Genomic DNA, 57,671 nt, shown 5'->3' with positions numbered 1-57,671 from the left:
GAAAGTGGAACATTCGTCCACTTTCTGTGTCCATTGAGTTCGTTAAATCATTCTCATTTGACCGATCACGCTTCCGAAATCCCGTTGGCGAGTAGCAACAAAAAGATCCAAATCGATAGCGGCACGATCAACCCCAAGTTCCCAACGAGACTGAACACGCGCACCGTCTTCTCTTTCGAGAATAGGCCCCAAATTAATGTGGCCACGAGGGCGACATCTAAGGCGATGTAGACCCAAATCGCCGTCATCAAATCTAAATCCGGAAATAAGCGAGCGTTCACAGTGAACAGCGCCACGATTGTCAAAATCGAAAGTCCGAATGTCACGTAAAGCGGTGCATAATGTCGTTGAATCATAGAATCACCCCACTCTTCTGTTAAACCATCTGTCGACATCGAAGGATGCACGTCTCGACGTATCCATCGAGTTGGTGCGTCAAAAACACTTATACGTCCCTTCCTCTGTTGCCTCCGCATCCCGCTTAATTTTGAGGATCAGTGCCAACAACTCGTCTTGCGCGCTATCGATTAACACGTCGAAATCGAAGCCGTGCGATCGACGTCAGTTAATTCAGCCCACACCTCATTCGCGATGACGAGATGCATCAAATGTGAACCCAAGCTATCCCCTCCTTTTCCTAATTATCCCATTCGATGTTTCACCTCGACAACCCTGCCTCATTTTGGTACGTTTACTATACTGACCGTTCAGTATAGTTAGGAGGAAGAAGATGAGTAAGAAACAACTGCTACTTCGGACCGCGGCCCATATCATTCAGACCGAAGGAATCCAGCAACTGTCGATGGACCACTTGGCAAAACGCGCCGGTATCACGAAAGGCGGGGTCTTGTATCACTTTGACAGCAAGGCCAACCTGTTGCAGCAGATGAATAGAATGGCACTCGATGAATTTGAAAATCGGATCGTCCATCATCAAACCGGGTTGGATGGTCCTTATCCGTTCACACGCGCCTACGCCCTCGCGACGCTCGATTATAGCGATGGTGATGCCGATTTGATTGCCGTCTTCATCTCATCCCAAGAAGATACGAGCGGCAACTTATGGAACGTGGCCTCGACACGTTGGGACGCGCAGTTCGCGAACGATGGCCCCGATGCCGATGCAGTGCTCGCACTGAGACTCTTATGCGATGGTTTCTGGTTCGCATTGACGTTTGGCTATAGCGATACGTTTAAAGACCGGGCCGCTCGCATCATCCGACAAAAATGCGACGCGCTATCAAAAGGAGAATCGTAAAATGGGCTTCGTCTATCTCGTTGGCGCCATCGTCTCCGAGCTGTTCGGCTCGAGCATGTTGAAACTGAACGCGACGTCCTCCAGCCGCTTACCAATCGCCGGAGTCGCGTTTGGATACGTGACGGCGTTCTATCTGTTGTCGCTCGCCCTCCTCACGATTCCACTCAGCTTCGCCTATGCGTTTTGGAGTGGGGTCGGCACAGCGGCGACGGCGCTGATTGGCTTTCTTGTCTTCAAGGAGCAAGTCCGAATTCAGACCGTCATGGGCATCGGGCTCGTCATCGTCGGCCTTGTCTTGATGAAAGTGTAAGGAGGAGTATCATGAAAGCTTATGGAATCTTATTGGTATCGATTGCGTTCGAAGTGCTCGGAACGTCGATGTTGAAGCTATCGGACGGATTCACCAACCTGTTCCCGAGTCTGATTCTCTTAATCAGCTTCGCCATCTCGTTCACCTTGATGGGCATCGTCTTAAAGACAATCCCGCTCAGCATTGCTTACAGCGTCTGGGCCGGACTCGGCACGGTCGCGACAGGACTGATTGGGGTGTTCGTCTACGGGGAAGTATTGTCTACTCTGAACAGCGTCGGCCTGATCGTCATCGTGCTCGGCGTCATCGTGATGAATCTAGGGAAACGAGAGGAGGAGGCACATGCTGGCTAATTTAATTGAACGGCAGGAACGGGCTTTACTGACGACCGAGGTGCGCACATCGCCTGAGCAGTTGCGTCGTCTCTTGACGGACGACTTTTTTGAAATCGGAAGCTCGGGACGTATGTTATATCGAACGGCAGATGCCGCCACAATGGACCTCGGCGAGATTCACATCACCCTATCGGACTTTGCGCTCGAGACGGTTCAAGACGACGTCGTCATGGCCACGTATCGGACCGAAGATCATGCAACCGGCCGCATCGCCTTGCGAAGTTCAATTTGGGTGAACGTCGACGGTCAGTGGAAGATGCGGTTCCATCAAGGGACGATCGTTCCACCGTCCCAAACCTAAAAACCATGATAAAAGGGAGTGTCTCGATGGACACTCCCTTTCGTCATACCTGGTTTGTTTTTGTACATACCCCTCGTGTTCATGTTGTTTATAATCAAGCTATCTGATGAGATGAGAGGAAGATCAACATGCATCAACATACACAACCGCAATGGTTTCAATCCGTTCGACCGAGACGTTCCGCAGAAGAACAACTAGTCATTCGAGCATCAAATAAAGCTAAGTTGAAGTTCGAGCCGACCATCCCGCTTGATGCCATCCATAGAAAGAAACCGACCGTCACTGTCACGTTCACAGTCGGCGGTTTTGGGATCCATAACGAGTCCACCTTCTCATTCTTTGAAGATGGTGCGGTCAAACGAGAAGTCATCTGGCGGGAAGCGTTCGACTTGAGCACGGCGATCCCGAAGTCCGGTTGGTATGACGCAACAGATTCCTTCCGCGTCCACGAGCGATTCGTGTCATTCGCCTCCCATCGCTGGCCAGAAGTATTTGAAGAAAAAGCGTACTTCACGATGGACGGGACGCAGTGGAACTTCACCGTGAAACGTCATGGCAAGCTGTTGCATCAGCATGGTGGCAGCAACGCCTATCCGTCCAATTGGAAAGACGTCATCGAGCTATTCGGTATCTCTTGAACGAACAAAGGAGCACCCACAATGGGTACTCCCTGTTCAGATGGCTTGAATCATCTCGACCCGATTGCCGAACGGATCACGGAACTCGAATCGGTCATACCCCGGAATCGGGATGCCAGTCATCCGCTCAATCCCTTCCGCCTCAAGCTTCTGTCCCCACTCCGCTAAATCGGTCACGGCGTAAGCGACATGTCCTTTCGTCGACAGCCGGTCAACCCCGTCCTCGGTGCCGATGTGGACGCTACGGTCGCCGACCTCGAGCCAAAAGCCGCCTCGTCCTTGAAGCGACACCGGTTTCTCAACCTCGCTCAGGCCGAGCACGCCGCAATAGAAGGCGCGCGCCTGTTCTTCTTCGCCTTTCGGAATCGTGATTTGCACGTGATGGATGCCTTGAATCATGTCGTGTTCCCCTTTCGATCCGTCAATCCGACGAACTGCAATTTTTGGTTGAACAGGCGCGGATACGCCATATACCCGACCATGACCGCCGAGATGGATGCGGTCGTCAAGATGAGAAACAAGATGAGCAACTGATACAGCACCGCTTCCATTGGGTCGGCCCCGCCGATGATGAGCCCGCTCATCATGCCCGGAAGTTGGACGAGCCCCATCGTCTTTTGCGCCTCGACGGTCGGAATCATGCTCGTGCGGATGGCACTCTTCAAACTGCGCTCAATCGCTACTTTCGGTGTGCCGCCGAACGACAAGATGAGTTCAATCACTTCATCGCTCCGCTCGACCTCGTCTTTGAACTTGTTCAAGAACAGGAGCGACAACACCATACAGTTCCCGATGACCATGCCGCTGATCGGGATAACTTTCTCCGGCTCGAACGGGATGATGCCGAGCCCGAGCATGAGCCCCATCGTCAGCGTCTCGACCGTGACGAGCGTGAGCAGAATCATCCACGTGATGCCGGGGATGCCGTCCCCTTTCTTGATGATGTTCTGTGTCGCCGCCCCAATCATGAGAAGAATCATGAGCAGCATGAAAATCGGGCTGTCGCTCTCGAAGACGAACGTCAAAATATAACCGATGATTAGTAACTGGACAATCGACCGTACCGTCGCAATCAAAATGTCGCGTTCGAGTCCGAGCTTCAAAAACAGCGCCAAACCGAGCGGGATGGCGACAAAAATCAATGAGGTCATCAGTTCGATGAACGTCATAGCTCCTCCCCCCTCACGAAGCGACCAATCATCGGCTTGTCCGACTCGTCGATGAACGTCGCGTCGCCGAACTCGATCAATTCCCCGTTCCGCAAGAACCACATGTCATCACTGACACGGCGCGCCTGATCCAAGTCGTGCGTGATCCAGATGACGGTGACCCCGAAGTCTTGTTGCAGTCTCACAATCAACCGCTCGATCTCTTTCACGGTCCGGTAGTCGAGACTCGCCGTAATCTCGTCCAACAGCAGCACGTCCGGCTTGTTGACGAGCGTCCGGGCGATGGCGACACGGCTCCGTTCCCCGCCCGATAACGTCTTGATCGGCTGATCGAGCGAGATGCCGCCCAAGTCGACTTTCTGAAGCAAATCCGCCGCCCGCTCCCGTTCGAGCGTCTCGCCGAAGATGGCTTTCGGCAGATTCATGTTGTCGTACACCGTCCCGTCAATCATCGGTGCGCTTTGAAACGCCATGCCGATCCGCTGGCGAAGCTCGATGACGTCGATGGAATCGATGTTCTCCCCTTTGAAGTAAATCGCGCCCGTGTCCGGTGATAACAGGCCGTTGATGTGTTTCAGACACGTCGTCTTGCCGGCCCCGCTCGGACCGACGAACGTCGTGATGCGTCCTTGCCGGAAAGATCCCGTCACGTTATGTAAAATGTCTCCATGACTCACGTTCTTGAATTCGATAATCTGCATCGACGTCGCCCTCCATCATGTCATGCTGTCTGTCTCAAGCAATGAATACATATACAAATCGTCATACTTTCCGCGTGTGAACTCATACCCCCGCAGCAACCCTTCCCGTGTGAACCCGACTCGCTCGAGAAGCTGTTGCGATGCTGTATTTTCCGGTTCGACGAGCGCCTCGATGCGATGGAACCCGAGTTGTGTGAATCCATGACGAACGACCGCGCGGAGCGCCTCACCGGCAATGCCTCTTCCCCACTGATCGGAGTTGAGCTCGAACCCGATTTCGGCTCGCTGGTGCTTCGCTGACACGTTCAAAAATCCACAACTGCCGATGACCTCGTCTTGCCCGGTCAACGTGATCCCCCAGCGGACACCCGTCCCTGCCTCGAGAATCGAGTCGTACCAGGCAATCTCGTCTAACGCATCAGCTAACGACGTGAACGGATCGAGTCCCATATGACGGACGACCTCGGGTTTCGATAAATATGCCAACATGTGCGGCGCATCGTCCGCTGTCACCCGCCGTAGGGTGAGTCGTTCCGTCTGAAGCGACTTCACGGTCGATATCCTTCCTCGACCACGGCTTCCCCGTTCGCATCAAGCAGTGGCGTGATGCCGCCGCCCGTCCCGACCCACGTCTGGACATAGTTGACGCCGGTCGCCGTGTCGACGAGGATGGTGATCTGCCCGAGCTCCGGCAGTTGTTCCGTCAACTTGACTTGAAATCGTTTTGCCCCTGCCGCTTCCTCTGCGGTTCTCTTCTTAAATAACATCATACCCCCACCTTTCTACTTCTAACTGTACGCAACATATCTCTTCGTTTCAATGAATGAGACGCATGCATGACTTCTGAACATACGTTGATACACACCTTGTTAAAAAATCCTCATCACCTGCTCACTCCCCGAGTGGTGGGCCTAACAAAAACGAGCTCCTTCACAGGGCTCGTTTTCGTCATAGCTGAAAGTGTTCCTTGATTCGTTGCGCGACCGTCGCCGCATCGAGATGTGTGTTGTTGATGCGCAAATAGTTGTCGACGTCGAGTTCCCCGTCCCGTGAATTCAAGCGGTACAGCGTCGCCGTCTGCTTCAACTCGCCTTCTGACCAGGCGATGTCCCGCTTCGTCGGCTTATGCGTCAACCGGTTTTCCGTCGTGTTCCGTACGAGCCGTTCCTCGATGTCCGCCTCGAGTTCGACGTAATAGATGTCGGCCCCGTTCGACTCGAACAAATCGGTCACTTGTTTGATATACGCCCAATCCTCTTCCAAGTCAAACGCCCAGACGAACGTGAAAATCATCCCGTCCAAGTCACTTTTCGCGACCGCATCGAACAGTTCATGGCGGAACAGTTGGACGAGCCGGCGCCCTTCCGGTGTCCCGTAACTGAAGAACGGACTGACGAGATCAATCGTCATATGGTTATGGAACAACTTTAAATCCGTGATGCTGGCGAGCTCTTGTCCGACCGTCATCTTACCGACGGCTTGTGGACCGAATAATACGACGAACTTCATGCACTTTCCCACTTTCGTTTTGCTTTTTGTCATTCTAGCACGTCAAAACAGACAAGTGATACAACATCTCAACTTTTTGCTAACATTTTCCTTTTCGTTGGTCGATATAAAGATGAATCTATAGACCAGAGGTGGACATTTACGATGAAACGATTATTCAGCTTGATTGCGCTATTCAGTTTTTTACTCATCCATACCGCGTCCGCCGAGACAGAAACGCTCGTCTTGAAGCTAGACACACCTCTTTTCGTGTCGATTGAAGAAGTGGATGGCTTCACCACGTTACCGAAAGGCACGGCCGTCACCGTCCTTGAGCGGTCGGATACCCATGCCCACGTATCGTCAGGTGACCAAACCGGGTATGTCTCGAACGACGCCCTCGCCGAATCGGTGACGAAAACTGTCATCGCTGAAACGTACCTGCTTGATGAAACAGGGAACGCGGTCGAGTTTTTGTCATATGGTGTAACCGTGAGCGTTTACGATTTAGGCGATGAGGCTGCCCTGCTTCGCGTCGTCGGAGAGACGCCACAATTCATCAAACGTACCGCACTCGCTGATACTGCTCCTGTCCTCGCCGGGGAGACCCGGTATGTCAAAGCAAAGGCGAATGTTTACGCTACACCCCGTATCGGGCCGGTCGTCAGTAACGTTCAATCCGGCCAGACAATCACCGTGTTCGGGCAGACAAAAAACAAATATTACCGGATTCGCTCAGGTGACACCTATCATTATATCGCGATGAGCGCAACACTCAGTCGTCCAATCAAGACAGCTGAACGATACATCACGAAAGATACATCGCTTTACGCTGATTCGATTGAAGACGAGATTGTCGGTACCGTCAAGCGTGGGCAACGCATCAGCATTTACGGGGAAGTAGGAAACCGCTCGCGTGTTTACACGGGTGGCCAGTATCGGTTCGTTCAAACGAGCCATACGAGCACGACCAAGCCTGCACCCCTGAAAACCGGGCAACGCTACATCACGAAAAACGCCACTCTATATAGCGAGTCGTTCAAACAAGTCGGGACGCTCAAGCGCGGGTCGCTCGTCAACATGTACGGGACATATGGAAAGTACACGCGCGTCTACACGGGCGGACAATATCGCTTTGTCGCCACCAGCCTGACGAGCACAAAGAAACCCCCGCTTTATGACGCGACGGGCAAACGATATGTCAAATTTGATGAGGTGGAAGTGTATCAAACCACATCTACCTTCTCGAAGCAGATGGCTGAATTCAACCGAGGTCGCTTGATTGAGACGTATGGGACGAGTGGACATTATACACGGGTCAAGATTGGAACGAAGTATTATTTCGTCGCTTCGTCTTACTTGAGTCTGAATAAGCCGCTCCCAAAACCGAAAGCCGGTACCGTCTTTTATACGCAACTTAGCGGGACACCATACTTTTCGAGTGATATCGCCTACACGCGCCCAGCCGGCCAGCTAGCGCGCGGCGCCAAACTCGTCGGGATTCGTTCGATCGATGACGACTTTTGGCAGGTCCGACTTGCCTCGGGGAAAAAAGTATACGTCTTGAACCCGTATATCGCTCAGACGAAACCGAAAGCAATCGCGGCGAAGAACGTGAACGTCAAAGCGTATTACTACACGTTCAAACGTACTCCCTTCTATGCGAATCCGTTAGACACGAAACCAATCGGCTATCTCGATACAAACCGCCGTGTCTATCCCCGCTCGCTTCATGGTGATTCGTATTTGATTCAAGAGAGTTGGAGCCCGGTTTACGTGAAGAAGCAGGACATCCGCGTGAAATCGGATCCGTTACTCGCGTCGCGCGGCAATACACAGGCCGAGCGCATGATCGCATCGGCCGCGAAACATCTCGGAACGCCGTACACATGGGGTTCACAATCTCCGCTCAATGGTGGCTTCGATTGCTCGGGTCTCATCCATTACGCGACCAACCAAGCCGGGAAAGTCGGCGGACGGACGAATGTGAACGGCTATTGGCAAAGTAACCATTTCAAAAACCGCAGGACGAATATTTCGAGTGGAAAACGAGGCGATATCATCTTCTTCCATGGGACGTATCGCACCGGTCCGTCTCATATCGGCATCATGCTCGATAAAGAGACGTTCATTCATGCGGGCGGCGAGATGCTCCAAATCAACTCGATTCATGACCCGAAGTGGCGGCCACACTTCCTTGGCTACAAATCACTTTAATTCATACACGCTCGTCCTCTCATGAGGTCGAGCGTGTTTTTGTTGACACCGTGTGTTTGAAACATCATTTTATTCATAAAATGTAGGTAGCCATGACAAATATTTGTTTACCCCTCGTTCATATGAGGAATAGGCATATCATCTATGTTAAAGAAGGAAGGTGTCATCCCGTGACTTGTCCACGCTGCGGAGCGAAGACCCGCTCGAAAACCACTGTTTGTCCGACGTGTGGCCATCGCCCACGTCGCTTGAAATGGATCGCTGCCCCCATCGTCATTGCCCTCATCGCATTCGTCTCCTTTTTAACGAACGCCTATCTGACCGACAGCCCGCGCTCGAGTGATTCGCTCGCCGACAAAGTCGATTTGAACATCACGGAAGACACGGTCTCAGCCGATGGTGCCACCAACGTCGACCTCGAGACGTTGCAAGAAAGCCTTTATACCGTCGGCACAGGTACCGGATTTTTGATTAGCCCGCAAGACGTGTTGACGGCGGCCCATAACGTCGCCGGCATCACTCGTGTCACGATGAAACACGGTGACAAGGCAGTGAACGGAACCGTCATCGGTCGGACCGACGCCATCGCCGTCATCCGCATCGAAAAAGTGAAAGCGACCCCGTTCTCGTTCAGCCATGCGATTGTCGGACTGGACGAATCGGTGTTGACCCTCGCACCGGACGAACAGTTTGAAGGAACGCTCACGTTCGAAGAAGATAGCTATCGTCGCGAATTTGATTTACCGAACCGCGCCATCGGCAGCCCGATCGTCACGGCCAATGGACGGGTGCTCGGACTTCACTTGGTGACGAAGACACTTCCGGTCGCCTTGTTCGAACAAGACGTGCTGTCGTTCCTCGAGTCGGACACACCGGCCCCGCCACCGACGACAAAACACGATACCCCGGCCGCTGAACTCGCACCAGTCGCACCGATCACACCGGTCCCAAAACGTGAAGACCCGGTTGAACCCGCTCCGGCCCCTGAACCGGAACCAGCGCCAGAACCGGCACCAGCTCCGGAAGCCGAGGCAGCACCCGAAACACCGGAACCGACCGAGCCGCCAGTGGAAGAACCGGCACCGATCGAGGAAGAGCCGCCGGCCGAACCGGAACAACCGGCCGAAGAACCTGAGGCACCTCCCGTCACGGAGCAACCGACCGAGCCCGACGTTCCCGTGACCGAACCGGCGGAACCGGTCGAGCCAGAACAACCGGCAGCTCAGGAAAAAGAAGCGGAGGCGACGGCACCGGTCAAGAAACAAGACAAGCCGAAAGCCACCGCCAAGCCTGATAAGAAAGAGACACCACCCGCCGCCAAAGAGAAACCGGTCGCCGATGACGCGACCGAAGAAGCCACGGACGAGCCGGCTGAAGACGAAGAAAGCACGCCATCTGAATGATGACGTGCTTTTTACGTGTCTTTTCGCGTGCGTCGCTGCAAGTTTCCGACTGCCGCCCCGAATAGGAGCAGGATGATAGATAACATCCAAAACGGCATCACGTCCTGTAACAACCAGACGATCAGCGCACTGATGGCGATGACGACACCCATCCATAAGAAATTCGACTGTCCCATTTCGTTCACCTCGGTCTCATCATAGCACATCGATCCGATGCGCCGTCGCCTGGGGCGGCAGCGAGCGGGTCATCTTCTCATCATGCTCGACGCGGACGTATTGCCCGACGGCGAGCGGTGTCTCGTCCTCTCGCAAGACGCCTTCCCAATGAAACACGATTCCATCGAACGGCTCGGCATCCAAGTCCGGTGCGACCCGGATTCGCGTCGGCTCGAGTTCGACGATATAGCCTGTGAACGTGACCATCTTCATCCCTCCATTTCCTCGGAAATCCTTCCCTATTCTTTTCCCATATCTTGAAAAAAGTCTACTCGTCTGTCCAATTGCTCGGTATAATGAAGCCACACTCATTTACGCCGGGAGGGACTTCTGTGAAACACACCATCGATTTACACCATCCAGACTTTCAACGCACCTTCCTCGAGATGATGCTCCTTGAAGAAATGATTGACGACTATAACGCCGAATCGATTGAGTCACTCGTCGTCCGCGGCGAGACGAACTTCCCGGACGACCCGTTCTTCACGGCGATGCGAGCCTATCCGCTCATCCGTGAAGGCGAGTTCGGCCGGGCCCGCGACGTGCTCGAAGCCGCGAGCACGAAAGGCGACCATTACATGATTCATTGCCTCCACGGCATCTTGAGCGACGATACGAACTTCTTGTTCGAGGCCGAGCAACATTTCCTTCGGGCCGTCGAACGCTATCCCGACGTGCCGATCGTCCAACGCACCATCGCCGTCCATTACTTCAATCGCAAATTTTACGGGGAGGCCGGTCTCCATTTGATGCATTACGTCCGGCTCGCCGGATTCAACGAAGAGACCGTGCCGATGCTGCTCGATTTCTTCCAAGTGTACGATGAGATTCCGCTCGAGATGAACGATGAGTTGCTCAAGACGGCCATCGGATATTTGAACGCCAATCCGCGCAACCCGCGCGCCCACTCGCTCTATGCGTCCATCTGTAGCCATCGGGTCGAGATGCTCGTCAAACGGTTGCCGGAAGACAACCATCAGCTCGACGACGAGACAATTGCGATGTTGCTCGAGGTCGAAGAGCACGGCATGTGGAGCGCGACGTATGACGACAGCGAGGACCAGATGTTCCGCGCCATGTTCGCCGATTATATCGACAACGTCGTCTTGCCGAACACGTCGAAACTTTACGTATATCGCTTGCGTCTCCGCTACTGGTATCACCGACTCACGCACCGGTTGACCGGGGGCTACGGTGATTCGATGCGCTCGTCTTAATTGAATTCAAACAGGGGTCCTGCCACCATATGTTGGTGACGGGACCCCTGTTTTTTTCATTTGACCTGATTACATATACGGATGAATCGGTCCGCGCAACTCGAACGAGTAATCCTCGTGGTTGACGATGCCGACGACTTGATCGCTCTCGAGCAGTTGGACTAAGAACCCGGCCATCTCTTCGGCCGTATGATACTTCTCGACGTTTTGGCTGTAGTCAAAGTCGTCCTCTTCGCGGGCCCGGTTGGCAAAGCCCGTCTCCGTCGCGGCCGGGGCGAGCACTTTCGCGCGCAGTTTGTCCCCGTCGTTCATGAGCTCGCGGGCGAGCCCTTCTGTGTACGCGCTGACGAAGAACTTGGTCGCGCTGTACGTCACACCTTTTTTGGCGATGTGATAGCCGACGACCGATGCGACGTTCAACAGCGTCGCCCCTTCGACGTTATGATAGTCGCGGACGTATAGGCTCGATAGCACCGTCAACGCCTCGACGTTCAAACGGATCATGTTCTCGATTTTCCCGACCTCGACGTCTTTCACGAAATTCGAATCGCCGAACCCGGCGTTGTTGACCCACGTCTCGATGTCGAGATCGGCGAGCGACTCATACAGCCCGTACACGTTTTCACTGTACGACAAGTCCTTCGCCTTGATGATGACCTCGCTCTTCGGTGCGATCGCCTGGATTTCACTCCGCAACTTCTCGAGTTCGTCGTGCCGCCGTGCCACGAGCACGAGCGACTTCCCTTGCTTGGCGAGCAACTTCGCTGCCTCGTATCCAATACCTGAACTAGCTCCGGTGATGACAGTATATTTCATGATGTGTCCCCTTTTCACGTTAGTCGAGATGTTGTCTCTCTCCCGCAATTCCCGTAACGCCTCCCCGTCAATCCTGACAACACGCAAAAACCGCCCTCGCCTGTTCAGGCAAGGACGGTTCGACTCACGTCTGGAAGCGACCGATGAGCGTCTGCAAGTCACCGGTCATATTGCCGAGTGACTCGGCGACACCGTTCAACTCTTGAATCATCGCGAGTTGGGCGTCAGCCGTCTCGCCGACGCTACGCATCGTCTCGGCCGTGCCTTCACTGTCGCTCGCCATATGGATGGCCGCGGTCGCGACTTGTTTCGTCGTGATGGCAATCTCGTTCGAGGCGACCCGAATCTGTTCCGTGTTCTCGACCGAGGCGTGCAATTGCCCGACAATCTGCTGGAACGACGCCGTCGCTTCTTCGAGCAGCGCCGTGTTCGTCTCGACGCGGCGGGCGCTGATAGCGTGACGCTCGAGCACCGCGTTCGACTGGGCTTGAATCGACTCAATCAAGCCGGCGATTTGGGATGCCGATTGTTTCGACTGCTCCGCAAGTTTCCGCACTTCTTCGGCGACGACGGCGAAACCTTTTCCTTGCTCCCCGGCCCGGGCCGCTTCGATGGCCGCGTTCAAGGCGAGCAAGTTCGTCTGGTCGGTGATCGATTGGATGACCTCGGTGATGAGGGCGATCTCGTCCGACTGTTGTTTCAACGCGGTGATCGACTGACCCGTCACGACCGTCTCCGATTCAAGCGCGAGCACTTCTTGTTTCGCCTGTTGAATCGTCTGTTCGCCGCGTTCCGCGAGCGAGAGACTCGTCTGGACGTCTTGGCTGATTGTGCCGATCGATGTGGCAATCCGTTCGACACCTTCATCGGCTGCTGCGACCGCCTGTCCGCTCTTCGAGGCAGCGGCAGCCTGGTTGACCGTCTCCCCGACGACTTGTTCAATCATCCGCGTCGTCTCCTCTGTCTGCGACGACATCTCTTCCGTGCTTGCGTACAATTCTTCCGACTGGGCCGTGATTTCCTGGGCGTTCCGGCTCACCTCATCGATGAGTTCGCGCAGGCTGCCTTTCATTTGGTTGAAGCCAATCATGAGCTCTCCAATCTCATCGCGTGTGAGCGCTTGAAGGTCGGCGCGCGTCAAATCGCCGTCGGCGACGATGCCGACCTCGTCCGATAATTGGCGGAGCGGTACGGTCACCATGCGTTGGAGCATATAGCCCGCCCCGAGCGTGAGCAACAAGATGAGAAGGGCGATTCCGGTCGAGTAGAGGAACGCTTGTCCGCCAAGGCGTTCGAGTTCCTGTTGTTTCTCGACGATGGTCGCTTCGGTCTCGGCCTGCAACCGTTCGCCCGTCTCCGAAATCGATGCCGTCACGTCTGGCATGAGGCGGAGTGTGAGGCGGTCGATATCGTCCTGGTTGTTGTTGTCGGCCGCGACGATGACTTCTTGCGCCAAGTCGTCATAGCCATTCGCATAGGAGAGCATGCTCTCGAGTTCTTTCGTCTCGGCTTCCGTCTTCGACAGGGCGAGCAATTGTTCGAGCGCCTCTTTCTTTTCTTTCGCGCCGCGTTCGATTTGGGCGCGTTGTTCGTCATTTTGGACGAGAATATAGCCGCGGACGCCGTATGCTTGACGCGTCATCCCGAGCGACAAGTCGTCGGCCGCTTTCATCTTCATGACATCTTCACGAATCATGTCTTCGTATTGGCTCGTCATATTTTGCAACGTCCATAGGTTATAGCCCATGCCGAGCGTGACGAACAGCAAAATCAATCCGATGCCGCTAAACAGTTTTTGTGTCAAAGACAGTTGATTGAATCGTTTCATAATCCTTCGAGGACTGTGTCCTCTCCCACCTCTATTTCTCTATTTTTGGAACTACATGGGTTTTATCGGACAGTGCAAACGGTTTTCCAACTTTCTGGCACATTTGTTTGGAGATTGACCTCATTTCCTAGTTTCCGTTTCAATGTTTCGCCACACAAAAAAACCGCAACACGTGGCTGCGGTCTAGCATCATAGTTTAAATTGTGACACCCGGTTCGAGAGTTCGACCGCACGTTGTTCGGTATCCTGCATCCGTGCCTGGACGTCGTTGAACCGTTCGACGGACAATTGGACCTTCTCCGAAATCGACTGCGTCCCGTCCGCTCCTTCGGTCACGGTCGTCGCAACCTCTTGGATGACGTGGAGGATGTTGTCGGTCATATGACGGAGTTGGAGCGCGTTCGTCTCAAACGTCTCCGCCGTCTGGCCGAACACGGTCGCATCCGCTTCATATTGTGTGGCCGACTCCTCGAGCCGGTCGTAATCGGCGAGCACTTTCGTGTCGAGGAACGTCAACATATCGGCTGAGCTTGTGTTGAGCCGGGCGACCGAATCGATGACCGTCGTTGACACCGCTTGAATCTCGTTCACCGTCTGCCGCGAGTTCTCGGCCAGCTTACGAATCTCCGAGGCGACGACCGCAAAACCGCGACCGGCATCTCCGGCCCGGGCCGCCTCGATGGATGCGTTCAAGGCGAGCAAGTTCGTCTGGTCGGCGATGGTAAGGATGGCTTTCGTCAAGACACGAATCTCTTCGACCGACTGGGCCCCTTTGATGGCCTCGTCGAGCTCGATGCGTTTCTGCTCGATGATGGCGTTCGCTTCCGTCTTCGAGGCGACGGCTTGTTCGCGCATCGCATGGGCCCGACGCTCGACGGCACCTGCTGTTGTCGCGCTGTCATTCGACAAGTCGACAATCGTATCGATGGAACTGCCCATCTCGGTCGTCGATGCGCTCATCTCTTGCGACGAGGCGGCCGTTTCTTCCATACCGGCCGTCAGTTCCTCGACCGTGCCGGACGTCTCTTCCATATAACGACTCAGTTCGGTCACTTCCGTCGCTACTTCTTTTGACGAGACGAGGACGATTTTTGCCGTCTTGTCGACGTCAATCATGATGTCGCGAAGCGTCGCGAGGAACGTGTTGAACGAGCGGCTCACTTGCGCAATCTCGTCGTTCGACGTGACCGGGATGGCCATCGTCAAGTCGCCGCCTTGTGAGGCCAACTCGTCGAATTTCTCTTGGAGCACACGCATCGGTTTGATGATAGAGCGCAGTAAGCTCAGTCCGAGGAAGAATAGCAACGCAATTGCACCGATCGTCACCGCGAGTAGCGCGATGAGCGACTGCCCGAACTCACGTTCCATGTCGGCGCCGACACGTTGTGAGCCTTCCGAGTTGTAGTCGACGAGCTCGGTCAGGCGTTGCGTGAAGTTATCGTATGTCGATTGGGACTGGGCGTCATAATACGAGCGAGCCATACCGTTGTTTCCGGACGTGCTGAAAATCAGCATGTTGTCCGACACGCGTTGATACATCTCCCACTGCTTACTGAAGTTGGCGAACAGTTCTTTGTCCGTCTCACCCGTCACCGTCTGTTCATATTTCGGGGCGATTTCATTGATTCGTGTCCGAATCTCTTTCATCACGGACATCAATTCTTCTTTCGCGGCCGTGTCGTCCGTCACGATGTGTTCGAGCTCGAGCGCGCGATAGTTCGCCGCGAGTGTGTTCAGTTCGTGGGCGTAGTCGAGCCCTTTGTTCCAGTTGTTGACGATATCATCACCTTGTCGGTTCGCATCGGCGAGCGACAAGAGCGAGTAGCCACCGACACCTGCGACCATGAGGAGCGCGAGAATGACGAGTCCCCACAGCTTTTGACGGATGGTCAGGTTCTTGCCGGTCACTCGTTTACCTTCACGCGTGCTCGGCTTTCGTTGTTTCGGTTTCCATTGAAAGCGCTGGACGTTTAAACGATTCCGTAACGCTATCCACTTCTGTTTCACTGACATATGTATATTCCCCTCTCGCATGCAACGTTTCTTCCTATATCGTCTTGACGTCGAGGAATCTAAAGTGGATTGACCAAAATAAAAAAAGATGACTGAAAAATCAGTCACCTTCTCACTACATCATAAAACGGTCTTTACGGTCTGGCCGCTTCGGTTGGCCGGCGTCACGACTTTAATCGTCAACTTCGACCCCCGTTTTTGCGGTTTGATAGACACGTTCGTCGAAGTCGATGTGATCGTCTTCTTCGCGACGAGCGTCTTCCCGTTATAAATCGTCACCGTGCCGTACGGGACGTTCGAGCGAACAGCAATCGCTTTCGTCGTCGAACGAATCGTGCCGGTGCTCACCGTCGGACGCACGCCTGCTTTGACGGTCGCGCTCTTCGCGTCACGGGCAACTCCGACTTTCGCCTCGAACACGAGCTTCGTGCCGGCGCGCTGACGGGCGAACTTCACTTGATAGCTGCCGGTCGAGTTCGCCTTCGTCCGTCCGATCACTTTCGTCCCGACCTTGACGTTGACCGTGGCGTTCGGGAGTGTCTTGCCTTTCCACGTGCTCACTTCGTCAGACGGCGCGAAAGACGTCAACGAGGCCGTCGGGATTTTGTACGTCGTCCGCTTTTTCTTCGACCCGATCGACGACTCGACGGCGACCGACGTGCCGGGTTTCACCGAGATCCGGTAGCGGTCTTTTCCAACCTCAGTGAATGAGATCGGTTTCCCATTCACGATGAAGTTTAAGTAGGCCGGTGTATCTTTCAATACCGTAAACGTTGAAGTAGACGATGTGACGAGCACATCTTTGATGCTGAGCGTCTTCGGCGCATCACTCGTTACGATTTGTTCGAACGTTTTACTGAGCTCCGGACGGAAGCTAGCGATGAGTCGAATCGTCTGTCCTTCCCATAGTGGACCTTTCAAGGCGATGACGTTCGTCCCAGGAACGAGACGCTTTGCCGATTCATCTCTGCCATTTCGGGCAACCGCGAGCAGTGGTGAGAGCGTCCCGTTATAATGAACGGTCACGGTCGTATCACCTGTCTTCGGTGGTTCCGTCCATGTGACGTCAGGCACCGGATAATCTGTTGATACGTAAAGATTGGCATACTGACTGTTCGTGTCGAGAATGCGATAAATGACACGGTAGTACATCGGCTTGTCCCGATTGTACGCAGTCAGCTTCGCGATTCCCGCCGCGTCCGCCTTGACTTCACGAACTTCAAAGTTTGTCGGTGAGAACAATTGGCGCACTTCGACTCGGGCATTTGGTTTCGTCCGAATCGTCACACCTTCCATCGCCGTCTCGGTCAACACCTCGGCGATGTTCGTGTCGGTCGGTTCATTCATCTGGAACGTCTGTTTGACCGATGCTTTTGTGGCTTGGTCATACGTCGCGTGATTTGCTGCCCAAACCGTGATTGTTTGATTTCCCCAGAGAATGCCGCGTGAGAACTTGAAACGTCCTGTCTCATCGGCCGTGACCGACCCGTCACAGCTCGCGTATTTGTTGTTTTCACATGTTACATACACCGTCATGTTCGGCGCAGTCATACCGGTAATCTCACCGACCGGCCCGTTGGCAAACGACGTCTCGATTTGAAGCGGCACTTTCGTCACCGGATTCAAGGTAACTCTGCTACTCGTGAGGTTACCGAATCGAACCGCATAACTGAACGACTCGTCGAACGATGGGACCGTGTATCCTTCATCGAATGAGCGCGTCGCGTCGACGACTTCTACATCCCCTTCCAAATACGCAACCGGGACCTTATGGTAGACGCGGTCGATTGTCACGACGGTCGCCATCAGTTGATACGGCTCGCCTAACCAGTAGTTGTCGTCACCAGTCGGTTTCGTAGCTTTCAGCGATGTGTATAGCTGAGCTGGAATCAGGTGGGCACGCTCTGCCGCCAATAAGCGCTGATCGTTTCGAAGCAAGTAGCCTCCGTGCAACAGTTTATAGTCAAGCCGTGAATTGAACGAATCTAGTCGTAATTTGTTCAATGTCTTCGTCGCTAAATCGATGGTGACCAAATAATCGAACTCAGTCATCGCGTAGTATGTGCCGTTTTGATAAGTAAACGACTCGATTTCATAGAGCGACTGATTTTTCAAATCCAGTGTCGTGATGGTACGTTGCTTCCAATCGTACACGTATAAGTCACTAACTCCATCTAACAGAAGATGATCTGTCGTAGGTTCAGCAAACACCGCTGTCACCGTATTCGGCATCTTGACTGTCTCGATGGTCTCGCCTGTATCTGGATTCAGATGATGCAGGACGTCCGAGTACGTGTCCGCAACGACAAGTTCATTCGCGTTTGTCGCCAACATCACTTGTTCGCGATCCGAAAGAGCACGTTCCCATTTTTTGACGCCCTCCGAATCAGTCATTACGAGTTGCTTCGAGACTTTGTTCTCCCACAGCATGATGTCACGACTCACATCATACGTGATAAGTCGAATCGATTCTGTATCGAACGGCGGGACGAATTCGCGGGTCGCTCCATCACGATTAACATGAATCATATCCCCGGTCCGATGATGCGTCGCCATGAACGCTTCGCCATCTAGGCTCGGCTTGAACGTATAGAAATCTCCATACGCCCCATCTTCATCATACGACCGATCCGCCGTCAGATTGTCGTTGAAATCGATCGGTACGACGGTTTGTCGCTTTACATCATGAAGACGCGTGAATCCGTCTTGATAATCTAAATAGAAGGAAGACCCTTCAATCGTCTTCACTTCTTGTTCGAGCAGCGTGCCCAGCTCGAACTTCGATGTCGCATTCGCTTGACCCATCGGGAACATCACGAATAACAGTGCGACGAATAAGAGTAAATAGTGCCATTTCTTCATTTACAATACCTGCCTTTTATTCAATATATTTTAAATATACCTTCAATTTGTGATTTTTAGAAGAATAACAGGAAAAAAGCACCGTCTCTTTTTTGAGACGATGCCTTTTGGATTATTGGACGTTCAACACGGTCTGTGTGCCTTCAATCATCTTGATCTCGGTCCATTTGACGACGCTCTTGCCGAGCGGGTCGTTGGCGACCATGAAGTCGGCGAGTGCTTGCACTTTCAACGCGTCGACTGGCTGCTTTACGTTATTCAAACGGAAGCGCGATACTTTATTGAACATATCTAAAAATGCGATTTCTACTTTAGTCTCAGTCATGGGTTAGTCCTCCTTGGAATGTGGGTGTGATTAGACGAGATCGTATTCGCGAACGACCGACACGGTGAAATCTTCTTGTTCGGTCAAGTCGAGCATGAGGTGACCAAACGCCTCGGCATTGTCAGCCGTGAGCGCCGCCCGAATCGGACCGAAGCGCTGCGTTTTCTTCGTCGGTTTCAAACTGTTCAAATCGTGGTGCGTCGTCAAGACGAGCGTGGCTTTCTTTTCAGTCAATACGGCCATGGGGGATGGCTCCTTTCGGGGATGGATTACAATTCAGATGGATAGGTCGAGTCGAGACGTTCGAGCAGTTGAATCATGCGCTCAAGGCGCGTCTCGATTCGGTGGAGCAGATAAAGCGAGACGACGATTGGGAAGCCGAGGTTCGAGATGAGTTCGGGCCAGCTCATGGGCCCACCCGCTCATCGAACACGGTTCCGGCGGGACGCTTCGGTACACGCATCAGGGGTTCCTCCAATTAGAACGTCACGTGGAATTCACGCGACACGACGTATGCGGCGGATTCGACCGCGAGAAGCGGAATCAACAGATCACCGAACTGCTTGATCTCCTCGGTCTCCATCCGCGCACCGAGTGGACCGAACCGGACGAGCTGACGCTTTTCCTTGCCGTCAACGAGCCGCTTCGTGTCGAGATAAAAGACGCTTGCATATTCTCGATACACTGCCATATGTCTCACCTCCTTCGCCCCTATTAACCGAAGTTGGTGAATGTTTGCTCATATTTCCTTGTAACCTTTTCGTAACGACTATAGACCTATTCTGAATGAATGTGCATTCATCGGTCAAAATCGGCTTTATTCCTTGAATTCTCATACCAATTAGGGTATCTTAATAGACGTCAATCGAATTTCGAAAACACACCTAAAGTCCCATGAATTCATTTCCCCACTTTGAAAAAACTGGCAGTTAATTGCTTAGAAATGGGTTACTATACGGAGGAGGGCATTTTCGAAATGACCAGTTTGACTTGAAGAAGGAGATACTCTAGATGAACAGCTTAGACTTCGCACTCAACACTTCTATTCCTTCCGCTCAACTCGACTTCGACCACACCGACCTGACGTTTTATGCGACTGACTGGGATGCATATAGCCCGGAAAACGCGAAGCCGCTCCTGTACAACGAACGCCCATTGACCGTCTATCCACTCAAAGAACTGAGCCGTGCGTTTCATGTCGCCGGGATTCCTCGTAGCCAGCAACAGCTGATCAAATGGGAAACCGACGGCGTCTTGCCACCGACCCCGTTCACGATGGGACGCAAGCGCTTCTATACGGAAAATCAGATTCGGACAATCGTCGACATCGCATTGGAATGCGGACTACGGCCCCGGACACACGTCAAAAAGACGAACTTCTCCGAGCTAGCCCATAAAGAATTGGCGTACATACTTCAATTGGAATTGAAAACCGAACTCCCGCATGAATGAGCGGACATGAGGCAGCCCTTCCTGAATCGTCAGGAAGGGCTGTTTTTGGATACCTTACAATTTCACCCGAGCCGCCTCGGGGACGTCCGCGAACTCGTCATCGACGTGTTGAACGATGCCCGTTTCTCCGAGCGGAACATCACGTTCACGAGTGAAGACGCCGAGACGCGTGCCATCGACCGGCACTTCATGAAACGGGCGCTGCTCAACTTCTTGTATAACGCCCTGCTCCATAACGAGGAGACGGTCGCCGTCCATGTGACCGTCACGCAGGATGTGATCACGATTCAAGACGACGGCATCGGCATCGAAGCGAGCGAACTGCCGTACATTTTCGAGCGCTATTATCGGGGCACGAACACGACCGACGCGCTCGGGAGCGGCCTTGGTATGGCCATTTCCCGGGACATCATCAAAGCGCACGGTGGCACCGTCACGATGTCGAGCGAACGCGGCCATGGGACGACGATCCGCATCGAATTGCCGGCATAACAAAGAAGGATCCGCTCAACGGAGCGAATCCTTTTTCGTTGTGTCATAATCCTCAATCCACGTCTCGAGCTCGTCAACCGGGAGCGGACGTGAGAAATAATAACCTTGCATCTCGTCACAGCCGAGCGAGCGGAGCGTGTGGCGCTGGTCCGGTGTCTCGATGCCCTCGCACACCGTCTTCAAGCCGAGCCCGCGGGCGAGTTCGATAATCGATTGGACGATGACGTTGCCGGTCGGGTCGTTGTCCGTCACTTGGATGAACTGCCGATCGATTTTTATCTCATGAATCGGATAGTGCTTCAAATAGACGAACGCCGAGAAGCCCGTCCCGAAGTCGTCAATCGAGATGGAGAAACCTTGTTCCCGGAAGGCGACGAACCGGTCGATGACGTGCTGCTGATTCTCCATGCCGACGCTCTCGGTGATCTCGAACGTCAAATAGTTCGGACAGACGCCCATCACCTTGACGATGTGGGCCAACTTTTCGACGACCCCGTCCGATAGGAAGTGCCGGGCCGACAAGTTCAAGGCGAGCTGATACATCCGGCCCGCGTCGTGCCACGTCTTCAACTGGCGGCACGCCGCCTCGAGCGCCCACTCCTCGAGCGCGATGATGACACCGGTCGACTCGGCGAGCGGGATGAAGTCGAGCGGCGGAATCAACCCTTGTTTCGGATGGATCCAGCGCATCAGCCCTTCAAATCCGTTCAGCTTGCCCGTCGCCGCCTCAATCTTCGGCTGATAATAGAGCGAAAACTCGTTCAAGGCGAGCCCTTTCCGCAAGTTCATCTCGAGCGTCAGCCGGGCCGTCGCCTTCTCGCCCATTTCTTCCTCATAAAAGACGATACCCCCACGCTGTACGTGACGCTCATTTGCCGTGATTCGGGTCGTGTCCATCATCTCGAGCGTCGAACGCGACTTGTCCTCGATCGAGATGAAGGCGCTCATCGTCAAGACGACGTCGAGTTCACCGACCGCGAACGGTTCGCTCGTCACCGTCTCGCAAATCAAATCGGCGAGCGCCTTCACTTTGATTCGGTCGCCATAAGGCGTCCACAGCAAGAACCCCGATTGGGAGACACGCGCCAACAGCGACGCATCGACGACTTGGCCGAGCCGTTCCGCCAGTTCGATGACGATATCATCGGCGCGTTGGATGCCGATCGCCGTCTCGACAGAGCGAAACTCATCGGCGCGCATATAAATCAACGAGCCGAGCTGATGCGGCGCCTGTTCACGGAGCGCGTCCACCCGCTCGACGAACCCGTTCAAGTTCATGAGCCCGGTCTGTTCGTCCGTATAGGCGAGCTTGGCGATATGTTCGTCGACCTCACGACGGTCGAGCCGTAGATAAAGGATGGCGATAAAATCGGACAGCGTGCTGACGATCAGCTCCTCGATGAACGTCCATTGCCGCGGCGCGAACGTCTCGCAACAGATGACCCCTTTCGCCTCATTGTTCGCATAAATCGGGGCATCGAGCATCGAATAAATCCGTTGCCCTTCCACGAAGTACTGCTGATACAAATCCTTCACCCATTCGTGTGTCCGGACGTCTTCGAACGGGAGCACCCGGTTCGTCCGGAGCGCGTCGAAATAGACAGGTGCGTCCCCACGCATGACCGTCAACACCGGTTCGCTCGGCCCGTTCTCTTTCGAATAGGCGACTTGGCACGAAATCGAGGCATACGACTCGTCGAAGTGCCAAATCGACACCGTGTCGACGTCGAGCATATCCGAGACGACCTCACACATATAGGATAGCGCCTGTCTCACCGCCGCTTCCGTCACGTCAGGCATGCGGACGAGTTCGAACAGTTTCTCTTGATGTTTGCGATATGATTGTGTTGAAAAGTTCCCCTCGTTCATAAGTCCCCTACTCTCGTTCAAACGTTTTGCATTCATGATAGCATGAAAAGAACTATGTATAGGTTTCCAAAATTCAACAGAAAGTCAATTTTCAATTCCCCTGTTTCTTTAGTACTCTCGCCTCGTCCGTGACGAAAAATATTGACCTCATTTTTAACGCAATCCAAGGATTGAGCCATTTCCACCATTGCTTGCCGTTTGTGTAAACCCTACAATAAACATGTATTGCTTCACCTGTCGATAATTGTCAAAAGCACTCATAGAGAAGGAAGTGACTCAATGTCCCCTAAGTCCGGCCTCATGTACTCATTCGCAGCCATCGCCGCCGTAACGATCGTCGCCCAGGCCGACGAAGCCGCAGCAGCCAGCTCACACGTCGTCCGTGCCGGTGACACGCTTTGGTCAATCAGCCAACAGCACAACGTGTCACTCGCCAATTTGAAAGCCTTCAACAACTTGAACTCAGACCGTCTCGCCATCGGGCAGACGCTCAAATTAAGCGGGAACGCCCCGACCACGGTGAAACCTGCTGCCACACCTGCCACGTCAGGCACGGGTACCGTCACGACGGCCGCATTGAACATGCGCCTCGCCGCAGGCACATGGCATCCCGTGCTCGTCACGATCCCGAAAGGCCAGACGCTCACACCGATTCAAACGAGCGGCGCCTGGACGAAAGTCAGCTATGGCGGGAAGACCGGTTGGGTACATAACGGTTACTTGACGACCTCATCCGTCAAACCGGCTGCACCGAGCACACCGACGCCAACGACACCTGCTGCTCCGGCTCCATCAAGCAATGCTACCGTCACGACGGCCGCATTGAACATGCGCCTCGCCGCAGGCACATGGCATCAAGTGCTCGTCACGATCCCGAAAGGTCAGTCGCTCACACCGATTCAAACGAGCGGCGCCTGGACGAAAGTCAGCTATGGCGGGAAGACGGGTTGGGTACATAACGGTTATTTGACGAACTCGTCGGTCAAACCGGTTACACCAAGTACACCGGCTACACCCACTGCGCCGACAACACCGGCCGCTCCACAAGAGCAAAACATCAACCAGTCGTACGTCACGACGGCCAACTTGAACGTCCGTCAAGGCCCTGGGATTGGCTACGCCCTCGTCACGAGCATCCCGAACGGCACGACCGTCAAAGCGACAAAGCAGAGCGGCACGTGGGTATACGTCACGTATAACGGCAAGAGCGGTTACGTCAGCACCGGTTACTTGAAACAGACGACGACGGCACCGAGCGCGCCGGTCACACCGAACGCCGGAGACGGCGGTGCCGGCAACGCCTCGTTCGACTACGTCGTGAACACGCCATCGTTGAACGTCCGCACGTCGGCCTCGACGAGCTCGGCCATCATCGGTCGTGTCACGGCCGGACAGACGCTCCGGATCGTCCAGACATCGAACGGTTGGCATCAAATCTATATCGGGAATACGACCGGTTTCGTTGCGGCATCGTACGTCAAGGCAGTGCCGAAAGGGTCTACGGTAAACCCAACTCCGACTCCGGCTCCTTCACAAGGTGCTGGCCTCGCCGCCATCGCGGTCGCCAAGAAGTACGTCGGCACGCCTTACATCTGGGCATCTTCGAACCCGGCCAATGGCGGATTCGACTGCTCTGGACTCATCTATTACGCCTTCAACCAGGCAGGCTACAGCGTCCCACGAACGAACGTCGCCACATACTGGGCCGGGTCTTATTTCGGAACACAGCTTAGCAAGACGTTCGTCCCGCAAGCAGGAGACCTCGTCTTCTTCGAGAACACGTACACGGCCGGCCCGTCACACATGGGCATCATGATTAACGCGGACACGTTCATCCACGCCGGGACGTACGGACTCGGTTATAACACGATCAGTAAAGAGCCATACTGGAAGTCACGCGTCATCGGTTACAAGCGACCGTGACCTTCGGCGCATTGAAAGACCCGACCTTTGTCGGGTTTTTTTTCGTGGGGCAGGATTTCCCTCGAAAGACTCGAACACGAGAGATAGAATGGGAAGAGAAAGAAGGAGGTGTCCGATGGGAAGCAATCGATTCGCTAAAATTCCGTACCGGATTTACACGATGGCTCTCGCCGTCGCTTGTCTCATCGGCGTATTGTTGTTCGGGCTTGGCCTGAGCTATTACTGGAAAGAAAAACACGTCGCCGTCGACGAGACGGTGCGCGACTTGAATCACGCCTCCGACTTGGCCGGCGTCGAGTCGTATCTCGTCTTGCATCACGCGGCCAAGCTCTACGAGACGAACTCGGAACAACCGACGGCGTTACTGTCGGCCCCGTACCGTGAACGGGCGCTCCAATACAACGCGCAACTGCTCGACGACTTCGAGACCGGGGTCGATGAGCGTGAACGGGAGGCGTTGCTGCGCTTCTCGGAAGACCTCGAGGACACGTTGAACGCGGACGGCTCGAGCCGCTTCGAGGCCGTGCCGTTCGACGTCATCGAGTCAATCAATCGGCGCTGGCTCTATCAAGGGCTCGAACGGACCGCCCAAGCGAACACGGCCTATGAGCTGACCGATGCCGTCATGCGCATGCAGATGGCGTTCGTCGAAGGCGTCACGAACTTGCTCGCCGAGACACCGGATGAAGACCAACTCGAGTTCGAGGTCTCGACGATCGCGAACGAGGCCCGTCTGATTGAGGATATCGTCGCGACCGACCCGTCCCTCGGCACGAAACCGGTCGACGACTTGATTGAGAGCGCGCTCGCCCTCGGTCGGGTGACGGCCGCCAATTCGACGCTCGAGGCCCGTTACGTCAACGGGACGAACTTCTATGAGGACTCGCATGCCGCGCTGCAAGCCGTGCGGTCGGCGGCTGACGACACGCTCTTGACCGAGCGGGACCGTTACGGCGCACTCGCCCTCACCGTCCTGCTCATCACGCTCCTGTTGTCGGGGGCGCTCTTGTTCGCCCTCTGCTACACAAGGAAGATGTACGCCCATGATCTCGGGCATTTGAAGGCGCGCGCCCTCGCCATCGACCCGAGCACGGAACCGGTCGAGGAGACGTTCCCGCCGAGCCATGACTTCCGTGGCATCGAGGACGAGCTCCGCGAGATTGCCGTCAGCGTCCATTCGACGGTGCACACGCTCGAGACGAAGTCGAACGACCTGCTCCGGTATCACGAGCGCTGGTCGTCCCTCTTCTCCGAGACGGGTCTCGCCATCGCCTTAATCGATGATACGTACAACTTCATCGAACGCAACGATGTGTTCCGCCAGTTCTTCGGCGAACGGAACTTGTATGAAATTAATCAATTGTTCACCGACACGGGGCGACGCTTGTTGCGCGAGGCGCTCGCCGGGGTGACGGAGAATGGGACGAGTGCCCAGTTCATCCTGCACTTGAAAGGCGAGCACGTCCGCTTCTTGAACGTCAAAATCATCCCACTTAAGCGTGGCGAGACGCTCACCTATTACCTCATCCTCGAAGATGAGACCGAGCGCGTCGAACGCGAGCGCAAAGTCGACCGGCTCGTCCGGTTCGACCTCGCCACCGAACTGTACAATGAATACGGCTTCCTGCGGGCGTGGGAGAAACAGGACATCGACGGGACGTTCCTGTTGATTAAACTGAACGACTTCCACCACCTCGTCGACTGGTACGACCCGACGTACGCCGACCTGCTCATGACCGAGTTCGCCCGGCACGTCGAGGACCGGCTCGAGAAGTACGCACATCACTTGTTCGGCCGTTACCGGGACGACACGCTCATGCTGTACGTCCGCGGCTTCAGCACCGTCGATGAAAACGAGTTGATGGAACTGTTCCCGACCGAGCTGTTAATCAATCAGAAGCGTCAGACCGTCCACCTTCAAATCGGGGCGACGCATACGACGCCGAACTTTAACGATTGTCTGTTCGAGGCGACGAAGGCTTTGCAACATGCCAAAGAGACGCGGACCCCGTTCGTTTGGTACGACTCGAGCATCCTTGCCCAACTCCAATGGGCCGCCTTGATTGAACAGGCGCTCCCCGAGGCGATCGAACAAGGCTATATCACCGTCGCCTATCAGCCGCAAGTCGAGCTGAAGACGGGCCGTGTCGTCGGGGCCGAGGCGCTCGCCCGCTGGCAGCACCCGGACATCGGCTACGTGCCGCCGAACGAGTTCATCCGCATCGCCGAGCGCTCGGACCAGATCCTCTGGCTGTCGCACTCGATTCTCGACCTGGTCGTCGAACAGCTCGTCGCTTGGCGCGACACACCGTTCGCCGACATCTCGCTGTCGTATAACTTGTCGGCCCATTCGGTCGACCCGTCCATCGTCACGAAACTGCGCGAGTTGATCGAGACATATCCATGGCTGCCGGATCGCTTGAAAATCGAGTTGACCGAGTCGGCCGACATCATGTCGCACACGACAGAGCTCGAACGGCTCGAGGATATCTCTGACCTCGGCTATTGCCTCTCGATTGACGACTTCGGGACCGGCTACGCCTCGTTCGAAGCGATTTGGCACTTGCCGATTCAAGAAGTGAAAATCGACCGCATGTACGTCAGCGGGAAAGCGAAGGACAGCACGTCCTTCCTCCGCGCCGTCTCGCGTTTTGCGAGCGAACAGAAGCTGACCTCACTCGCCGAGGGCATCGAGACGAAACAAGACCTCGAGCGTATCATCGCCGAAGGCGTCGAGCTCGGACAAGGTTATTACTACGCCCCGGCCCTTGACGCGACCGCGTTCGAGGTCTGGGTGAACGACAAACGAGGGCACCTCGCCTAAGCGAGCGCCCCCATTCGACCGGTTGACACATGTCAGCCGGTTTTTCGTTTGATGAGATTGAGGACGAGCTTCAGCGCGATCAACAGTCCGATGACCGGCAAGATGACCGGCAGCGACCCACGTGGCAAGAGCCCGAACACGATGAACGCCGTCATCCCGATGGCGAAGAACAGCTTGACGCCCCGCTCGTGGCCTTCAAACCGCTCCCAGCGCCAGACGAGGAGCAGCAACGTCAGCGGCGCGAACAAGAACGTCAAGAAAAAGAACGGCATGTGCCGCGTATACCAAGGTTGTGTCATTTCAGTCGTACCTCCTCATATAACGCTTCCGTCGCCTCGTGCGATTCCACGTTTACGTAAATCGGTTTTCCGCTCCAATCGATTCGGATGACCACGTCGATGTCCCGGTCGATGAAGACGAGCACGTCCTCCCCCTCCGTCGTCCGGAAGTGTCCGGTCAGGCGTGAGCCGGTCGCGGCCCCATTCGTGCGGCGGGCGAGGCTCGGTTCATACGTCAGCGTGACGGCTTTGATCTCGTCATACGGCACCGTCTCGCCGTAACTGCCTTCGATGACGAGCGACGAATCGGTGAGCGTCACCTCGGTCGGCTGACTGAACCAGAGCCAAAGGCCCGGCACGATGGTGACGAGAAGACCTAGGACGACAATGACCGGGATGAGTTTCTTCTTGCCGCCAGGACGGATGTTCCCGTCCTCGTCATAAATATTGCCGTCATACTTCTGGGCCCGCCAGAGCGTGACGACGATGAGGATGAGCATCAAGCCGAAGAACGGTTCGATCGGGATGTCGAGTCCGAAACCGAGCCCGTGGACGGCGGCGATCAGTAGGAAGATCCCGGCCAGCCCGTAACACATGAAGCCGATCAACCGCGCCACCGCCTTGATGTTGACGCGCGCCTTGTCCTCGCGCTTCATCGTATTATAACCGGAGATGAGGAAATGCCATCCTAAGCGATGGACGGCGAAACCGAGCAAGAACAGAATGAGTGCGGCACTTATAAAGATCCACATACAAGCGTCCCCCTTTCTTCTATAGTCTACGTGAAAATTAGGCGAAATGTTTCAAAATCATGAGACGTGCCTAGGGAACAAGGATGTCTTATACTCGAGGCAGAACGCTCAAGGGGGAATTCGATGTATCGCACGAAAGCAGATTTTCTACAAGATTGGACCAAATCATCGACCGGCACGCTCGACGTGCTCCACGCCGTCACCGACGAGGCGCTCGGTCAGGAGATCGTCCCGGGCCATAACTCGCTCGGCTGGATCGGCTGGCACGTGACGACCGCGCTCGGCTATTTCACGAACTTGCTCGGCTTCCGCTTGTCCGCGCTGAAGAGTTTGACGCAACCGAACGACGCCAAGGCGATCGCCGACCAATACGCGCGCTACGCCGACGAGATTCGCCAGGCGGCCGAACAGTTCTCGGACGACTACTTGTTAGAGGAAGTCGACGTCCACGGCGCGAGACAACCGCGCGGTGCCGTCCTACGCATGATGATCGACCATCAGACGCACCATCGCGGCCAGATGACGGTGCTGCTCCGGCAGGCTGGACTCACGGTCCCAGGTGTCATGGGACCGACGAAAGAACAGATACAGGCGTGAAAAAAGGTGAGACCCCGTGGGGCCTCACCTTTTGTCATGTCGATGACGGCGTATTCGCCTTGTTTTGCATCCGGCCGACCCCTTCGTACTGGACGGTACCCGGGTCGCGTGCATACTTCCACGCGTTGCGTGCATCGATCAATCGCTTCGTCCGCATCCCGTCGAACGCTTCCGGCGTCAACGCGACGAGCTCGTCCCATTCCGTGACGAGGATGGCGACGTCCGCTCCCTCGAGCGCCGCTTCGACCGTCTCGGCTTGCGGGTAGTCCCATTTGGCGAGCGGGTCGTAGCCGATGACATCGACTCCACGCACGGCCAACAGTTGCGCGAGCGTGAGTGAAGGGGCGTCGCGCATGTCGTCCGTCCCCGGTTTGAAGGCGAGGCCGAGGAAGGCGACTTTAAGGTCGTCCTTCGGTTCGATTTTCGAGGCGACGTACGCCATCTGGGCGTCGTTCGCGTGCATGGCAGCTCGGATGACCGGCAAGTCGAGCTCGTTCTCGCCCGCGACGTTCAAGAGCGCGTACATGTCTTTCGGGAAGCACGAGCCCCCATAGCCGAGACCGGCGTTCAAGAACGAACGTCCGATGCGCGGGTCGAGCCCCATCCCGTCGGCGATTGTCGTGATGTCCGCCCCTGCCTTGTCGGCGAGACGCGCCAAGTCGTTGATGAAACTGATTTTCGTGGCGAGGAATGCGTTCGAGGCGTACTTGATGAACTCGGCGTCGACCGGTGACGTGCAGACGATCGGGACACCGAGGCGTCCGTAGATGCCCGCCAGCTCCTCACACATCCCGAGGTTGTCACTGCCGATGACGACGCGGTGTGGTTTCAACACGTCGGCGAGGGCGCGCCCCTCTTGAAGGAATTCCGGCACGACGGCGAACGTGTGGGCCGGATACATGACCGACAGCATGTCGGTCGTTCCCGGCGGCACCGTGCTTCGGATGATGATTTTATGTTTTGACTCGACCTCGGACAAGGCCGCATCGACGTACGTCAAATCACAGCTGCCGTCTTGCTTGCTCGGCGTCCCGACGGCGAGGACGAGATAGTCGGCCGTTTCCGTATCGGCAATCGAGTCCGTAAACGTGATTGAACCGTGATGGTCGCGTAACACGTCTGCCATGCCTGGTTCGTGGAACGGGACGTCCCCGTTCATGAGGCGGAGCAGTCTCGGTTGATCTTTCTCGACACCGATGACTTCATGCCCCGCTTTTGCTAGCCCGCATAAGGTGGCCAGCCCGACATAGCCAAGGCCGATGATTCCAAATTTCACGATAGTTCCTCCTTCAATAGTCTTCTATTAACAGTACCGAAAAGCGGCGAGCAAGGGAAGGCTCTAACACTCTCTGAATATTCTCTGCTATAATGAGTCAAAATGAGGCTAGAAAGGAATAACCGCATGGGATTGCTCGCTTTCTTTTTGATTACGCTCTTCGTGTTCTACTGGTTTCCTATTCGAGGTGGACTCAAGACTTTCCTGCTGATTCTCATCATGATCAGCGGTTGGCTCTCGATTTTCGAGCTCGTCTCCATCATCGAAGCCCGCCCTTGGGTTGCGGCCCCCGTCCTCGCGCTAATCGGTTTGTTCGTTTGGAAATGGCGCAAAGACAGACGGACGAAACTGAACAAGCAACAAGACATTTGACACACGTCGAATGTCTTTTTCAATTTCCGTACAATTTTTTCGATAAATATGGGAAAACAATTTTTTGATGCTATCATATTGTCAATACATGGTTTTTTTGAAAATAAGGGGAGACTACTTATGAAATTTTACGGGCTCGACATCGCACCTTGGATCGAACCACTGGCCCAATTTGTGTTTTGGTATCCGTTCTTCATGGCGCTGTTTTGGATTGCTGGCGCTCTCTTATTCAGCTTGACGCGTGAGAAAGAGGAAGAACTCGATTTGAACGAGCGGGAATGGCCGCTCATCAGCATCTTGATTCCTTGTTATAACGAAGAAGAGACGATCGCCGAGACGATTGAGTATTTGGACCGTCTCACCTATCCGAACTTTGAGATTATCGCCGTCAACGATGGCAGCCGTGACAAGACCGGCGACATCCTCGTCGGACTCGCCGACGAGTACGAGCGCTTGCGTGTCATCGACTGTCACGAGAACCGAGGCAAGGCGAACGCGCTACATATGGCCGTCCACGCCGCCCGCTCCGAGTACTTGCTTTGCGTCGACTCGGACGCCTTCCTCAGTGAGGAGGCACCGTACTACCTCGTCCGTCACTTCTTGAACCGCGGCGAACGCGTCGGGGCCGTCACCGGCAACCCGCGCATCCGCAACCGCGACACGCTCCTTAGCCGGATGCAACTCGTCGAATACTCCTCGATTATCGGCTCCATCAAACGGACGCAGCGCGTCATGGGTAAAATCATGACCGTCTCCGGCGTCATCGTCATGTTCCGCAAGAAGGCGTTGCTGTCGGTCGGTCTCTGGGACCGCGACATGATCACCGAGGACATCGCCGTCTCGTGGAAGCTCCAAAAGAATTTCTGGGACATCCGCTATGAGCCGCGCGCCCTCTGTTGGATGCTCGTCCCGGAGTCCATCTCCGGCATTTGGAAACAGCGCGTGCGCTGGTCGCAAGGCGGGCAAGAAGTCGTCTTGCGTCACTTCGACATCTTCAAAGACTGGCGCCAGCGCCGGATTTGGCCCGTCTATATCGAACAGGTCGTCAGCGTCCTCTGGGCGTATGCGTGGCTCATCGTCACGGTATATCTGTTCGTGACGGCCGATACGTGGCAAGACATGTTGATTTGGTTCACGTACAACTCGTTCGCGCTCGTCCTCGTCAGCCACGTCCAGCTGATCATCTCGCTCTGGAACGATGCCCGTTACGATAAAGTGTTTAAATATTACGTTTGGGCCGCTTGGTATCCGGTCATCTACTGGATGCTCAACACGGCCGTCGTCATCGCGGCGACGCCGAAAGCGATTAGAGCCCGTGTGAAAGGAGGCTATGCGACATGGAGTTCACCAGACCGGGGGACACGGAGAAGCAGCCTGTAAGTGAGTTATATGATTACGAACAAGAGATTCTCGTCAAGACGAAACAGAACGTGTTCCGCAAAGGGGTTGAGCTATTGCTCACGGTCGTGTTCTGGTTCTACACGTTCATCGTCACGTGGTTCTTCCTCAGCGCCGTCGTCGACGTGAACGACCGCTATATCGCCATCCTCAAGACGGCGTTGAACGTCACGAACGCCGACATCCGCGAGCTGCTCTACTTCGGGCTCGTCTCGTCGTTCGTCGCCGCCCTATTGCTCTTCCTTTGGCGGACGTACAACAAACGGAAATATGGCCCGCTCAACCGCCGGCAAATGCCGACAGACACGACGCTCGACGATTGGCTCAAGCTCGACTTGATGGAACCGGAAGACATCGAGCGGCTTCAGCGTGACAAGGTCATCGTATTCACAGAAAATCCAGTGAAAGAGTTGAAATGATGCGCTACGTGAAATGGTTGGTCGCCCTAATGATTATTGGCGGCATCGCCTGGAAAGTGTACGACGTGGCTTCGACGACGCATGAGGATGTGCCCGATGCGGCACTCCTCCCGACCGAGGACGTCTGTCTCGGTCTCAACTATCACCGGGTCAAACGGCCGAACACATGGAACAAGCTCGTCGAGAACGTGACCGGATCGTCCGAACTGGTCCGCTATAACGTCTACGCCAATGAGTTCGAGCAACAGATGACGTGGCTCCAAGACACCGGCGTCCACTTCGCGACGCAGGCCGACCTGCTCGCCTATCGTGCTGGAGAACCGATTCCGGACAAATGTGTATGGATCTCGTTCGATGACGTCGACCATACCGTCTACGAGAACGCGTTCCCGATTTTGAAAGACAAACAGATCCCGTTCACGCTGTTCATCATCACCGGCCACGTCGGCGAGGCGTTCCAAAACTTGGACCTCGCCCCGTGGAACGAGTTGGAGGACATGCAGGCGAGCGGACTCGCCGACTTCGGGACGCATACGCATGACATGCACTACGTGAAAGACGGAGGTGCCGTGTTCTTACCGGAGGACATGCAAGACGAGCTCCGACAAGATTTAGAGACGAGTGTCGCCGCCATCGAGAAGCATCTTGGCACACGCGTCACGACGATTGCCTATCCGTTCGGCAACACGAACGACGCCGTCACGGCGACGGTGCAGGAGCTCGGGTTCGAGCAGGCGTTCATCTTGAGCCCGAACCCGATCACCCCCGACAACGCCCCGTTCTTCACGAACCGTTATCTGCTCGACGCTGAACTGTTCGAGTTGTTCGTGAAACCGTATTTCGAGCAATACTGACTTGACCCCTCGTCCGATTGACGAGGGGTCATTTTCATTCCTCCGGCAACTCGACCTGGTCCCCGGCTTCAATCGTCCCGTCCATGACCTGCGCCATCTCATCTAGACTGAACGCGTCGGCGAGTCGGATGCCGTCGACGTACACGGTCGGCACGTAGGCGACGCCGAAGTCACGCGTGAACAGGCGTGAGTTTTGAATGCCGACGTCGACGTGATTTTCGAGCAGTTCGTCCGCGTCGAGGTCGAACTCGGAGGCGAGTTCTCGGGCGTAGGCTTCCGTCCCGAAACCGTCCGACCCGGAGTCGAGTCCGATGGCGCGCTGCACTTCGTAATAGCGGTCCGGAATCAGGCGTTCGACGTTATAGTCCACGTTCGCGAGCAGTTGCGACTGTTCGTTCAACAGGACGAGTGGCTGTCCTTTGAACGTCGCCTCGCCCGTGTCGAGCCAGCGCTCTTCAATCTCCGGCAGCACTTCCTCCATCCACTTCTTGCACCACGGGCAGCTGTAGTCGAAGACGAACACGATTTCGTGCTCTCCTTCCCCGAGCGCGACCTTGTCTTCGAGCGGGAGCTCGTACGTCGTATATGTATGGAACTTCGCCGAGTCGACGGCCTCGCTTGGACTGCAGGCCGTGAGGATGACGATGAGTCCGACGAATAAAAACAGAAATCGTTTCATGTATAACCTCCTATTTGTTCAAACATTCACATGTTTAGTTATACCATGTTTTGGGAGTGGACTCGAGTGACGTTCTGGTGACGTTCATCAAAAGAAATGACACACAAGAAAACGAGCGGACCGCATGGCCCGCTCGCTTCATTTGACGACGCGTGTCGTCTTCTTCATTTCTTGATATCCGCTCTGTGTCATCTTCACGGTAACAACGACGCCTGGTTTCTGGCGTAACACCGTCAGCTTGTAGTTGCCTTTCGAATCGACTTTCGCGGTCTTGCTGATGAGCTTTGTCCCGACGTATGCCTTGACGGTCGCCCCCTTGTTGCCTTTTCCGGTCAGCGTCGTCGCCGTCGACTTCACGGAGTTGACGGTGAACGTCCGGAACGTGTTGAGGACCTTCACAGAAGTTCTGCTCGACGTGTTGCCTGCCGCGTCTTTCGCGCGCACCGAGACGGACGCCCCTGGCTTCGTCGTCTTCACGTTGTAGCGATATGAGCCTGTACTCGATGCTTTCGTCGTGTACGTGCGTTTGTTATACGTGATATACACGGTCGCGCCTTTCTCGGCTTTCCCGGACACATACGTCGACTTGTTCGTGAGCGTCGAGACGGTCGGTTTCGTTGGAGCCACACGATCCCTCACTTTCAACGTCGACGTTTTAGTGCCGCCAAATGCGTCTTTGGCTACAACTTTAAGTGTTTCGTTTGCTACTGGATAGCGATACAAAACAACCGCAAATTTCCCATTTTTGTCTGCACGGTTTGTACCAACTTTTTTACCAGCTGTATCGTACACGTCGATTGTAATGAACTTGTCTGCATACCCTGTAAGACTCTTTCTGTTATTAGAAGCTTCAAGCTTATTTGGAGCAATTACCTCAGATGGGTCAGTTAAGCGTTTCGAAAACTCATACTTAGTCGTGCCACCAGGATTTTTCATTACAAGCTTTACGTCCAATGGGAATGAAAGTTTTTTATTCGTTTGGATAAGACTACTATATTGGCCATATTTCAATTCATTCTCTGTCCATCTTTGACCATTAATATAGATTTCATAATATCTATAAGACAACTTTCGATTGTCGTTAGCGAACCAAATTTTAGAACCGTCTTGATTAACTCGAATATCTTCGACACGGTGGTCCATTGCTCGGAGATAATCTTGAACCTTATTTCCTGCTAAGTCAGTAATAATAATCCGCAATGAAGTTGAATAGATTGAGAATGGGTAATCTAACGTTACTTTGAAATAGCCTTCTGCATTAGCGTTTGTAATTTTCGCCAAGTGACCATTTCCTATCTGAATTTTAGCGAACGGCTCAGTCTTTCCTTCTACCACTTGATCACCGTACAGAATAGGATACATTCCTCTTAAGTTAGGTGCGGTAATATCTTTAACCACAAAGGAAATCGGTTCCGCTCTCAATCCAGCTATGTTCACTCCTTCAATTGTGATTTTATCTACTTTTAACTCTTTGAATGTTTTATTGTCCTCATCGTCAAAAGAAACAGTAAACTGTTGGGTGTTCCAAGGATCTTGACTAGTGATTTTCACGTCTTTTTCCTTAAGTAATGTTCCCTTTGAATAGTAGGATACAGTCAATTTCTTCAAAACATCATCGGCATTGATTGTAATCGAACGACTGTCTTCAGAAATTTTTGTCCCTTCATAAACCCAAAGAACTGGGGAAGTAACATCTTTGGGAGAAAATTTGAATTCCGCTTGATCAAGTTTGTTTTCTCGCTCAATCAAGAATTTCATCGGCACGTTCAAATTTGTTTTGTTTGTAAAACTGAAGTTCCCACCGGAATCGGCCGTTACTTGTTGTACAAGTACATAGGACTCGCTCCAATAATATTGCAATTCATACACTGTAATTATTGCATTTGGCTCTGTCTTTCCTTTAATCGTTTTTTCGCCCTCAATAAAATTCTCAAATGTCGGTTGATTGATTGGATTAAAAATCCCTTCCAAAAACTTCGAACTTCGATTTTCGTTTACATAAACTCTTACCTTATATTTATCGCCAGATTGAAGTTTATTGATTTGTTTTCCTTTTGAACTGAGTAGTTCATTATAAACTTCGATTTCTCCATTCTTTTTCTCGATTTGAACTTCAACATAAAGTTGCTCGGATGTCGAAAAATCACTAGAAATTACTAGACTACTATCAATCATCTTAATAATTGGATTTGGTAATGGCCGTTCATCTTCTACTTCAATCGTTTCAACAAGTTGCCAATTCCCATTCTTCTGAATTATATATACGTTAAATGAACCCGAAGTAAATTTCGGCAACATCAACTTTAAATTCCCTTGATCATCGGATGTTGATTTCAATTCTCCATAATGCTGATTTTGATACTGTACGACAAATGTCTGATTAGGATATGTCTTAGCTATCAATTCACTTTGCTCAGAAGTGATTGGCTTCGTGAGGTCAAACTTAAATTGACTTGAATCAAAAGCCATTTCACGCGTAAATGTAGAAATGGTTTTTTCATTTCTAGATACTTCAATTGTACGAATTGGCGATCCATTAGCTTCAATATAGTTATAAATTCTACCCATCTCATCTGAGACAGCAATCAATTGCCCATCTGCTTTAATTTCAGCATTTGCAAATGTGTATCCGTATAATTCATAATTACTGAATTCATTTACAGAATAGAACGGGTTATCTACTGAGGCTTGGAACGGTTTTACAATTGTCGAACCAACCAACTCACGACCCGTCAAAGGCTCTACAATTTTATATTCGAATCCAGAAATCACGTCATGTTCTGTTAATGACATATAGTGATGAAATTCTCCATTTCCATCAGCTGAAAGTTCAACTTCTTTTTCTCGATTTATAACTATATTCATCTTTAGATAAGGTGCTGTCTTTCCAGAAAGATAACCTGACTCAAACCCAAATTGATTGAATTCATAAAGATAATTTGGGTTAACATTCACGTCTTGGACAATCGTTGTTGTACTACGATTGCCATTATATTGTGTATAGAATTTAACTTCTTTTGCCGTTTTCACAGGGATTGATAAGCTACCAATGCCACTGTAAGAACGCCCATCGTAAACTGCGACAATCGTATGATCTACTTGTGCCGAAAATTTCATTTCCTTGCTACTTTTGTTAATCCCAAGATACTGCGCCGGATAAACGACAGTGGATGTATCTTGAGAGGCATAGGCTGTCAACTTCCACTCTGCATAACCTTGTTTTGTGATTTGATACAAATGGATATCCGTACTCGTCAGTTTGTTAGTGAGGGTATGTGAAAACTGACCAGTCGCATTCGTTTGGAGGTTCACTAATTGACCGTCCACATTTAACTGGATTGGAGTGTTTGGATCCGCTTGCCCAGTGATTACTTGACTGTCCTTACTAAAAGGATTGATGGTATACGTTGCTGCTCCGTGTACACTTTCGTCCATTGGATAGAACGAAAATGTTCCAATCACTAGACATATAATGAATGTAAGCATAGCGATTTTAGATTTCATGATTCTCATTTTCTTGCCGCCTTTTTCTATTCAAATTAAATCCTTATAAAATATATCACCTCCTTCAAATGTTTATCTTTTCACTTTTATAGAACAGGTGAATTCAGCATGACAAAAAACGACAAAAGGAATTGCACTCGAGTTTTTTCAACTCAAGTGCAATTCCTTTTGAGGTTCAATCCTATGCTCATTCCCCATAAACGCCTCCATCGTCGCCGCCGTATCCGACGAAATCCCGTCCTTCTTCACGACCTTCCCGACCGTCTGCAGAATGATCTTCCAATCATTGAAGAATGTGACGTGGTCGACGTATGTCACGTCGAGCGCGAAGCGGTCGGGCCACGACAATCGGTTACGGCCGTTCACTTGGGCAAGTCCCGTCAATCCGGGGCGGACATCGTGCCGTCTGCGCTGCTCGTCGTTATAGCGTGGCAAGTACTCGACGAGCAACGGGCGCGGTCCGACGATGGCGATGTCTCCCTTGACGATATTCAGTAAACTCGGCAGTTCATCCAAACTGAGCGACCGGAGCGTCTGCCCGAACGGAGTCAAACGCACCTCGTCCGGTAACAGTTCGCCGTGCGCATCTCGCTCATCGGTCATCGTCCGAAACTTCACCATCTCGAAGATGACGCCGTCCTTGCCGGGCCGTTTCTGTTTGAACAGTACCGGTCCCCCGAGCTTCCACTTGATGAGGCCCGCGACCGTCACGAGGACGGGACTCAATACGACGAGCGCGGCCGACGCGAGCACCACGTCTTGAGGTCGTTTGACATACGTCTCATACACTCCCATCACACTTCCCCCTTCCCGAATCGCTTGCTTGGAATCATCGATCGGACCAAGCCTTTCTCGAACGCATCGACCGTGAACACCCACATGAAGACGGCGTAGGCGAGTACGAGCCCCATTCCTTTGAAGACGAATCCGAGCAACGCGTCAGCCGGAAAAAGATACTGGACGATGAAGCCGAGTCCGAGGACGAAGAACAGCCCCGGGGCGAGCTTCAGGTGACACTCCCGGAAAAAGCGGAACACGTCGAGCTTCAACACTCTCGCGTAAATGATGTTCATGAACAGCGTGTTGCCGCTCAAGTAGCCGATCATGACCGACAGCGCCGCACCGGTCGCCCCGTACGGACCGCTCAGGAATGCCGAGACGATCAAGGCGATCACCGCCGACAACACCATCCCGTACGCCCGGTACCGAACTTGGTTCGTCGCGACGAGGTGGATGTTGGCAATCTCTTGCGGGAGCGTGATAATCCCCATCGCGATCAAAAGTGCCGCGACGACGTACGACTCTTTAAAGTCGTCCCCGACCCAGAAGTGGATGAACTCGGCGCCCATGGCGATAAATACCATCGTGATCAGTCCGATGACGTACAGTTGGATGCGGCCGACCCGAATCATCAAGTTCTCGATGTCCTTCAAGCCACCCGAGTGGTTGAGCCGGGTCACTTTCGGCAAGAACAGCGAGTTGACGGCCGTCGCAATCAACAGGACGTATCCTTCGATGACCATCCCGATCGAGAAGATGGCGACCGCGACCCCGCTCGCGAAGATGACGAGCACCGTCGGCATGATGTGCATCAAAAAGTTCTGCGTCGCCGACACGGTCGTCTGCCAAGAGGCGAAGACGAAAATCTCGCGGTACATCCCTCTCCCCGATGCGGTGAAGTCGATCTCCGTATCTGTCGCCTTCCAGACGTACAGCAGTTTACACACATTGATCAACAAAATCATCGCCGCGTTGATGATGACGAGGGCGTACACCCCGTATCCCATGACGAGCGCCCCGATCGTAAAGCTGACGATTAGGATTTTCTCGAGGAAGAGTAGCGTGTTCAGCTGGATGAAGCGCTCGTTGACGATGAAGACGGCGTCAATCGGCTTGGCGAGCAGCGTGATCAAGATGTAAAACCCGACAATCGGATACATGACCTTCAACTTCTCCATGTCGGTTGCGCTCAAATTGCCGTACACGACGTCGAGCAAGAAATAGAGGGCGACGAGGACGACGGTCAGGATGAGCGTCAAGAAGAAGAACAGCTTATAGGCGATGCCGAGAAACCGAATCTCCCCGGCCCGGTCGCCGTGCGTCCGATAGTTGCTGAGGAACCGGGCGACGACGACCTCGAGCCCGAGGTTAAAGGCGAAGATGGCGATAATCGAGAACGACAGGACGTAGAGCCCATAATCCCCCTGCCCGATCTTGCTGATCATCCACGGTGTGTAGAGCAGCCCCGAGATGATATTGAACCCGATTGATCCGTACGAGACCAAGGCGCCGTATTTGATTTGATTCGAACTCGTCTGTTCCGGTTCGATGGCATATTTGGTCGCCATGGGAGAGCCTCCTCATTGATACGTATAGTAGTAGGCGTCTTTGCCTTGACGCGACTCGCGGCGATTCAAAACGATGCCGAGAATCTTCGCCCCGGTCATGAGCAGCTGGTCGCGTGCTTTGACGACCTCGTCCCGGTCGGCCGACTCACAGCTGAGGACGAGCACGGCCCCGTCGACTTCCTGGGCAATAATCCGGCTGTCCGCCACTTGCATAATCGGCGGCGCGTCGAGCAGGATAATATCAAAGTCGTCCTTCAAGTGATCAAGCATCTCCCGGAACGCCGGGGCCGCCAATAACTCTGACGGGTTCGGCGGGACGACACCCGCGACCATGACGTACAAGTTGTCGAGCTGCGTCGGCTGGATGGCCGCCTCGGCTGTCGAGCGTTTGGCGAGCACGTTCGACAGTCCGACCCGTGAGTCGATATGGAAGATTTGGTGAATCGTCGGGCGACGCATGTCACAGTCGACGAGCAGGACGCGCTTGCCGAGTTGCGAGTAGACGACGGCCAAGTTGCTCGCGGTCGTCGACTTGCCTTCCCCCATCGACGTCGAGGTGATGAGAAGCGTCTGTAATTTCGAGCCGAGCGACGTGAACTCGAGGTTCGTCCGGAGCGTCCGATACTGCTCCGAGATCGGCGACTTCGGCTCGTAAATGGTGATTAAGTTTTTCGTCATCCGGTTATGATAGTTTTCGTTGCGTTTTCGGAACATACGGGTCACCCTCCTTTACGACTTTTGGTTCCTGCGGCTTCCGTTTCTCCGGCTTCGCGATTTGGCGATCGAATAACGGGATTGACGCGATGACCGGGATGCCCAAGATGGCTTCGGCCTCGGCCTCGGAACGGATCTGCTTGTTGAACAAGTAACGCATGAGCACGATGCCGCTACTCAAGATGAAACCGACCAGGACGCCGAGCGCCGTGTTGCGCGGAATGTTCGGCTCGACCGGTTCGGCCGGGATGAACGCCGGTGACAAGATTTGCGTGTTGTCGATGTTCATCAGTTTCGGCACCTCGTTCGAGAAGACCCGTCCGAGCTCATTGGCGATCGAGGACGCGAGCGCTGCCGAACCGGCCGTCGCCCGAATCGTGATGACTTGCGAGTTCTCCTCGCTCTCGATGACGATTTGATCCTCGAGCTTCTCCGGGGCGTTCGCAATATTCTCGCGCACCTCGTTCAAGATGATCGGACTCTTCATGATGATTCGATACGTATTGACGAGCCCTTGCGACGATTGGATCTGCGTGCTGTCGAGCGTCTCCGTCCCCGTCTGTTTCGGCACGACGAGAATCTGTGTCGACGCCTCATACGTCGGCGGGATGACGTAGCGGCTGAGCGAGTAGGCGATGCCCCCGACGAGGACCATCGTGAAGAGGATGACCCACTTCTTCGTTTTCAGGATGAACCAAATATCACGAATCGATGCGTTGATGTCTTTCACGGCAACCTGACCTCCTTCATTGGTGCGACTCAAAGTTGTATGCGTGTTGGATAATGACCATTTCCCCGTCCCCCTTCCCGTCAAATGCAAACGGGAAGGAGATGCCTATCATTTTTTTGAAAGATTTATCTACGTCGTGACGACAGGCGGGACGGTCTGTTTCACATGCTCGGCCCGATACCGACTATAGGTGACGACAAAGACGAGCAGAATCAACAGATAGGCGATGGCCCGGAGCCGCAAGGCGGTCCCGATGTTATCGTTCGTGATGGCAATCAAACCGTTCCAGACGAACGCCTGCATCAAGATGAACTGTTGCACTTTCGAAACGTAAGCGCGGCGTGACCAGAGGAACAACAAGATGAGCGTCATCGGCAACGCCTCGATGAAGAAGACGAGCAAGATGGTGAGGCCTCGTACGTCCCATGGGAGTGGGCCGACGAGATTTCCGAGATAACTGTGCATGTAATTGAACAGGAAGCCGAAGTAGTTCGACGCATCGAGCCGGATCCCCATCTGACTGCCCCCGGCGAGAAAGCCGATGCCGTCAGAGCGATACTGCAACGCCGAGCGGAGCGTCTTGTCGACAATCGGGACTTGGACGTCCATGAAGAACGTGTAGATGATCCCGAAGATGAAGAGCGCGAGTGTCAGGATGACGAACGGTCCAGCGATTTTACGGACCGCTTGCAGCGTCAGCCACAGGACGGTCGCCATGACGAACGACAAGAGCGCGTACGTCCTGAACTCGCCGAGCAACCAGACGGTCGGGATCAACAGCAGGAAGTACGTCCAGTTCTTCTCGAACAGCCAACGGATGGCGAGATACGTCGCCGCGATATAGAGCATGTAAATCCAGACGTCCCGGTAAATCGAGGTCGTGATGTTGATGAACAGGCTGATATAGGCGATGAAGCAAAACAGCGCGTACAGATAGGCGAAGTGACGGATGCGTTCTTCTTTCTCGCCGAGCTCTGTCGTCGCGAGCTGGACGGCGACGAGCTTCAAGGCGAAATGGATGAGGAGCGCCATCCCGACGAAGTTGAACAGCCGGATGGCGAACACGCTCTCGGTGCCGATCACCTGCATCAGCTTGCCGATAATCCATGGGTAGATTGACGTGCGGATCCACGACAAGTCGTAGAACACGTTCATCGCCTGTTCCCAGTAGAAGACGCCGTCATCCCCTTCCCCGAACAAGTGATACGACACCCCGTTCCCGGTCGCGTAAATCGCGAGCGCGTAGAAGACGGTCGTCGCGAGCAAATAATAGAACAGCACCAAATACTTGACGACGCCGACCTCGGTATCGAGTTTCATGCGTCTCCCTCCTCTCTTCAGGCAATCGGTCGATCAAAACTCTCATAGATGCGTCGCATCTCCATCTTCGAACGGTCGACGTCGAACGCCTTGACCGACTCGCTGTTATGGAGCCCCATCTGGTGGGACAAATCGAAATCGAGTTGCATCGTCCGGATGGCCCGGGCGAAGCCGGCCACGTCTTCCGGCGAACATTTGTAGCCGGTCACTCCGTCAATCGAATAGTCATTGATGCCATGCACGTTCGACGTGATGAGCGGCAATCCGGCGGCCATCGCCTCGAGCGCGGCCATGCCGAGCCCTTCCCGTTTCGACGGGAAGACGAAGCAGTCGGACGCTTTCATCACTTCGATGACGTCGTCCCGGAAACCTAGCAAGGCGACTTGTTGCTCGAGCCCGAGCTCCCGGATGAGCCGCTCGAGGTGGTCTTTATTATCACCCGTCCCGGCGATCAAATAGCGGAGTGTCGGCTCATGTAGCGAGGCGATGGCGCGGATAATCGTCTCGTGGTTCTTGTTCTCGTTCAATTCGCCGACCGACAATAAGACGAAGTCGGTGTCACTGTCGATGCCGAGGCTACGACGTTTCAGCGGACGGTCAATCGTGACCGCCTCAATCCGTTTCGTGTCGACACCGATGCCGGGGATACGGAACGTGTGCGACGTCTTAAACGTCTGTGCCCGCGAGAAGTCCTCCTCGTTGATGGTGACGATCGTGTCGGTCAGGCGGGCGAGCGTCCGTTCGACCGGGTAGTATAACATCCAGTTGAGCGACGGGCTGCCTTTGAAGAAATGGAAGCCGTGCGCCGTATACATGCACGGCGTGTGCGTCTGGCGGGCGACGAGCCGGCCGACGACCCCGCCGATCGGCGAGTGGCAGTGGATGAAGTGATAGTGGTTCGCCGTCATGACGGCCTTCAACTGTTGATAGGCGCGGACATGGCCGTTCATCTTCTTGATGTCGCGCTCGAAATCGATTTGATAGAGGGTGACCCCGTTCGCCTCCAAGTCCTGTTTGATACGGGCAATCTTTTCAGCGGAATACATGCTGCCCCACTCAAAGTTCGTGGCGACGTCGACTTGATAATTCATCTCTTGGAGCATGCGGATATTGTCGCGGTTGAAGCTCTCGATCATCGAGACGACCGAGGCGACCATGAGCACTCGTTTCATCGTTTCTCCTCCTCACACACGTTTCCGAAGATAATCGACCCCATGCAACATCAGGACGAGCGGGACGGTCCGCTCATGTTTACAGAGCTGGAAGAACGTCCGCCACTTCACATCGAAATGCTGCAGTTCCATCTGCGAATAGGCCTGTCTGTATTCGTCTTGGCGGAGCACTTGCTTCAACGACTCGGCCTGGGCGAACAGCGTCTTCGGTGCCGCCAGCTCGTTCAAGCCGATGCCGATCATGCTGAGGGCGATCCGGTTGTAAAGGGCGCGCATGTACTCCTCGCCGAGATGATGCGTCTCGATATAGTTCATGAGAATGTGGAAAAAATGAAGCCGGGAGGCAATCAAGTCCTGCTTGTACGCACTCGACATCGACTGAGCGTCCGTCTTCCGATAATGGTAGACCGGGTAATCGACATAGATGAATCGGCGGCAATGCTCGAGCGCCTCGATTTGGAAATAAAGGTCACTGAACGTGCCGTACGGACCGTTCCCGAACACGAGATGTTTGACGAGATCGCGGTGATAGAGCGTGAAACAGTTCGAGTTGAGGGCATCAACGTTTTCCGGATGGGCCAGCTCCTCGCCAATCAGTCCGAACAGACGGCGATGGACGTGGCGCTTCGTCTGTTCCGCGTCGAACGACAAAAAGTCCGCGTCAAATATCTTCTTCGGTAACGAGCGGCCCTTGTACTCGCGGACGTACGTGCCCATTACCGCGTCGGCCTGTTCTCGTTCGGCGTGTGCGACGAGGATGCGAATCGCGTCCAAATCGAGCCAGTCGTCACCATCGATGAACATGATGTACTCCCCCGTCGCCATGCCGAGCCCTCGGGTGCGGCTGAAGGCGCAGCCCCGATTCGTTTGGTCGAGCACTTGGACACGCGGGTCATAAATATATTCCATCAAGATGTGATGGCTGTCGTCGGTGCTTCCGTCGTTGATACAGATGATCTCGACGTGCGGGTACGTCTGTTGCGTCAGACTGTCGAGACATTGCCGGATGTAAGGGCCCGTATTGTAGACGGGGACGACGAGGCTGACGAGCGGGGTCAGACTTGGCATGTAGGTCACTCCTTCTAGGTTGTCGTTTCATGATGTGAGTGAATGACTATCATTCTATCCTCGTTGTTCCCGTATGCCCTTTGCGGTAACTCACAAACGGAATGAGTCGTGGATAATCTTTTCGTGAATTATAAAAAACGAAAAAAGCCGACCGTTTGGTCAGCTTCGCATGTCAGTGAAGTTGTTCGTGCCGCAAATTGTGGACGATGTTCTCGAACAGCCGCTCGTTCACCCGGTCCGACACATACGAATTGTGCGGGGTGAGCGTCACCCATTCGAAGTTGTAGAGCGCGTGGTCCGACGGGAGCGGCTCGGTCTCGAAGACGTCCAAGGCGACCCCGAAGAACTTGCCCTCCTCGAGCGCCGCGATGAGCGCCGTCTCATCGATAATCGATCCGCGCGCGACGTTCAACAGGACGGCATCTTCCTTCATGGACGCGATCGCCTCCGCATCGATGAGATGATACGTATCGTCGGTGAGCGGTAACGCGATGACGATGACATCACTCTCCGCCAAGACGTCATGCAACTCATCCATCAACACGTAACGGTCGACGAACGGGACCTGCTTCTCCCGATGCCCGACGCCGATGAGAGTCATATCGAACGCGCGGAGCCGTGTGGCGATTGCCTCGCCGACATGGCCAAGTCCAAGCAGTGCCACGGTCTTGCCGGTCAGTTCGCGCAAGCGACGCTCCTTCTCCCAATGCCGGTTCGCCTGTTTCTCGCGAAACGCCGCCCCGTGCTTCATAAAGTCGAGCAATTGCCAGACGATCCATTCGGCCATTGGGACGGCGTACGTGTCGCCGGCGTTATAGATGCGGATGTCTCGTTCCTTCAGTTCGTCGAGCGGCAGACGGTCTAGTCCGGCACTGATCGCTTGGACGAACTGAAGTCGTTTGAAATCCGCACATTGGCGATATTGGAACAAGTTATTACAAATCAAGCCCTCGACCTCTGAGACATCGATGTCCGTCACATCCGCCTCTTCGCGGAGTGTCGTCACCGTATAACCGAGTCGTTCGAGTGTCGCGAGTTGTTCAGGAGTCAACCGCACTCCTGTCGATAGCAAATTCATGACAAAATCCCTTTCCGGTTCTGGATTTCCGTCGCGATGGCATCGACGGTCGAGACGAGGCTCAACCGGTTCAATTCCAACCACTCCGGTGTCGCGTGTTCGAGCTGTTGCTCGTACACCCTAATTTTCCATACCCCTTCTTGGAACATTTGTGCCTGTCTGGCATCAAATTTTCCGGTCGCCCCGATATTACAGAAGCTACGCGATAGAATCGCGAGCGACGAGCCGAGCCGGACATGCTCCCCGAGCACTTTCTCGGCCGGGAGTCTCCCTTCCCCGATTCGGGCGATGCCGCCGAAGCCATACGGGATGCCCGCCGCCTGGAGTTGACGCGTCACCGCCTCGACCGTCCCGTCGGCGAGCGGTTCGAACAGAAAACTTTGCCCGTAGCTCAGATGTAAGTCGTTCAACCCGATATGGACGTAGTCGATGCCCGATAGTTTGAGCACGTCCGGCATACAGGCGACGGCCTCTTTCGTCTCACACAACAGACAGACGCCGGCCCTACGATCGACGAGCTCAATGAACGTCGCGACTTCGTCGACCGTCTTATAATACGGCAACATGACGACGTCGGCTCCTCGGTTGATGACTTCATTGATTTCAAAGCGCGATCCTTGGAAAATCGGATTGACGCGGACGAGCAACTCCGCATGCTTCAAGACCGCGCGCAACCGGCTCACGTCGCGGACCGCGTGGCGTGAGATGACCGTATCGAGATGACCTTGCCGTTCCACTTTCCCGTTCAACTCTAAGTCGACGAACACCCAATCGACCCCGTTCTGTTCAGCGAGCAGCGCGATCTCCGGCTGGTTCGTGATGTACATCAGTTTCAAAGGCATGTGAGCACTCCTCCCATCAGTAGATTACCTTAGGAAAATAGCCCGTCCGAAAAACAACAAAACGGAAATGCGGATAATGCTTTTGGATTGTACTTGGAAGGTTTACAGATTTTTGAACGAATCCCTTTATAGGAAGTCACATGTCTGTTCCTGGAATATGCTTCGATATCAAACCATGCTCGTAACTTCTTTTTTGTTTTGTTTCAAATACAGGGAATCGGAAATAACTAACGTACAGAACAATATTTTCGACAGTTTTCGGCAAAAAGGGGTGACCAATCATGGAATGGATTGTGATTTTTGGTGCAGGCGGTCACGCACAAGTCATCATCGATATTCTTGAGTTGATGGGGCTCTACCGGATCGCAGGAATTTATGACGATAACCCAGCACTCATCGGGAAGTTCGTCGCCGGGTACCCCGTGCTCGGTCTCGTCCATTCCAACGTCGTCGCCCAAAAAGGCATCATCGGCATTGGCGATAACGTCCAACGCGAGATGCTGGAGCGGAACATTCGGGCCCGGATGCCGGACTTCGAGTTCATCAACGCCATCCATCCGAGCGCCGTCATCGGCAAGAACGTTACCCTCGGCGCAGGGACGGCCGTCATGGCCGGCAGCGTCATCAATCCGAACGCCGTCATCGGCCCGCACAGCATCGTCAACACGATGGCATCGGTCGATCACGACTGTGTGCTCGAACCGTTCGCTTCGGTCGCCCCAGGCGCCCATCTCGGGGGCAACGTCCATGTCGGCACCCGGACGTTCATCGGCATGAGTTCGACGGTCATTCACAACGTCCACATCGGACACGACACGGTCATCGGTGCCGGTGCCACTGTCGTCAAGGACATCCCGAACCACGTCGTCGCCTACGGGTCCCCCGCCAAGCCGGTCCGGGGTCGGGTCATGAACGAGCGTTATCTGTAAGCAAAAACAAGGTCACCCCGCGCCGGGTGACCTCGTTTTTCATTTCAACTCGCGATGCAGCTCACGGTCGGTGATATAGTCCGGCTCGAGCTTCAAGATGACCCGATCGAAGGCGCGCTGGAGACCGAACATCACCATGCAGAGCGCCGCGAACCCGATTAAGAAGGACGGTCCCGCCGAGCCAGAATCGTACCACCCGAGAAGTCCATACAGCATGACCAATCCACATAACGTCAGCCAGAATGGCAACCGGACGAGCCGCTGATACGTCGCATTGTCATTGAACGTGGCCCGGATTGTACCAAGTTTCCATTCGCGAACGGCTAGCGGGATGACACCTAGAAAGCCGATGCCGAGCACGATGAATTCGTATTGGGAGACGTACTGGACGAGCGTTCCCGTGATGATCGCCGAGGCGGCTCCTAGGATAAACGTCTTCGTATTCCCTTGCCGCGCGTAGTCGACGAGGCGGCGGATATGTTGTTCACGTCTCATGATTTGGACTCCCTTTTGAATTGTTAATCTATGTACGAATTCTGTTTCCCTTTGGTTTCAAGTCAAAATGATTCCCATCTATAGAAGTGAAATATTATCACTTCTGACAGAAAAAAGAAATCTGAAAATCCCCAAATGTAAGCGTTGACATTTGTTTTGGCGGGTGCTACATTTCAAGTATCAAATAACAACTGAACGGTCTCCTGCGCAGGAATGTTACCTTTAGTGGGCATAACCTGACTCGAGTCAGATGGTATACGTGATGTTACGTATTTCCTCTGACACGGGTCAGGTTTTTTATTTGACGCGAACGTAAAATCCAATGGAAAAGGAAGGTATGGACATGAAATACGAACAGCTCGCACGCGACATTATCCAGCAAGTCGGCGGCAAAGAGAACGTCAACAGCGTCGTCCACTGTATCACCCGTTTGCGCTTCAAATTGAAAGACGAAAGCAAGGCCAACACAGAAGCCATCAAAAACATGGACGATGTCGTCACCGTCATGAAGAGCGGCGGCCAGTACCAGGTCGTCATCGGTAACCACGTCCCGGACGTGTATAAAGCGGTCGTCGAGGTCGGCGGATTCCAAAACCAATCACCGGTCGAAGAAAAAGCTGCACCACAAGGGTCCCTATTCAGCCGGTTCATCGATATCATCTCTAGCATTTTCACTCCTGTCCTCGGCGTCTTGGCCGCGACCGGGATGATCAAAGGGTTTAACGCCCTCTTCGTCGCCGTCGGTTGGCTCGACGCCACGTCCGGCACATATCAACTGTTGAACGCCATTGGCGACTCGCTGTTCTACTTCTTCCCAATCTTCCTCGGCTATACGGCCATTAAGAAGTTCGGCGGCAGTCCGTTTATCGGGATGGCCATCGGGGCGGCGCTCGTCTATCCGACGCTATCGACACTCACGGCCGGTGACCCGCTCTACACCGTCTTCGCCGGTACGATGTTCGAATCACCGATTCATATCACGTTCCTCGGTGTCCCGGTCATCTTGATGACATACTCGACATCCGTCATTCCAATCATCATCGCAGCGTTCTTCGCAGCGAAGCTCGAGAAGTTCTTGAAGACGGTCATCCCAGACGTCGTCAAAATGTTCATCGTTCCATTGTTGACATTGCTCATCATCGTCCCGCTCACGTTCATCTTGATCGGACCAATCGCGACGTGGGCCGGTATGTTGCTTGGTAGTGCGACGGTCGCTGTCTACAACTTGAGCCCGCTCATCGCCGGGATTTTCCTCGGTGGTCTCTGGCAAGTGTTCGTCATCTTCGGATTGCACTGGGGACTCGTCCCGGTCGCCATCAACAACTTGACATCACTCGGATCGGACCCGGTCCTCGCGCTCGTCTTCGCAGCTTCATTCGCACAAATCGGTGCCGTGCTCGCAGTGTTCCTTCGCATCAAAAATCAAAAGATCAAGACGCTCAGTATCCCGGCCTTCATCTCAGGCATCTTCGGAGTCACCGAGCCAGCCATTTACGGGGTCACGCTCCCACTTAAGAAACCGTTCATCATGAGCTGTATCGGGGGTGCCGTCGGTGGTGGAATCATGGGCGTCATGGGCACACAAGCCTACATCATCGGTGGTCTCGGCGTGTTCGGCTATCCGTCGAACATCTCACCGGAAGGCATCACGACCGGTTTCTACGGCTCACTCATCGGGACAGCAGCTGCCTTCGTCGTCGGTTTCGTCTTGACGTACCTCTTCGGTGGCGTCAATAAAGCAGCCGCCGCAACACCACAACCAGAAGTCACACCGGTCGCTCAAGAAGTGTCCGCAACGAAAGTCGGTCAAGAACAAATCGTTAGCCCGCTCGCTGGGCAAGTCGTTCAATTGAAAGACATCTCAGACGTCGCCTTCTCATCGGGATCACTCGGCCAAGGCGTCGCCATCGAACCGACGGAAGGCAAGCTCGTCGCTCCGGTCTCAGGTACGGTATCCGCCCTCTTCCCGACGCATCACGCCATCGGCATCACGACCGAGACGGGCGCCGAGGTATTGATTCACATCGGCATGGATACGGTCCAACTTGAAGGCAAGCATTTCAAAGCACACGTCACGCAAGGCGAGTTTGTCGAGAAAGGTCAGCTGTTGATCGAGTTCGACGTCGACTCGATCAAACGCTCGGGCCGTGCCCTCACGACACCGGTCATCGTCACGAATCGAAAAGTCGTCTCACCGAGCCACGCCACAACTGTTCGCTCGGGTGAGTCGCTCTTCGTCATCAACGAATAATTGTGGGAGGGCTCGTCCCTCCTCTACTATGGAAAGGATGGATTTGATGAGTTTTCCAAACGGATTTTTATGGGGCGGCGCCATCGCCGCGAACCAAGCAGAAGGCGCGTACTTAGAAGGCGGGAAAGGCTTGACGACGGTCGACTTGTTGCCTACGGGTAAGAAACGGTTCGACGTCATGTTCGGCGACTTGCCGTCACTCGAGCCGGTTCCGGGCGAGTTTTATCCGTCGCACGAGGCGATTGACTTCTATCACCGGTATAAAGAGGATATCGCGCTGTTCGCCGAGATGGGATTCAAGGCGCTCCGCCTATCGATCTCGTGGGCGCGCATTTTCCCGAACGGCGACGACGCCGAGCCGAACGAGGTCGGTCTCCAGTTTTATGACGACGTCTTCGACGAGCTGTTGAAGCACGGCATCGAGCCGGTCGTCACGATCGCCCACTTCGACGTGCCGGTCAGTCTCATCCAAAGCTATGGCAGCTGGCGCGACCGTCGCCTCGTCGACTTCTTTGAGACGTACGCGACGACGCTGTTCACCCGCTATAATGGCAAAGTGAAGTATTGGATGACGTTCAACGAGATCAACATGCTGCTGCACTTGCCGTTCATCGGCGCCGGGCTCGTCTTCGAGGATGGTGAGGACAAGCAACAAGTGAAATACCAGGCGGCGCACCATCAGCTCGTCGCGAGCGCGAAAGCGGTCAAGGCGGCCCACGCCATCAACCCCGATCTTCAAGTCGGTTGCATGCTCGCGGCCGGTCAGACGTACGCCTACTCGTGCAACCCGGACGACGTCTTGGACGCGATGGACAAGGACCGTGAATCGTTCTTCTTCATCGACGTGCAGTCGCGCGGCGAATACCCGGGCTACGCCAAACGTTATCTCGATGAGCACGGCATCACGCTTCAGATGGAAGACGGCGACCTCGAGCTGTTGAAACAGCACACCGTCGACTATATCGGCTTCAGCTATTACGCGAGCCGGACGACGAGCACGGACCCGGAGATCAACAAGACGACGCAAGGCAACGTCTTCAGCTCGCTCGAGAACCCGTTCCTCGAGAAGTCGGAATGGGGCTGGACGATCGACCCGACCGGCTTCCGCATCACGGCGAACCAGCTGTACGACCGCTATCAGAAACCGCTATTCGTCGTCGAGAACGGACTCGGTGCCGTCGACACGCCGGACGCGAACGGATACGTCGAAGACGATTATCGCATCGACTATATGGCGAAACATATCGAACAGATGCATGAGGCCATCAAAGACGGCGTCGAGATTCTCGGCTACACGAGCTGGGGCCCGATCGACTTGGTCAGCGCCTCGACCGGTGAGATGAAGAAACGTTACGGCTTCATCTACGTCGACAAGGACAATGAAGGTAACGGCACCCTCACTCGCTCGAAGAAGAAGAGCTTCGATTGGTACAAGCAAGTCATCGCCACAAACGGGGCCGATGTGACGTCCCCTGTCAAAACCACATAACCATGCGAATCGAACCGGTCCCGTTGACTGGTTCGATTTTTTGTTAAAAAGATTTTTACCGTAACCGCTTGCATAAAAATATTTTTCATATTATGATTCAGGTGAAAATAATTTTAAGGAGGACTTTATCATGTCACGTCTATTCGAACGGGCACAACAATTCGGGAAATCATTTATGTTGCCCATCGCTGTCTTACCGGCAGCGGGACTCTTGCTCGGGATCGGGGGCGCCCTCTCGAACCCGAACACGGTCCAGGCGTATCCATTCCTCGACATCACCTGGCTTCAGCATTTGTTTACCATCATGGCCGCCGCCGGGTCGATCGTCTTCGCCAACTTGGCTGTCCTGTTCGCGATCGGGGTCGCGGTCGGACTCGCCAAGTCGGATAAAGGGACGGCGGGACTCGCCGCCATGCTCGGCTATCTGATTATGAACGCCACCATCAACGCCATGCTTCAAATCACGGGTGAATTGATGGAGACGGATCTCGCCAGTGCCGGTCAAGGGATGGCGCTCGGCATTCAAACGCTCGAGACCGGGGTCTTCGGCGGTATTTTAATCGGGATTGTGACGGCGCTCTTGCATAACCGCTACAACAAGCAAGTGCTTCCACAGTTCCTTGGCTTCTTCAGCGGATCGCGCTTCGTGCCGATCATCACGTCGTTCGTCGCCATCGGTGTCGGGATTGGACTTTACTTCATCTGGCCGACGGTTCAGAGCGGTATTTTCTCGCTCGGCGGATTCGTCGACAAGACAGGTTACATCGGGACGTTCATCTACGGCTTCGTGCTCCGGATGCTCGGACCGTTCGGGTTGCACCACATCTTCTACATCCCGTTTTGGACGACCGGCCTCGGGGGCTCAATGGTCATCGACGGGACGTTGATTGAAGGGACGCAGAAAATCTTCTTCGCCCAGCTCGCCGATCCGAGCACGACTCAGTTCTACGAAGGAACGGCCCGCTTCATGTCAGGTCGCTTCATCACGATGATGTTCGGTCTGCTCGGTGCCGCGCTCGCCATGTACCACTGTGCGAAACCGGAACAGAAGAAAGTCGTCTTCGGTCTCTTGTTCTCGGCGGCGCTCACGTCGTTCCTGACGGGAATCACCGAACCGCTCGAGTTCGCCTTCTTGTTCGTGGCACCGGTCCTCTACTTGGTCCACGCCATCTTTGACGGGCTCGCCTTCATGATGGCCCACATCTTCGAGATCACGATTGGTCAAACGTTCTCAGGTGGGTTCATCGACTTTATCTTATTCGGGATTTTACAGGGAAATGACAAGACGAACTGGATGCTCGTACCGGTCATCGGTGCCTTCTGGTTCTTGCTCTACTACGTGACGTTCCGCTTCCTCATCACGAAGTTCAACTTCATGACACCGGGACGTTCAGACGAAACAGCTGTAAAAACAGCCGACGTCGACGCATCGGACCGCACGACGGCGATCATCGCCGCACTCGGTGGCGATGCCAACATCGACACGGTCGACTGCTGTGCGACACGCCTCCGCGTCACCGTCAACGACCATCAACACGTCCGCGAGGATTTGTTGAAGGCGACGGGCGCCCACGGGGTTGTGCAAAAAGGAAATGGGATTCAAGTAATTTACGGTCCTTCTGTTACAATTATTAAGAATGAAGTCCAAGAGGCGTTAGGCCGGGGCGAATAACGAATTGTGTTGGAGGGAACAGCCGTGTGGGAACAAATGAAAGACGTCTATCCAGAGATGACGGACAGTGAGAAGAAGATTGCCGATTACCTCATGACGAATATGAACGACGCCATCGAGTTGACGATCACCGAGTTGGCGCAAGCCATCCAGACGTCACCTGGGACCGTGACCCGATTCTGTAAGACGATCGGGGTCGGGAGCTATTCGGCACTGAAGCTCATGATGCAAAAGACATTGACGGAAACGAACTTGCCCCAGACGGCGACGTCGCTCGAACCGATGCAACGGTCGTACATCGAATTGATTCAGACGACCGCTCACTTGATTGACCAAGACGAGCTTCTCGCGATCTGCGACCATATCCGACGTTGCCGCTCGGTCCACTTATACGGACTCGGTAACGCCGGGCTCGTCGCCCAAGAGATGGAGTATCGCTTGCGGCGGATGGGACTGCTCGCCACGACGGCGTTCGATAGCCACAGCATGGTCATGGACGCCTCGATTGCGACGAAAGACGATTTGATTATCGCCTTCTCGAACAGTGGCGAGAGCCGTGAGGTCGTCCAAGCCGTCCAGCTCGCCAAAGAATCGGGCTGTACGACCATCGCCTTCGTCGGCTATCAGCACTCCCCGCTCGCCGAGCTCGTCGACCATCGACTGTTGACGGCCGGCGCTTCGGGTGAGGCGTTCTTAATCAACACACAGCTCCCCCTCCTCTTCACGGCGGACGCGGTGACAAAGACGTTGATGGAAACAAATGAAGACTTAAAAGCGCATTACCTCAAAACATTGAAAGCGCTCGACCGATTAAAAGAAAGAAGTGATTAAACATGACCGATTTACCAACCGGATTGATCGTCTCGTGTCAGGCACTCGAGAATGAGCCGCTCCATAGCGATTTCATTATGGGTCGGATGGCCATCGCGGCCGTCCAAGGCGGCGCGAAAGGCATCCGGGCCAACTCGGCGAAAGATATCCGTGAAATCAAACAACAAGTGAACGTCCCAATCATCGGGATCGTCAAATGCGACTATGAGGACAGCGACGTGTTCATCACGGCGACGATGAAGGAAGTCGAAGAATTAATCGAGGTTGGCGTCGACGTCATCGCCCTCGATGCGACCCATCGCCCGCGTCCCGGCAACATGACGCTCCAAGAGCTCGTCCACACCATCCGTTTGATTTATCCGAATCAACTGTTGATGGCCGACTGTGCGACGCTCGAGGATTGTATCGAGGCGGATCGACTCGGCTTCGACTACATCTCGACGACGCTCCACGGCTATACGGCCGAGACGAACGGTTCGCTCCTCTTCCACGACGACTTCAAATTCTTGAAGAACGTGCTCGACCACGTCACGCAACCGGTCGTCGCCGAAGGCAATATCTTGACGCCCGAGATGGCGAAACGCTGCATGGACCTCGGCACACACGCTGTCGTCGTCGGCGGTGCCATCACACGGCCGCAACAGATTACGGCACGATTTGAAGAGGCGATGTCCGAAAAAAGTCGGGCTACGAATTAACTCTATTCATTCTGAAACATATTAATGAGCCACTCCGAATTTATCGGGGCGGCTCATTTGGTGTAGGATGATCATTTACTTTTTTCTTTTTCTAAAAACATACTGTATACAAATTTCAATTGTTCGGCTGATAATTCAATGTCATGTTCGTGTAAGTATTTCACAGCGTATCCTAAAGCGATAGTCGCAGCACTAGCCACACCAGCTCCGACTGCCCATCCTGCTCCTGGTACTAGTTTTACCAATTGACGAAATGCTGTTTTACCGGCATTCCCAATGATTGTCGCAAGCAACAATTCTTTCGCACTTTCTTTCGAGACTGGCTTGTTGTAAAGCATAGATAGTTTGATGATCAATCCTACTTGAATCCCCGTCAGTGGAATGATATCTGATCCAGGAATAGGTGATGCACCGATTGCTGCCGAAGCAACTCCAGCGCTGTTGATCCAACGATTCGCCGTTGTCGACTTATCCTTTAACTCGCGAGCCATTAAGATATCTTTTTGTTTCTCCTCTAAAATTTTTAAGAGCTCTCGTTGTAACATACCAATGTTTTCACCTGTGCGCGATGAAATTGGAGTGACGGGATACTTATAGTTTGTCGCTTGTTGAATGTATTGAACAAGGCCACCGATGTCTTCAGCCGCGTCAATTTTATTTAAGACGATGATGATATTTTTGTTCGTTTTTTCAATTTCTTTTAAATTTTTTAATTCATTCTCAGACAGTACCGTACCTGCAGCATTCGTGAAGAATAAGATGACATCTGACTTTTTATAATAATCGAGCGTCACTTGTGAGTTTTCTTTATTAATATCATCAAGTCCAGGAGTATCAACGAATACAATTTTATCAGTGTACTGAATTTCTTTAATTTCTACTGTCTCGCCTGGTTTTGCTCCAGTCGATACAAATTCACCGTCCATTAACTTGTTGATTGTAGACGATTTCCCACAGTTTACATCCCCGACAAGTGCAATTAAAATATCATTTTCTAATTGATCATTCGTTTGTTTAAGTTGTTCTTCATAGTTTTGGTCAAATTCTTGTTCAATTGTTTCCTCGTTATATTCAAAAGTTTTATCCACTTCAATTCCTCCGTGTTCGTACGCTTCCTAACGAAGCATTTATTATTTAGCATCTCTCGTTCTAGATGTTACAAAAGATGAACTTTAAATACTCTTTATTTGTTTAAAAAAGGTAGATGATATCTCAGCTATCACACATGAATCGTTCGACATCTATTCGACAACACCTTCTTCTTTTCTTGTTATCACCCCCTTGTCAAAATTCTAACTGTTTTCCCCACAACACCCTGACACAATTTCTGACCCTGTTTAATATTTATACAGCGCTCCTATTCCATTTATAGTTTACTAATCTTATCAACGATTTTTAGGAGGTCCCTATGCCCTACTCACTCGACACCATCTTACAACTCGAAAACTCGACCGAATTCAACCGTCTTCATCAGCAGTTCCACCAATTCAATCCGCTCAAAGTGCTCCGCGTCGATCAATACGAGATTCGTCACTCGAACGTTCTCGCCTGGCTGTTCGACCCGAACGAGAACCACCGGCTTGGCAGCTTCTTTTTACGGAAAGTGTTGATGAACTTGATCACGAAGCCGGAGAATGAAGAAAAAATCGTTGGCATCGACTATCTCCCATTCCTGCACGCCCCACTCTCGGACGTCACGGTCCATCGCGAGTGGTGGACCGGCAATGGCGCCATCGACTTGTTGATTGATATTCCATCACTGAACTTGATGCTTCTCATCGAAAACAAATTTCATTCGAGCGAGTCAGCAGGCCAACTCAGTCATTACTTTGACCACGTCCATGAGACATTCCCGAACCGGAACATCTTGCCGGTCTATTTGACGCTCTCGAGTGATGCCCCGTCCCACGACGACTACTGGTTCCTCGACTACGAGGACGTCCGTTTGATGATCACGCAAGAACTCGAATTGAACCGGGCGACAATCGCCGACAACATTTACGATTTTCTGACGTATTATATCGCGCTCCTCGAGGAACGTCTCGTCGATGACGAGGATACGATGAACACGGCGCTCGAGCTGTATCAAGACTACGCCTCCGCGATTCATCTACTGTATGCGAACGCCAATCCGGCGAAGCATAAACAAATAGAGTTGCGGCAAGCGGTCAAAACACTCGAGACGTTC

58 protein-coding genes (1 of these 58 only partly in view) are annotated in these 57,671 nt (G+C 53.8%); 24 read left to right on the top strand and 34 right to left on the bottom strand.

Annotated elements, in window-relative coordinates:
• Positions 1–65: 65 nt before the first annotated feature.
• Entirely contained in the window at positions 66–356 is a 291-nt protein-coding gene (locus KNP83_RS02435; protein WP_214760217.1) for a hypothetical protein, read from the bottom strand.
• Positions 357–730: 374 nt separating this feature from the next.
• Here KNP83_RS02435 and KNP83_RS02430 point away from each other — a divergent pair, with 374 nt between their 5' ends.
• The 5 genes from KNP83_RS02430 to KNP83_RS02410 all read left to right on the top strand — a co-directional run bounded on the left by KNP83_RS02430 (position 731) and on the right by KNP83_RS02410 (position 2,902).
• Positions 731–1,258 (top strand): TetR/AcrR family transcriptional regulator, encoded by a 528-nt coding sequence (locus KNP83_RS02430; protein ID WP_214760215.1) that lies wholly within the window; start codon positions 731–733, stop codon positions 1,256–1,258.
• Between the two features lies 1 nt (position 1,259).
• A complete protein-coding gene (locus tag KNP83_RS02425; RefSeq protein WP_214760213.1) occupies positions 1,260–1,568 on the top strand; it encodes a DMT family transporter in 309 nt (102 codons plus the stop codon).
• Positions 1,569–1,579: 11 nt separating this feature from the next.
• Positions 1,580–1,921 carry a DMT family transporter gene (locus KNP83_RS02420; RefSeq protein ID WP_214760211.1) on the top strand — a complete coding sequence of 114 codons (342 nt, stop codon included), beginning with the start codon at positions 1,580–1,582 and terminating at the stop codon, positions 1,919–1,921.
• A complete protein-coding gene (locus KNP83_RS02415) occupies positions 1,911–2,264 on the top strand; it encodes a nuclear transport factor 2 family protein (protein ID WP_214760209.1) in 354 nt (117 codons plus the stop codon). Before KNP83_RS02420 ends, KNP83_RS02415 begins: the two co-directional genes overlap by 11 nt.
• Positions 2,265–2,392: 128 nt before the next feature.
• Positions 2,393–2,902 (top strand): hypothetical protein, encoded by a 510-nt coding sequence (locus tag KNP83_RS02410; protein ID WP_214760207.1) that lies wholly within the window; start codon positions 2,393–2,395, stop codon positions 2,900–2,902.
• 36 nt (positions 2,903–2,938) lie between these two features.
• Here the strand turns inward: KNP83_RS02410 and KNP83_RS02405 are convergent, their stop codons facing one another.
• From KNP83_RS02405 to KNP83_RS02380, 6 genes are all read right to left on the bottom strand, one after another.
• Entirely contained in the window at positions 2,939–3,301 is a 363-nt protein-coding gene (locus KNP83_RS02405) for a VOC family protein (RefSeq protein ID WP_214760204.1), read from the bottom strand.
• Entirely contained in the window at positions 3,298–4,071 is a 774-nt protein-coding gene (locus tag KNP83_RS02400; RefSeq protein WP_214760202.1) for an ABC transporter permease, read from the bottom strand. Before KNP83_RS02400 ends, KNP83_RS02405 begins: the two co-directional genes overlap by 4 nt.
• Complete coding sequence (locus tag KNP83_RS02395) at positions 4,068–4,772, bottom strand: ABC transporter ATP-binding protein (RefSeq protein WP_214760200.1); 705 nt, start codon at positions 4,770–4,772, stop codon at positions 4,068–4,070. The genes KNP83_RS02400 and KNP83_RS02395 overlap by 4 nt, the downstream gene beginning before the upstream one ends.
• 15 nt (positions 4,773–4,787) lie before the next feature.
• Entirely contained in the window at positions 4,788–5,324 is a 537-nt protein-coding gene (locus tag KNP83_RS02390; protein ID WP_483297893.1) for a GNAT family N-acetyltransferase, read from the bottom strand.
• Positions 5,321–5,539: a DUF6440 family protein gene (locus tag KNP83_RS02385; RefSeq protein WP_214760198.1), complete on the bottom strand. Its 219-nt coding sequence runs from the start codon at positions 5,537–5,539 to the stop codon at positions 5,321–5,323. Before KNP83_RS02385 ends, KNP83_RS02390 begins: the two co-directional genes overlap by 4 nt.
• A gap of 181 nt (positions 5,540–5,720) precedes the next feature.
• Complete coding sequence (locus KNP83_RS02380) at positions 5,721–6,281, bottom strand: AAA family ATPase (RefSeq protein ID WP_214760196.1); 561 nt, start codon at positions 6,279–6,281, stop codon at positions 5,721–5,723.
• A gap of 144 nt (positions 6,282–6,425) precedes the next feature.
• Between KNP83_RS02380 and KNP83_RS02375 the strand changes: the two genes are divergently transcribed.
• Together KNP83_RS02375 and KNP83_RS02370 are read left to right on the top strand one after the other, a co-directional pair.
• Positions 6,426–8,477, top strand: coding sequence for an SH3 domain-containing C40 family peptidase (locus KNP83_RS02375; RefSeq protein ID WP_214760194.1), 2,052 nt, complete (start codon positions 6,426–6,428; stop codon positions 8,475–8,477).
• A 170-nt stretch (positions 8,478–8,647) separates the two neighbouring features.
• Positions 8,648–9,880, top strand: a complete 1,233-nt coding sequence (locus KNP83_RS02370; RefSeq protein ID WP_214760192.1) for a S1 family peptidase — start codon at positions 8,648–8,650, stop codon at positions 9,878–9,880.
• Between the two features lie 11 nt (positions 9,881–9,891).
• Here the strand turns inward: KNP83_RS02370 and KNP83_RS02365 are convergent, their stop codons facing one another.
• Together KNP83_RS02365 and KNP83_RS02360 are read right to left on the bottom strand one after the other, a co-directional pair.
• The gene (locus KNP83_RS02365) at positions 9,892–10,056 is read right to left on the bottom strand and encodes a hypothetical protein (RefSeq protein ID WP_214718166.1); all 165 of its coding nucleotides are present in this window, start codon (positions 10,054–10,056) and stop codon (positions 9,892–9,894) included.
• 19 nt (positions 10,057–10,075) lie between these two features.
• Complete coding sequence (locus KNP83_RS02360; RefSeq protein ID WP_214760189.1) at positions 10,076–10,303, bottom strand: DUF3221 domain-containing protein; 228 nt, start codon at positions 10,301–10,303, stop codon at positions 10,076–10,078.
• Positions 10,304–10,428: 125 nt separating this feature from the next.
• Between KNP83_RS02360 and KNP83_RS02355 the strand changes: the two genes are divergently transcribed.
• The gene (locus KNP83_RS02355) at positions 10,429–11,313 is read left to right on the top strand and encodes a tetratricopeptide repeat protein (RefSeq protein ID WP_353048508.1); all 885 of its coding nucleotides are present in this window, start codon (positions 10,429–10,431) and stop codon (positions 11,311–11,313) included.
• A 69-nt stretch (positions 11,314–11,382) separates the two neighbouring features.
• Here the strand turns inward: KNP83_RS02355 and KNP83_RS02350 are convergent, their stop codons facing one another.
• The 8 genes from KNP83_RS02350 to KNP83_RS02315 form a co-directional block, all read right to left on the bottom strand.
• Entirely contained in the window at positions 11,383–12,129 is a 747-nt protein-coding gene (locus tag KNP83_RS02350) for an SDR family NAD(P)-dependent oxidoreductase (RefSeq protein ID WP_214760187.1), read from the bottom strand.
• A gap of 124 nt (positions 12,130–12,253) precedes the next feature.
• Positions 12,254–13,957, bottom strand: a complete 1,704-nt coding sequence (locus tag KNP83_RS02345; RefSeq protein WP_214760185.1) for a methyl-accepting chemotaxis protein — start codon at positions 13,955–13,957, stop codon at positions 12,254–12,256.
• 189 nt (positions 13,958–14,146) lie between these two features.
• Positions 14,147–15,970, bottom strand: a complete 1,824-nt coding sequence (locus KNP83_RS02340; protein ID WP_214760183.1) for a methyl-accepting chemotaxis protein — start codon at positions 15,968–15,970, stop codon at positions 14,147–14,149.
• A 120-nt stretch (positions 15,971–16,090) separates the two neighbouring features.
• Positions 16,091–18,832, bottom strand: a complete 2,742-nt coding sequence (locus KNP83_RS02335) for a hypothetical protein (protein ID WP_214760181.1) — start codon at positions 18,830–18,832, stop codon at positions 16,091–16,093.
• Positions 18,833–18,944: 112 nt separating this feature from the next.
• Positions 18,945–19,157 (bottom strand): DUF2922 domain-containing protein, encoded by a 213-nt coding sequence (locus KNP83_RS02330; protein WP_021066376.1) that lies wholly within the window; start codon positions 19,155–19,157, stop codon positions 18,945–18,947.
• 30 nt (positions 19,158–19,187) lie between these two features.
• A complete protein-coding gene (locus KNP83_RS02325) occupies positions 19,188–19,400 on the bottom strand; it encodes a hypothetical protein (RefSeq protein WP_058764453.1) in 213 nt (70 codons plus the stop codon).
• A gap of 26 nt (positions 19,401–19,426) precedes the next feature.
• On the bottom strand, positions 19,427–19,567 hold the full coding sequence (locus tag KNP83_RS02320) for a YvrJ family protein (protein ID WP_021066374.1): 141 nt from the start codon (positions 19,565–19,567) through the stop codon (positions 19,427–19,429).
• A 68-nt stretch (positions 19,568–19,635) separates the two neighbouring features.
• Entirely contained in the window at positions 19,636–19,848 is a 213-nt protein-coding gene (locus KNP83_RS02315) for a hypothetical protein (RefSeq protein ID WP_029594867.1), read from the bottom strand.
• Between the two features lie 320 nt (positions 19,849–20,168).
• Between KNP83_RS02315 and KNP83_RS02310 the strand changes: the two genes are divergently transcribed.
• Complete coding sequence (locus KNP83_RS02310) at positions 20,169–20,609, top strand: helix-turn-helix domain-containing protein (protein WP_214760178.1); 441 nt, start codon at positions 20,169–20,171, stop codon at positions 20,607–20,609.
• A 45-nt stretch (positions 20,610–20,654) separates the two neighbouring features.
• Positions 20,655–21,101, top strand: a complete 447-nt coding sequence (locus KNP83_RS02305; protein ID WP_251139157.1) for a sensor histidine kinase — start codon at positions 20,655–20,657, stop codon at positions 21,099–21,101.
• 15 nt (positions 21,102–21,116) lie between these two features.
• Here KNP83_RS02305 and KNP83_RS02300 read toward each other — a convergent pair whose 3' ends face one another.
• Positions 21,117–22,970, bottom strand: coding sequence for a sensor domain-containing phosphodiesterase (locus KNP83_RS02300; protein ID WP_214760174.1), 1,854 nt, complete (start codon positions 22,968–22,970; stop codon positions 21,117–21,119).
• A gap of 279 nt (positions 22,971–23,249) precedes the next feature.
• Between KNP83_RS02300 and KNP83_RS02295 the strand changes: the two genes are divergently transcribed.
• Entirely contained in the window at positions 23,250–24,893 is a 1,644-nt protein-coding gene (locus KNP83_RS02295) for a C40 family peptidase (protein WP_251139156.1), read from the top strand.
• A gap of 115 nt (positions 24,894–25,008) precedes the next feature.
• Positions 25,009–27,717, top strand: a complete 2,709-nt coding sequence (locus tag KNP83_RS02290; protein ID WP_214760172.1) for an EAL domain-containing protein — start codon at positions 25,009–25,011, stop codon at positions 27,715–27,717.
• A 32-nt stretch (positions 27,718–27,749) separates the two neighbouring features.
• On the opposite strand, the gene KNP83_RS02285 is transcribed toward KNP83_RS02290, so the two are convergent.
• Together KNP83_RS02285 and KNP83_RS02280 are read right to left on the bottom strand one after the other, a co-directional pair.
• The gene (locus tag KNP83_RS02285; RefSeq protein ID WP_214760171.1) at positions 27,750–28,016 is read right to left on the bottom strand and encodes a hypothetical protein; all 267 of its coding nucleotides are present in this window, start codon (positions 28,014–28,016) and stop codon (positions 27,750–27,752) included.
• Positions 28,013–28,747: a DUF3784 domain-containing protein gene (locus tag KNP83_RS02280; protein WP_214760169.1), complete on the bottom strand. Its 735-nt coding sequence runs from the start codon at positions 28,745–28,747 to the stop codon at positions 28,013–28,015. The genes KNP83_RS02285 and KNP83_RS02280 overlap by 4 nt, the downstream gene beginning before the upstream one ends.
• A gap of 123 nt (positions 28,748–28,870) precedes the next feature.
• On the opposite strand from KNP83_RS02280, the gene KNP83_RS02275 reads away from it, so the two are divergent.
• Positions 28,871–29,344 (top strand): DinB family protein, encoded by a 474-nt coding sequence (locus KNP83_RS02275; RefSeq protein WP_214760168.1) that lies wholly within the window; start codon positions 28,871–28,873, stop codon positions 29,342–29,344.
• 34 nt (positions 29,345–29,378) lie between these two features.
• On the opposite strand, the gene KNP83_RS02270 is transcribed toward KNP83_RS02275, so the two are convergent.
• The gene (locus KNP83_RS02270) at positions 29,379–30,620 is read right to left on the bottom strand and encodes a UDP-glucose dehydrogenase family protein (RefSeq protein WP_214760155.1); all 1,242 of its coding nucleotides are present in this window, start codon (positions 30,618–30,620) and stop codon (positions 29,379–29,381) included.
• A gap of 126 nt (positions 30,621–30,746) precedes the next feature.
• Here KNP83_RS02270 and KNP83_RS02265 point away from each other — a divergent pair, with 126 nt between their 5' ends.
• From KNP83_RS02265 to KNP83_RS02250, 4 genes are all read left to right on the top strand, one after another.
• Positions 30,747–30,992 (top strand): hypothetical protein, encoded by a 246-nt coding sequence (locus tag KNP83_RS02265; protein WP_214714203.1) that lies wholly within the window; start codon positions 30,747–30,749, stop codon positions 30,990–30,992.
• A gap of 120 nt (positions 30,993–31,112) precedes the next feature.
• Positions 31,113–32,372, top strand: coding sequence for a poly-beta-1,6-N-acetyl-D-glucosamine synthase (gene pgaC / locus KNP83_RS02260; RefSeq protein WP_214760139.1), 1,260 nt, complete (start codon positions 31,113–31,115; stop codon positions 32,370–32,372).
• The gene (gene pgaD / locus KNP83_RS02255; RefSeq protein WP_214760131.1) at positions 32,330–32,809 is read left to right on the top strand and encodes a poly-beta-1,6-N-acetyl-D-glucosamine biosynthesis protein PgaD; all 480 of its coding nucleotides are present in this window, start codon (positions 32,330–32,332) and stop codon (positions 32,807–32,809) included. Before pgaC ends, pgaD begins: the two co-directional genes overlap by 43 nt.
• Positions 32,809–33,663, top strand: a complete 855-nt coding sequence (locus KNP83_RS02250; protein WP_214760128.1) for a polysaccharide deacetylase family protein — start codon at positions 32,809–32,811, stop codon at positions 33,661–33,663. Before pgaD ends, KNP83_RS02250 begins: the two co-directional genes overlap by 1 nt.
• Positions 33,664–33,697: 34 nt before the next feature.
• On the opposite strand, the gene KNP83_RS02245 is transcribed toward KNP83_RS02250, so the two are convergent.
• The 11 genes from KNP83_RS02245 to KNP83_RS02195 form a co-directional block, all read right to left on the bottom strand.
• A complete protein-coding gene (locus tag KNP83_RS02245) occupies positions 33,698–34,342 on the bottom strand; it encodes a thioredoxin domain-containing protein (RefSeq protein WP_214760118.1) in 645 nt (214 codons plus the stop codon).
• Between the two features lie 138 nt (positions 34,343–34,480).
• A complete protein-coding gene (locus KNP83_RS02240; protein ID WP_214760116.1) occupies positions 34,481–37,855 on the bottom strand; it encodes an Ig-like domain-containing protein in 3,375 nt (1,124 codons plus the stop codon).
• Positions 37,856–37,993: 138 nt separating this feature from the next.
• Positions 37,994–38,641 (bottom strand): sugar transferase, encoded by a 648-nt coding sequence (locus tag KNP83_RS02235; protein WP_214760113.1) that lies wholly within the window; start codon positions 38,639–38,641, stop codon positions 37,994–37,996.
• A complete protein-coding gene (locus KNP83_RS02230; RefSeq protein ID WP_214760111.1) occupies positions 38,641–40,194 on the bottom strand; it encodes a lipopolysaccharide biosynthesis protein in 1,554 nt (517 codons plus the stop codon). Before KNP83_RS02230 ends, KNP83_RS02235 begins: the two co-directional genes overlap by 1 nt.
• 12 nt (positions 40,195–40,206) lie before the next feature.
• Positions 40,207–40,908: a CpsD/CapB family tyrosine-protein kinase gene (locus tag KNP83_RS02225; protein WP_214760109.1), complete on the bottom strand. Its 702-nt coding sequence runs from the start codon at positions 40,906–40,908 to the stop codon at positions 40,207–40,209.
• The gene (locus KNP83_RS02220; protein ID WP_214760107.1) at positions 40,877–41,638 is read right to left on the bottom strand and encodes a YveK family protein; all 762 of its coding nucleotides are present in this window, start codon (positions 41,636–41,638) and stop codon (positions 40,877–40,879) included. Before KNP83_RS02220 ends, KNP83_RS02225 begins: the two co-directional genes overlap by 32 nt.
• Before the next feature lie 129 nt (positions 41,639–41,767).
• Positions 41,768–42,958 carry a hypothetical protein gene (locus KNP83_RS02215; protein ID WP_214760105.1) on the bottom strand — a complete coding sequence of 397 codons (1,191 nt, stop codon included), beginning with the start codon at positions 42,956–42,958 and terminating at the stop codon, positions 41,768–41,770.
• Positions 42,959–42,975: 17 nt separating this feature from the next.
• The gene (locus KNP83_RS02210) at positions 42,976–44,130 is read right to left on the bottom strand and encodes a glycosyltransferase family 4 protein (protein WP_214760101.1); all 1,155 of its coding nucleotides are present in this window, start codon (positions 44,128–44,130) and stop codon (positions 42,976–42,978) included.
• A 12-nt stretch (positions 44,131–44,142) separates the two neighbouring features.
• Positions 44,143–45,198, bottom strand: coding sequence for a glycosyltransferase family 2 protein (locus KNP83_RS02205; protein ID WP_214760098.1), 1,056 nt, complete (start codon positions 45,196–45,198; stop codon positions 44,143–44,145).
• 172 nt (positions 45,199–45,370) lie between these two features.
• The gene (locus tag KNP83_RS02200; protein WP_214760089.1) at positions 45,371–46,276 is read right to left on the bottom strand and encodes an NAD(P)-dependent oxidoreductase; all 906 of its coding nucleotides are present in this window, start codon (positions 46,274–46,276) and stop codon (positions 45,371–45,373) included.
• A complete protein-coding gene (locus KNP83_RS02195; protein ID WP_214760086.1) occupies positions 46,273–47,118 on the bottom strand; it encodes an aldolase/citrate lyase family protein in 846 nt (281 codons plus the stop codon). Before KNP83_RS02195 ends, KNP83_RS02200 begins: the two co-directional genes overlap by 4 nt.
• Positions 47,119–47,399: 281 nt before the next feature.
• Here KNP83_RS02195 and KNP83_RS02190 point away from each other — a divergent pair, with 281 nt between their 5' ends.
• Positions 47,400–48,047 (top strand): acetyltransferase, encoded by a 648-nt coding sequence (locus KNP83_RS02190; RefSeq protein WP_214760083.1) that lies wholly within the window; start codon positions 47,400–47,402, stop codon positions 48,045–48,047.
• 39 nt (positions 48,048–48,086) lie between these two features.
• Here KNP83_RS02190 and KNP83_RS02185 read toward each other — a convergent pair whose 3' ends face one another.
• The gene (locus KNP83_RS02185) at positions 48,087–48,542 is read right to left on the bottom strand and encodes a hypothetical protein (protein ID WP_214760081.1); all 456 of its coding nucleotides are present in this window, start codon (positions 48,540–48,542) and stop codon (positions 48,087–48,089) included.
• A 343-nt stretch (positions 48,543–48,885) separates the two neighbouring features.
• On the opposite strand from KNP83_RS02185, the gene KNP83_RS02180 reads away from it, so the two are divergent.
• The 5 genes from KNP83_RS02180 (at position 48,886) to KNP83_RS02160 (ending at position 55,483) form a co-directional block, all read left to right on the top strand.
• A complete protein-coding gene (locus KNP83_RS02180; RefSeq protein WP_214760080.1) occupies positions 48,886–50,793 on the top strand; it encodes a beta-glucoside-specific PTS transporter subunit IIABC in 1,908 nt (635 codons plus the stop codon).
• Positions 50,794–50,830: 37 nt separating this feature from the next.
• Complete coding sequence (locus KNP83_RS02175; protein ID WP_214760078.1) at positions 50,831–52,282, top strand: 6-phospho-beta-glucosidase; 1,452 nt, start codon at positions 50,831–50,833, stop codon at positions 52,280–52,282.
• Between the two features lie 130 nt (positions 52,283–52,412).
• A complete protein-coding gene (locus tag KNP83_RS02170) occupies positions 52,413–53,954 on the top strand; it encodes a maltose/glucose-specific PTS transporter subunit IIC (protein ID WP_214760072.1) in 1,542 nt (513 codons plus the stop codon).
• 24 nt (positions 53,955–53,978) lie between these two features.
• Positions 53,979–54,785 carry a MurR/RpiR family transcriptional regulator gene (locus KNP83_RS02165; protein ID WP_024370726.1) on the top strand — a complete coding sequence of 269 codons (807 nt, stop codon included), beginning with the start codon at positions 53,979–53,981 and terminating at the stop codon, positions 54,783–54,785.
• Between the two features lie 2 nt (positions 54,786–54,787).
• Complete coding sequence (locus tag KNP83_RS02160; protein WP_214760070.1) at positions 54,788–55,483, top strand: N-acetylmannosamine-6-phosphate 2-epimerase; 696 nt, start codon at positions 54,788–54,790, stop codon at positions 55,481–55,483.
• A 71-nt stretch (positions 55,484–55,554) separates the two neighbouring features.
• Here KNP83_RS02160 and KNP83_RS02155 read toward each other — a convergent pair whose 3' ends face one another.
• A complete protein-coding gene (locus KNP83_RS02155) occupies positions 55,555–56,571 on the bottom strand; it encodes a GTPase (RefSeq protein ID WP_214760068.1) in 1,017 nt (338 codons plus the stop codon).
• 320 nt (positions 56,572–56,891) lie between these two features.
• Between KNP83_RS02155 and KNP83_RS02150 the strand changes: the two genes are divergently transcribed.
• Positions 56,892–57,671, top strand: partial view of a PDDEXK-like family protein gene (locus KNP83_RS02150; protein WP_214760066.1) — the 5' portion only. It continues 555 nt past the right edge of the window; the window shows 780 of its 1,335 coding nt (coding positions 1–780); the start codon lies at positions 56,892–56,894; its stop codon lies beyond the right edge, outside the window.

It is taken from the genome of Exiguobacterium sp. s146, from assembly GCF_018618415.1.
Classification (GTDB): Bacteria; Bacillota; Bacilli; order Exiguobacteriales; family Exiguobacteriaceae; genus Exiguobacterium.
Note: the sequence above shows the minus strand (reverse complement) of the source record. Positions and strands in the feature narration are given on the sequence as shown.

Excerpts from the sequence above, each read along its gene's own strand:
- KNP83_RS02435 (WP_214760217.1), bottom strand. The coding sequence starts at position 356 with ATGATTCAACGACATTATGCACCGCTTTACGTGACATTCGGACTTTCG.
- KNP83_RS02430 (WP_214760215.1), top strand. The coding sequence starts at position 731 with ATGAGTAAGAAACAACTGCTACTTCGGACCGCGGCCCATATCATTCAG.
- KNP83_RS02425 (WP_214760213.1), top strand. The coding sequence starts at position 1,260 with ATGGGCTTCGTCTATCTCGTTGGCGCCATCGTCTCCGAGCTGTTCGGC.
- KNP83_RS02420 (WP_214760211.1), top strand. The coding sequence starts at position 1,580 with ATGAAAGCTTATGGAATCTTATTGGTATCGATTGCGTTCGAAGTGCTC.
- KNP83_RS02415 (WP_214760209.1), top strand. The coding sequence starts at position 1,911 with ATGCTGGCTAATTTAATTGAACGGCAGGAACGGGCTTTACTGACGACC.
- KNP83_RS02410 (WP_214760207.1), top strand. The coding sequence starts at position 2,393 with ATGCATCAACATACACAACCGCAATGGTTTCAATCCGTTCGACCGAGA.
- KNP83_RS02405 (WP_214760204.1), bottom strand. The coding sequence starts at position 3,301 with ATGATTCAAGGCATCCATCACGTGCAAATCACGATTCCGAAAGGCGAA.
- KNP83_RS02400 (WP_214760202.1), bottom strand. The coding sequence starts at position 4,071 with ATGACGTTCATCGAACTGATGACCTCATTGATTTTTGTCGCCATCCCG.
- KNP83_RS02395 (WP_214760200.1), bottom strand. The coding sequence starts at position 4,772 with ATGCAGATTATCGAATTCAAGAACGTGAGTCATGGAGACATTTTACAT.
- KNP83_RS02385 (WP_214760198.1), bottom strand. The coding sequence starts at position 5,539 with ATGTTATTTAAGAAGAGAACCGCAGAGGAAGCGGCAGGGGCAAAACGA.
- KNP83_RS02380 (WP_214760196.1), bottom strand. The coding sequence starts at position 6,281 with ATGAAGTTCGTCGTATTATTCGGTCCACAAGCCGTCGGTAAGATGACG.
- KNP83_RS02375 (WP_214760194.1), top strand. The coding sequence starts at position 6,426 with ATGAAACGATTATTCAGCTTGATTGCGCTATTCAGTTTTTTACTCATC.
- KNP83_RS02365 (WP_214718166.1), bottom strand. The coding sequence starts at position 10,056 with ATGGGACAGTCGAATTTCTTATGGATGGGTGTCGTCATCGCCATCAGT.
- KNP83_RS02360 (WP_214760189.1), bottom strand. The coding sequence starts at position 10,303 with ATGGTCACGTTCACAGGCTATATCGTCGAACTCGAGCCGACGCGAATC.
- KNP83_RS02350 (WP_214760187.1), bottom strand. The coding sequence starts at position 12,129 with ATGAAATATACTGTCATCACCGGAGCTAGTTCAGGTATTGGATACGAG.
- KNP83_RS02345 (WP_214760185.1), bottom strand. The coding sequence starts at position 13,957 with ATGAAACGATTCAATCAACTGTCTTTGACACAAAAACTGTTTAGCGGC.
- KNP83_RS02340 (WP_214760183.1), bottom strand. The coding sequence starts at position 15,970 with ATGTCAGTGAAACAGAAGTGGATAGCGTTACGGAATCGTTTAAACGTC.
- KNP83_RS02335 (WP_214760181.1), bottom strand. The coding sequence starts at position 18,832 with ATGAAGAAATGGCACTATTTACTCTTATTCGTCGCACTGTTATTCGTG.
- KNP83_RS02330 (WP_021066376.1), bottom strand. The coding sequence starts at position 19,157 with ATGACTGAGACTAAAGTAGAAATCGCATTTTTAGATATGTTCAATAAA.
- KNP83_RS02325 (WP_058764453.1), bottom strand. The coding sequence starts at position 19,400 with ATGGCCGTATTGACTGAAAAGAAAGCCACGCTCGTCTTGACGACGCAC.
- KNP83_RS02320 (WP_021066374.1), bottom strand. The coding sequence starts at position 19,567 with ATGAGCTGGCCCGAACTCATCTCGAACCTCGGCTTCCCAATCGTCGTC.
- KNP83_RS02315 (WP_029594867.1), bottom strand. The coding sequence starts at position 19,848 with ATGGCAGTGTATCGAGAATATGCAAGCGTCTTTTATCTCGACACGAAG.
- KNP83_RS02310 (WP_214760178.1), top strand. The coding sequence starts at position 20,169 with ATGAACAGCTTAGACTTCGCACTCAACACTTCTATTCCTTCCGCTCAA.
- KNP83_RS02300 (WP_214760174.1), bottom strand. The coding sequence starts at position 22,970 with ATGAACGAGGGGAACTTTTCAACACAATCATATCGCAAACATCAAGAG.
- KNP83_RS02295 (WP_251139156.1), top strand. The coding sequence starts at position 23,250 with ATGTCCCCTAAGTCCGGCCTCATGTACTCATTCGCAGCCATCGCCGCC.
- KNP83_RS02290 (WP_214760172.1), top strand. The coding sequence starts at position 25,009 with ATGGGAAGCAATCGATTCGCTAAAATTCCGTACCGGATTTACACGATG.
- KNP83_RS02285 (WP_214760171.1), bottom strand. The coding sequence starts at position 28,016 with ATGACACAACCTTGGTATACGCGGCACATGCCGTTCTTTTTCTTGACG.
- KNP83_RS02280 (WP_214760169.1), bottom strand. The coding sequence starts at position 28,747 with ATGTGGATCTTTATAAGTGCCGCACTCATTCTGTTCTTGCTCGGTTTC.
- KNP83_RS02275 (WP_214760168.1), top strand. The coding sequence starts at position 28,871 with ATGTATCGCACGAAAGCAGATTTTCTACAAGATTGGACCAAATCATCG.
- KNP83_RS02265 (WP_214714203.1), top strand. The coding sequence starts at position 30,747 with ATGGGATTGCTCGCTTTCTTTTTGATTACGCTCTTCGTGTTCTACTGG.
- pgaC (WP_214760139.1), top strand. The coding sequence starts at position 31,113 with ATGAAATTTTACGGGCTCGACATCGCACCTTGGATCGAACCACTGGCC.
- pgaD (WP_214760131.1), top strand. The coding sequence starts at position 32,330 with ATGGAGTTCACCAGACCGGGGGACACGGAGAAGCAGCCTGTAAGTGAG.
- KNP83_RS02250 (WP_214760128.1), top strand. The coding sequence starts at position 32,809 with ATGCGCTACGTGAAATGGTTGGTCGCCCTAATGATTATTGGCGGCATC.
- KNP83_RS02245 (WP_214760118.1), bottom strand. The coding sequence starts at position 34,342 with ATGAAACGATTTCTGTTTTTATTCGTCGGACTCATCGTCATCCTCACG.
- KNP83_RS02240 (WP_214760116.1), bottom strand. The coding sequence starts at position 37,855 with ATGAGAATCATGAAATCTAAAATCGCTATGCTTACATTCATTATATGT.
- KNP83_RS02235 (WP_214760113.1), bottom strand. The coding sequence starts at position 38,641 with ATGGGAGTGTATGAGACGTATGTCAAACGACCTCAAGACGTGGTGCTC.
- KNP83_RS02230 (WP_214760111.1), bottom strand. The coding sequence starts at position 40,194 with ATGGCGACCAAATATGCCATCGAACCGGAACAGACGAGTTCGAATCAA.
- KNP83_RS02225 (WP_214760109.1), bottom strand. The coding sequence starts at position 40,908 with ATGTTCCGAAAACGCAACGAAAACTATCATAACCGGATGACGAAAAAC.
- KNP83_RS02215 (WP_214760105.1), bottom strand. The coding sequence starts at position 42,958 with ATGAAACTCGATACCGAGGTCGGCGTCGTCAAGTATTTGGTGCTGTTC.
- KNP83_RS02210 (WP_214760101.1), bottom strand. The coding sequence starts at position 44,130 with ATGAAACGAGTGCTCATGGTCGCCTCGGTCGTCTCGATGATCGAGAGC.
- KNP83_RS02205 (WP_214760098.1), bottom strand. The coding sequence starts at position 45,198 with ATGCCAAGTCTGACCCCGCTCGTCAGCCTCGTCGTCCCCGTCTACAAT.
- KNP83_RS02200 (WP_214760089.1), bottom strand. The coding sequence starts at position 46,276 with ATGAATTTGCTATCGACAGGAGTGCGGTTGACTCCTGAACAACTCGCG.
- KNP83_RS02195 (WP_214760086.1), bottom strand. The coding sequence starts at position 47,118 with ATGCCTTTGAAACTGATGTACATCACGAACCAGCCGGAGATCGCGCTG.
- KNP83_RS02190 (WP_214760083.1), top strand. The coding sequence starts at position 47,400 with ATGGAATGGATTGTGATTTTTGGTGCAGGCGGTCACGCACAAGTCATC.
- KNP83_RS02185 (WP_214760081.1), bottom strand. The coding sequence starts at position 48,542 with ATGAGACGTGAACAACATATCCGCCGCCTCGTCGACTACGCGCGGCAA.
- KNP83_RS02180 (WP_214760080.1), top strand. The coding sequence starts at position 48,886 with ATGAAATACGAACAGCTCGCACGCGACATTATCCAGCAAGTCGGCGGC.
- KNP83_RS02175 (WP_214760078.1), top strand. The coding sequence starts at position 50,831 with ATGGATTTGATGAGTTTTCCAAACGGATTTTTATGGGGCGGCGCCATC.
- KNP83_RS02170 (WP_214760072.1), top strand. The coding sequence starts at position 52,413 with ATGTCACGTCTATTCGAACGGGCACAACAATTCGGGAAATCATTTATG.
- KNP83_RS02160 (WP_214760070.1), top strand. The coding sequence starts at position 54,788 with ATGACCGATTTACCAACCGGATTGATCGTCTCGTGTCAGGCACTCGAG.